The sequence below is a fragment of the Desulfocicer vacuolatum DSM 3385 genome, from assembly GCF_900176365.1.
Lineage (GTDB): Bacteria > Desulfobacterota > Desulfobacteria > Desulfobacterales > Desulfobacteraceae > Desulfocicer > Desulfocicer vacuolatum.
Window position 1 is genome coordinate 115,344 of sequence record NZ_FWXY01000011.1, and the last position, 55,968, is coordinate 171,311.

General features: G+C 45.9%; 42 protein-coding genes and 1 riboswitch. Of the genes, 36 read left to right on the forward strand and 6 right to left on the reverse strand.

Annotation, left to right across the window (positions count from 1 at the left end; all coding sequences use genetic code 11):
- Positions 1–382: 382 nt before the first annotated feature.
- The 13 genes from B9A32_RS11415 to cobU all read left to right on the forward strand — a co-directional run bounded on the left by B9A32_RS11415 (position 383) and on the right by cobU (position 13,703).
- Positions 383–1,387, forward strand: a complete 1,005-nt coding sequence (locus B9A32_RS11415) for a radical SAM protein (protein ID WP_084069520.1) — start codon at positions 383–385, stop codon at positions 1,385–1,387.
- Between the two features lie 144 nt (positions 1,388–1,531).
- Positions 1,532–2,389, forward strand: coding sequence for a hypothetical protein (locus tag B9A32_RS11420; RefSeq protein ID WP_139795803.1), 858 nt, complete (start codon positions 1,532–1,534; stop codon positions 2,387–2,389).
- Between the two features lie 117 nt (positions 2,390–2,506).
- Positions 2,507–2,699: riboswitch (cobalamin riboswitch) on the forward strand.
- Between the two features lie 123 nt (positions 2,700–2,822).
- Positions 2,823–3,872, forward strand: coding sequence for a FecCD family ABC transporter permease (locus tag B9A32_RS11425; protein ID WP_232367132.1), 1,050 nt, complete (start codon positions 2,823–2,825; stop codon positions 3,870–3,872).
- A gap of 6 nt (positions 3,873–3,878) precedes the next feature.
- A complete protein-coding gene (locus B9A32_RS11430) occupies positions 3,879–4,682 on the forward strand; it encodes an ABC transporter ATP-binding protein (RefSeq protein ID WP_084069523.1) in 804 nt (267 codons plus the stop codon).
- 1 nt (position 4,683) lies between these two features.
- Positions 4,684–5,763, forward strand: a complete 1,080-nt coding sequence (locus B9A32_RS11435) for an ABC transporter substrate-binding protein (RefSeq protein WP_232367133.1) — start codon at positions 4,684–4,686, stop codon at positions 5,761–5,763.
- A gap of 77 nt (positions 5,764–5,840) precedes the next feature.
- Positions 5,841–6,548, forward strand: coding sequence for a precorrin-2 C(20)-methyltransferase (gene cobI / locus B9A32_RS11440; RefSeq protein WP_084069525.1), 708 nt, complete (start codon positions 5,841–5,843; stop codon positions 6,546–6,548).
- Positions 6,549–6,814: 266 nt separating this feature from the next.
- A complete protein-coding gene (cbiE, locus tag B9A32_RS11445) occupies positions 6,815–8,113 on the forward strand; it encodes a precorrin-6y C5,15-methyltransferase (decarboxylating) subunit CbiE (protein ID WP_084069527.1) in 1,299 nt (432 codons plus the stop codon).
- A gap of 238 nt (positions 8,114–8,351) precedes the next feature.
- A complete protein-coding gene (cobM, locus tag B9A32_RS11450) occupies positions 8,352–9,119 on the forward strand; it encodes a precorrin-4 C(11)-methyltransferase (protein ID WP_084069529.1) in 768 nt (255 codons plus the stop codon).
- Positions 9,085–10,161, forward strand: a complete 1,077-nt coding sequence (locus B9A32_RS11455; protein ID WP_084069531.1) for a cobalt-precorrin 5A hydrolase — start codon at positions 9,085–9,087, stop codon at positions 10,159–10,161. The genes cobM and B9A32_RS11455 overlap by 35 nt, the downstream gene beginning before the upstream one ends.
- Positions 10,162–10,190: 29 nt before the next feature.
- A complete protein-coding gene (gene cobJ, locus B9A32_RS11460) occupies positions 10,191–10,934 on the forward strand; it encodes a precorrin-3B C(17)-methyltransferase (RefSeq protein WP_232367134.1) in 744 nt (247 codons plus the stop codon).
- Between the two features lie 234 nt (positions 10,935–11,168).
- Positions 11,169–11,687: a cob(I)yrinic acid a,c-diamide adenosyltransferase gene (locus B9A32_RS11465; RefSeq protein WP_084069535.1), complete on the forward strand. Its 519-nt coding sequence runs from the start codon at positions 11,169–11,171 to the stop codon at positions 11,685–11,687.
- Positions 11,684–13,174, forward strand: coding sequence for a cobyric acid synthase (locus B9A32_RS11470; protein WP_084069536.1), 1,491 nt, complete (start codon positions 11,684–11,686; stop codon positions 13,172–13,174). Before B9A32_RS11465 ends, B9A32_RS11470 begins: the two co-directional genes overlap by 4 nt.
- Before the next feature lies 1 nt (position 13,175).
- On the forward strand, positions 13,176–13,703 hold the full coding sequence (gene cobU / locus B9A32_RS11475; protein WP_084069538.1) for a bifunctional adenosylcobinamide kinase/adenosylcobinamide-phosphate guanylyltransferase: 528 nt from the start codon (positions 13,176–13,178) through the stop codon (positions 13,701–13,703).
- A gap of 34 nt (positions 13,704–13,737) precedes the next feature.
- On the opposite strand, the gene ilvN is transcribed toward cobU, so the two are convergent.
- A complete protein-coding gene (ilvN, locus tag B9A32_RS11480) occupies positions 13,738–14,223 on the reverse strand; it encodes an acetolactate synthase small subunit (RefSeq protein WP_084069540.1) in 486 nt (161 codons plus the stop codon).
- A gap of 552 nt (positions 14,224–14,775) precedes the next feature.
- Between ilvN and B9A32_RS11485 the strand changes: the two genes are divergently transcribed.
- The 8 genes from B9A32_RS11485 to B9A32_RS11520 all read left to right on the forward strand — a co-directional run bounded on the left by B9A32_RS11485 (position 14,776) and on the right by B9A32_RS11520 (position 24,935).
- Positions 14,776–15,555: an MlaE family ABC transporter permease gene (locus B9A32_RS11485; protein WP_139795806.1), complete on the forward strand. Its 780-nt coding sequence runs from the start codon at positions 14,776–14,778 to the stop codon at positions 15,553–15,555.
- Between the two features lie 387 nt (positions 15,556–15,942).
- Positions 15,943–17,202: an ABC transporter ATP-binding protein gene (locus tag B9A32_RS11490; protein WP_084069544.1), complete on the forward strand. Its 1,260-nt coding sequence runs from the start codon at positions 15,943–15,945 to the stop codon at positions 17,200–17,202.
- Positions 17,199–17,684 (forward strand): MlaD family protein, encoded by a 486-nt coding sequence (locus B9A32_RS11495; protein WP_212637904.1) that lies wholly within the window; start codon positions 17,199–17,201, stop codon positions 17,682–17,684. The genes B9A32_RS11490 and B9A32_RS11495 overlap by 4 nt, the downstream gene beginning before the upstream one ends.
- A complete protein-coding gene (locus B9A32_RS11500) occupies positions 17,681–18,298 on the forward strand; it encodes an MlaC/ttg2D family ABC transporter substrate-binding protein (protein WP_084069548.1) in 618 nt (205 codons plus the stop codon). Before B9A32_RS11495 ends, B9A32_RS11500 begins: the two co-directional genes overlap by 4 nt.
- A 252-nt stretch (positions 18,299–18,550) precedes the next feature.
- Positions 18,551–20,821, forward strand: coding sequence for an inorganic phosphate transporter (locus B9A32_RS11505; RefSeq protein WP_084069549.1), 2,271 nt, complete (start codon positions 18,551–18,553; stop codon positions 20,819–20,821).
- A gap of 153 nt (positions 20,822–20,974) precedes the next feature.
- A complete protein-coding gene (locus B9A32_RS11510; RefSeq protein ID WP_232367135.1) occupies positions 20,975–22,129 on the forward strand; it encodes a hypothetical protein in 1,155 nt (384 codons plus the stop codon).
- 257 nt (positions 22,130–22,386) lie between these two features.
- The gene (locus B9A32_RS11515) at positions 22,387–24,048 is read left to right on the forward strand and encodes a PhoU domain-containing protein (RefSeq protein WP_084069551.1); all 1,662 of its coding nucleotides are present in this window, start codon (positions 22,387–22,389) and stop codon (positions 24,046–24,048) included.
- Positions 24,033–24,935, forward strand: coding sequence for a GAK system ATP-grasp enzyme (locus B9A32_RS11520; protein WP_232367136.1), 903 nt, complete (start codon positions 24,033–24,035; stop codon positions 24,933–24,935). The genes B9A32_RS11515 and B9A32_RS11520 overlap by 16 nt, the downstream gene beginning before the upstream one ends.
- A 25-nt stretch (positions 24,936–24,960) precedes the next feature.
- Here B9A32_RS11520 and B9A32_RS21725 read toward each other — a convergent pair whose 3' ends face one another.
- The 3 genes from B9A32_RS21725 to B9A32_RS11535 all read right to left on the reverse strand — a co-directional run bounded on the left by B9A32_RS21725 (position 24,961) and on the right by B9A32_RS11535 (position 27,313).
- Positions 24,961–25,251, reverse strand: a complete 291-nt coding sequence (locus B9A32_RS21725) for a hypothetical protein (protein ID WP_084069553.1) — start codon at positions 25,249–25,251, stop codon at positions 24,961–24,963.
- Positions 25,217–26,230 (reverse strand): low-specificity L-threonine aldolase, encoded by a 1,014-nt coding sequence (gene ltaE / locus B9A32_RS11530; protein ID WP_232367137.1) that lies wholly within the window; start codon positions 26,228–26,230, stop codon positions 25,217–25,219. The genes B9A32_RS21725 and ltaE overlap by 35 nt, the downstream gene beginning before the upstream one ends.
- Positions 26,231–26,314: 84 nt before the next feature.
- Positions 26,315–27,313 (reverse strand): methyltransferase, encoded by a 999-nt coding sequence (locus tag B9A32_RS11535; RefSeq protein ID WP_084069557.1) that lies wholly within the window; start codon positions 27,311–27,313, stop codon positions 26,315–26,317.
- Between the two features lie 351 nt (positions 27,314–27,664).
- Here B9A32_RS11535 and B9A32_RS11540 point away from each other — a divergent pair, with 351 nt between their 5' ends.
- The 8 genes from B9A32_RS11540 to B9A32_RS11580 all read left to right on the forward strand — a co-directional run bounded on the left by B9A32_RS11540 (position 27,665) and on the right by B9A32_RS11580 (position 42,684).
- Positions 27,665–29,017 carry a two-component system sensor histidine kinase NtrB gene (locus tag B9A32_RS11540; RefSeq protein WP_170923800.1) on the forward strand — a complete coding sequence of 451 codons (1,353 nt, stop codon included), beginning with the start codon at positions 27,665–27,667 and terminating at the stop codon, positions 29,015–29,017.
- Positions 29,018–29,022: 5 nt separating this feature from the next.
- The gene (locus tag B9A32_RS11545) at positions 29,023–30,372 is read left to right on the forward strand and encodes a sigma-54-dependent transcriptional regulator (protein WP_084069561.1); all 1,350 of its coding nucleotides are present in this window, start codon (positions 29,023–29,025) and stop codon (positions 30,370–30,372) included.
- Positions 30,373–32,685, forward strand: coding sequence for a hypothetical protein (locus B9A32_RS11550; protein WP_084069563.1), 2,313 nt, complete (start codon positions 30,373–30,375; stop codon positions 32,683–32,685). It abuts the gene before it with no gap.
- A gap of 668 nt (positions 32,686–33,353) precedes the next feature.
- A complete protein-coding gene (locus B9A32_RS11560) occupies positions 33,354–34,727 on the forward strand; it encodes a TolC family protein (protein WP_084069568.1) in 1,374 nt (457 codons plus the stop codon).
- Positions 34,720–36,375: a TolC family protein gene (locus tag B9A32_RS11565; RefSeq protein ID WP_170923801.1), complete on the forward strand. Its 1,656-nt coding sequence runs from the start codon at positions 34,720–34,722 to the stop codon at positions 36,373–36,375. The genes B9A32_RS11560 and B9A32_RS11565 overlap by 8 nt, the downstream gene beginning before the upstream one ends.
- A gap of 117 nt (positions 36,376–36,492) precedes the next feature.
- Positions 36,493–37,950, forward strand: a complete 1,458-nt coding sequence (locus B9A32_RS11570) for an efflux RND transporter periplasmic adaptor subunit (protein ID WP_084069572.1) — start codon at positions 36,493–36,495, stop codon at positions 37,948–37,950.
- A gap of 336 nt (positions 37,951–38,286) precedes the next feature.
- Positions 38,287–41,760, forward strand: coding sequence for an efflux RND transporter permease subunit (locus tag B9A32_RS11575; protein ID WP_084069574.1), 3,474 nt, complete (start codon positions 38,287–38,289; stop codon positions 41,758–41,760).
- A 318-nt stretch (positions 41,761–42,078) separates the two neighbouring features.
- Positions 42,079–42,684: a hypothetical protein gene (locus B9A32_RS11580; protein ID WP_084069576.1), complete on the forward strand. Its 606-nt coding sequence runs from the start codon at positions 42,079–42,081 to the stop codon at positions 42,682–42,684.
- A gap of 162 nt (positions 42,685–42,846) precedes the next feature.
- On the opposite strand, the gene B9A32_RS11585 is transcribed toward B9A32_RS11580, so the two are convergent.
- Complete coding sequence (locus B9A32_RS11585; RefSeq protein WP_332308510.1) at positions 42,847–44,784, reverse strand: GNAT family N-acetyltransferase; 1,938 nt, start codon at positions 44,782–44,784, stop codon at positions 42,847–42,849.
- Between the two features lie 286 nt (positions 44,785–45,070).
- Between B9A32_RS11585 and B9A32_RS11590 the strand changes: the two genes are divergently transcribed.
- From B9A32_RS11590 to B9A32_RS11620, 7 genes are all read left to right on the forward strand, one after another.
- Positions 45,071–46,126, forward strand: coding sequence for an AI-2E family transporter (locus B9A32_RS11590; protein ID WP_084069578.1), 1,056 nt, complete (start codon positions 45,071–45,073; stop codon positions 46,124–46,126).
- Positions 46,127–46,150: 24 nt separating this feature from the next.
- Positions 46,151–49,144, forward strand: a complete 2,994-nt coding sequence (locus B9A32_RS11595) for a type I restriction endonuclease subunit R (protein WP_084069580.1) — start codon at positions 46,151–46,153, stop codon at positions 49,142–49,144.
- Positions 49,145–49,177: 33 nt separating this feature from the next.
- Positions 49,178–49,684 (forward strand): hypothetical protein, encoded by a 507-nt coding sequence (locus B9A32_RS11600; RefSeq protein WP_212637905.1) that lies wholly within the window; start codon positions 49,178–49,180, stop codon positions 49,682–49,684.
- Positions 49,681–50,943 carry a restriction endonuclease subunit S gene (locus tag B9A32_RS11605; RefSeq protein WP_084069581.1) on the forward strand — a complete coding sequence of 421 codons (1,263 nt, stop codon included), beginning with the start codon at positions 49,681–49,683 and terminating at the stop codon, positions 50,941–50,943. Before B9A32_RS11600 ends, B9A32_RS11605 begins: the two co-directional genes overlap by 4 nt.
- Before the next feature lie 86 nt (positions 50,944–51,029).
- Positions 51,030–52,040 (forward strand): AAA family ATPase, encoded by a 1,011-nt coding sequence (locus tag B9A32_RS11610; protein ID WP_212637906.1) that lies wholly within the window; start codon positions 51,030–51,032, stop codon positions 52,038–52,040.
- A complete protein-coding gene (locus tag B9A32_RS11615) occupies positions 52,037–53,644 on the forward strand; it encodes a type I restriction-modification system subunit M (protein ID WP_084069585.1) in 1,608 nt (535 codons plus the stop codon). The genes B9A32_RS11610 and B9A32_RS11615 overlap by 4 nt, the downstream gene beginning before the upstream one ends.
- Before the next feature lie 59 nt (positions 53,645–53,703).
- Positions 53,704–54,834 (forward strand): AAA family ATPase, encoded by a 1,131-nt coding sequence (locus tag B9A32_RS11620; protein ID WP_084069587.1) that lies wholly within the window; start codon positions 53,704–53,706, stop codon positions 54,832–54,834.
- Positions 54,835–54,924: 90 nt separating this feature from the next.
- On the opposite strand, the gene B9A32_RS11625 is transcribed toward B9A32_RS11620, so the two are convergent.
- A partial coding sequence (locus tag B9A32_RS11625) for an IS1380 family transposase (protein WP_139795804.1) occupies positions 54,925–55,968 on the reverse strand: 1,044 nt, incomplete at its 5' end.

The window sequence follows — 55,968 nt, forward strand, 5'->3', positions numbered from 1 at the left end:
ACATCCAGGGGTTTTTGTTTTTGGGGGTTTTATTTTTGTCTTATGCCATCAAATTCCCAATATGATCTGCCCATGGCAGTTTTATATAAAAGGCAGCCTCCAAGGCAAGCTAAGGCAGAGCCGCCCCCCCGACGGGCAATAGGAACCGGACAATTGAGCTGTCTACAGTTCCGGTCCGGGACCATTGCCCGTTGGGGGGGCGGCGGTATAATACCATATTTCTATATCTGTTGTGTCCGACAGGACATGTCCGTTTATATAAAACGCCATCCAAAGATCTGTAATAATTGTAATTTCATTTTTCGTTGTGGACAGGTCAAATTCCAATATGATCTACCCATGGCAGTTATATGAACAATCCCATTGTGGAGCCTATGTAATTATGAATAAAAAAACAGTTGCCTTTTCAAAGGATTCTTCAAATCTCTTTTTTCATCTTTTAACCAAATGCAATCTTTCTTGTAAACATTGTTATATTAACAAAAAAGAGCATGGTGAAAACACCCTGGACATTGAGACCATTAAACGGTGGCTCAATCTTTTTTCCGAAAAATGCAACACCATTAATGTGATTTTTCTGGGGGGGGAGCCCACCTTGCATCCAGATTTGTCCCTGGCAGTGAAGGAGGCCGGAAGACTGGGGTTTAAATCCATCACCATTGATACCAACGGGTATCTCTTCCATGATATCCTGCATCGGGTCACCCCGGATGAGGTGGATTTTATCAGTTTCTCCCTGGATGGGGCCACGCCTGCCACCAACGATGTCATCCGGGGAAAGGGATGTCATGAACAGGTGGTAAAAGGGGTGAAAAAAGCCGTGGCTGAAGGTTTTTCCACCTCCATGATTTACACGGTGAGCGGAGATAACATCCACGAACTTCATCGCATGCCGGAGCTTGTGAAAGGATGGGGGCTTGAACGATTTTTCATCCAGGTCATCGGTATCAGGGGAGAATCGGCAGACACCAACAACGATCTCCAGGTCTCCATGGAACAATGGCTGAATGTGGTACCCGGTGTGGCAGAAGCCATGGCCCGCCAAGGAATTATTGTGACCTATCCCAGGGTGTTCTTAGATGAAACAGAACCGTTCCAGTGTGCAGGCATTGTGGCGGATAACTATTTTATTTTTCCCAATGGACGTATCTATCGATGTCCTTTGTGTGAAGATTTTCCCCTGCACAGCTTTACCATTGATGGCAACGCCATTGTGCCCACAGGCAAAATAAACGAAACCGATCTGTTTGACCTTACCATCCCCGAAGGATGTGTCATGAACAAAATGATCCAGCCGGGTAATATCACCTACAAATCCGATGGAACCCCCCTTAAGAGAATTGCCTGCTGTATGCTTAAAGAGGAAATGTCGCCAATAAATGTTTAGCTCATAATAGGGCCTGATTCGTCCGAGATTATTTTAAAGAATTAGAATATTGATTTAGCGTTTCAAATATTCAAAAGGTTGAGGGGTAAAACGGTAAATTGAAAACTGCGAATTTCCTTGGATGGGGAGATCTGTTTGATGATAATGAATAGCAATATACATGATGTTGCGGTGATTACCGCAGAAGAGGTGATGGCGCTGAATTTTATTAATCTCTCTCCCGCCTGCCATCTTCGGAGGTATTTTCGTCAAGGTTTGCGCTCTCATATATTTGAAGTGCTGGATGTCTGCGATGTATCAAAAGAAACACAAGGGGAGCTTTCAAAGGGGGTAAGATGGTTTCCACGGGCAGTTCCCCAAAAAATGTTACGGATATTGAGAACCCGGTTCTCCCAACTTTCCCAGGCCCTTGATGAGGTGAATAAGTACACCATGATTTTAAAATTTCTGGGACCTGAATTTATTGCTGTTTCCCAGGAGTTCATTGTTGAATATCATGGCGCAAATGGTTCTGAAATTATTCTTTGCGGACTCCAGGAATATGTCCAGGGAAAGGCGTTGGATCCATGGGATCTAAGTGGAGACAATCCCATTGATATATTTTTTCAAAGGCACTTCCCCGGGCAGAACAGTGGGGGAAAAAGTGTGAAAAAGGCAATTGAATCCATTTCATTTTTTGTTAAAAAAGTAAAAAGAATGGCCATGGATGAGGGCTATATTCCTGATCTTGCAGGGAATGGTAATTTGATTATTACGGCCCGGGGTGAGTTAAAACTTGTGGATATAAATAACATAATAAAAGTCCATTACAATGAAAAAATTTTTCTTGATGATAAAAAATATCCATCCTGTGATAAATCCGTGGAAGTGCTTGCCATTCTGGAGCAAAAGGTGATGAAAAATAAATTTTTTTTGGATGGGCAGCTGTATCGCCATTTCTTTTCCACGGAGCGACGGCAGCGGGTGAAAGAGCTTGAAGAAAAATTTTATCAAAATTGGTAGAATCTTTTTAAATTTCCCGCTTATTTACTTCCATGGTGTTGATAAGAAAACAAATTGACTTTCAGAGGAAAACAGTTTATTTTGCCTGATAATTTATAGTTTCAGAGATCATTGGGAATTGATTGAATGACGGTAGATTCCTGTATGAGTGAGGGGAATCCTGTGAAAACCAGGAGCGGACCCGCCGCTGTAACTGGTATTTTTTTGTTCAAAACCGTGATGTAAAATAACTGCCGGTTGTTTTAGGGGCGGCTTAAAGATTTAAAATTATACCGGAAGCCAGAAGACCTGTCTGAAACAAGTGACCTGGAAATGTGCACGCGGTTGGACAGGGTTACTACACCATTTGAGGATACAATACGGCGTCCCCATATCGATTAAAATATCGGTATGGGTTTTTTTGTGCCTGTGGATTAAAGGGAGCCTTTTTGTTGTGAATTGGATTCAGCCATGTCTGACTGCAGGGAGAACACAGATACTTGCAGGTCTCTTTTCCATACTTCTTTTGGGCCTTGTGGTGTTATCTGCCTCCCTTGGGTATATGAAGATAGAGTTTTTTGATGTCTTAAAAATTATCCTTGCCCGCTTACCGGGCCAGGCCCATCTGGCAGAGGCCGTTTCCCAGGCTTCCCAAGTGGTTGTGATGGATGTGCGTCTGCCACGGATATTGACCTGTGCCGCCGTGGGGGGAGGACTTGCCCTGTCCGGGGTTATTTTTCAAGGGATTTTATTAAATCCCCTGGCAGACCCTTATACATTGGGGGTTTCTGCCGGGGCTGCCTTTGGTGCCTGTTTTGCCATTTTGCTGAATCTGGGTGCCGCTTTTGTGTCTGTACCTCTGTTTGCCTTTGCCGGGGCCTGTCTCACCCTGTTTTTTGTGATTTTCCTTTCCTACACCGGTAAAAACTCCGCTGCGGTTCTCTCTTCCAACAGCCTTATTCTTTCCGGTATTATTGTGGCTGCCATTTTATCTGCGGGCATCAGCTTTTTAAAATATACCGCAGATGAACAGGTTTCCATTATTATCTTCTGGCTCATGGGCAGCTTTGCATCCAAGACCTGGCTGGATGTGGGGGTGACCCTGTTGAGCCTTGTCCTTGGACTTTTGGTGTCCATGGTGTTTGCCAGGGATTTGAATCTTATCTCCCTGGGGGAACGATCCGCCGCAAGCCTTGGAGTGGACACCCGCAAGGTAACACTGATGCTGCTGGTGACAGGTTCCATGCTGGCGGCGGTGTCTGTGTCTGTGTCTGGGATTATCGGGTTTGTGGGACTGTTGGTGCCTCATATGGTGCGACTTTTCACAGGGCCGGACAATCGACGTCTGATTCCCGTATCTTTGCTGGCCGGGGCCCTGTTGCTGCTGGGGGCTGACACCATTACCCGGGCTGTTCTGCCCCATGAAATTCCCATTGGCATTTTAACGGCCCTCATCGGCGGGCCCGTGTTTTGCTGGATATTTAAACGGGGGGCCATTCGGTAGAAGACCATGAAACAGGCGCTTACACCCACCGGCCCTGACATTTTTCTTGACAATGTCTCCTTTGCCTATGAAAAAGAGCCGGTGCTCAAGGAAATTTCACTTACCTTTGAACCGGGGCGTTTTTACTCCATACTGGGCCCCAACGGGTGTGGCAAAACCACATTGCTGGATCTTCTCATCGGGCACATGACCCCTGACAAAGGGCGTGTGTTTCTGAGGGGAAAGGAGTTGGCAGCATGGTCCAGAAAAAAAATCGCCCGCACCATCGCCCTGGTATCTCAAAACTATAATATTAATTTTCCGTTCACCGTGGAAGAGGTGATTATGATGGGCAGACATCCCTGGATTCCACGTTTTTCCCAGCCGGACCAAAAGGATATGGACAGGGTCAAGGCGGTGATGGCACGGACGGGTACAGATACCTTTCATGACAGAAAAATAACAGCCTTGAGCGGTGGTGAACGCCAGCGGTGTGTGTTTGCCAGGGCCCTTTGCCAGGATACCCCCATTCTTTTTTTGGATGAGGCCTTTTCCAACATGGATATCAGCCACACCCTGCGTCTTTTGAATCTTGTTAAAGAGGAAGTGTCAATGCAGAATCGCACGGTGATCTCGGTATTCCATGATATTAACCTTGCATCCATCTGGTCGGATCATTTGATTTTCATGAAACAGGGCAGGGTGGCTGCATGCGGCCCCACGGACGAAGTTATGAATGCGGCTGTTATTGAAGAGGTTTTTCAGGTGGAAAGCCACGTGGCATACAATGAATACTCCCGGGCCAGGCAGGCCTGTTTTAAGGCGGGATGATATGGTGAGTCTGAACAAAAAAAAGGTGCTATCCAGGGGGAACGGCCATGGGGCATGGCTGATCATTTTATTTGCATTATTTGCAGCAATGTCCGGTTTTTTTCTCAATTTCCGGATCGGGGCATGTGAAAATGTTTTTTGGAAGGCAGGCAGGGGCAGGGGACTTCAGTTTTTTTTCTGGGTGATTATGTGCTGGCAGTTTGCCCATGGCGTGACCTTTGCCGGAGCCACGGAAATAGTTGATGCCCGGGGAGAGACAGTGACATTTGACCGGCCCTTTCAGCGCATCATCTCCCTTTATGGCGCCCACACGGAAAATCTTTTTTTTCTGGGCCTTGATCAGGAGATCATCGGGGTTTCTAAAAATGAATGCTACCCTGAAGCGGCAAAACAAAAAAAGTGGTTTTCCTACCATGATGATCCTGAAAAATTCCTGGCAGCCGAACCGGATCTTGTGCTGGTTCGTCCCATGGTGGAGAGGGGATACCCTGCTTTGATTGAGAGATTACGAAAGTCCGGCATCACGGTGGTGTCCCTTCAGCCTTCCTCGGTGGATGGACTTTACCGATACTGGATGGCATTGGGGACGCTTACAGGTAAAAGAGAAAGGGCCAAAACGATGATCCGGGATTTTAAGGCCCGGGTGTCTTATTTTTCGCAATTAACCCGGGATGTTAAAAAAAAGAAACGGGTCTACTTTGAAGCCATCCATTCCCGCATGAAAACATTTGTACCAGGGTCCATGGCTATCTTTGTCCTGGAAAGTGCCGGGGGGCTGAATGTGGCCCCGGATGCGGTATCTTCCCGGGGAACCAATATCGGCATATACGGCAAAGAACGGATTTTGTCCCATGCCGGGGAGATTGATGTATTTCTGGCCCAGACCGGTGTCATGAATCACACCTCCCTGGAGATTATTAAAAAAGAGCCGGGATTTCGTATCATCCGGGCTGTAAAGGAAAATCAGGTTTACTTAATTGATGAAGTGCTGGTGTCCCGGCCTATTTTCAGGCTTCTTATCGGCATTGAAACCATAGGGAAAATACTGTATCCGAAACGTTTTGGATCGGATTTTATATAACCGCCACGGGCAGTACCGGATCAGAATACGGTCTGTTTCTGGCAGTGATAACGAACATAGATGAGGTAATGAATATAATGGATAATCAAGGAAAATTGTATGGTATCGGCGTGGGCCCCGGAGATCCGGAGCTGCTCACTTTAAAAGCCGTGAGAGTGATTAATGAAGCAGATGTGGTTTTCACAGCGGCATCGGCCAAGAGAAGCTACAGTCTGGCCATGGAGATTGCCCGGCCCCACCTGTCTGACTCTGTGACCCTGGAATCTTTGTCCTTTACCATGACAGAAGATAAAGGGGCCACCGAAGCTGCCTGGGATGCCAATGCTGAAAAAATTGCCGCAGTGATGAAGGAAGGCAAAAATGCGGCATTTTTGACCCTGGGAGATCCCATGACTTACTCTACTTTTGGATATATTTTAAAGAGTTTGAAAAAAATCATGCCCCGGGCCCAGGTGGAGACCATCCCCGGAATCACCTCCTTTCATGCCGCTGCAGCCCGCTTGAACAGAACCTTGGTGGAGGGGGAAGAATCCCTTCTTGTCACCTCCGGGGCCTATGGTGGAAACCAGCTGCAACGGGTGGGAAATGCCGTTGAAAACATTGTGATGATGAAAGCCTATAAAAATATCAAAAAGAACAATGAGGCCCTGGCTGCCAGCGGTATGCTTGAGAACAGTGTGGCCGTCACTAAATGCGGCCGCCATGGAGAAGAGATCATTCAGGACATTCGATCCCTGGAAACCCGTGACCCGGATTATTGGACATTGATTCTGGCCGGTAAATGAGGGATGGTTTTCCACGATATGGTCTGGCTTTCCAACCTGGGTAACTGATACAGTGCTACCGTTACCGCTGCCTTTATTTCCGGGCCTTATGTGGTGGCATGAAAAACAATTGTGAAGTAAATATTCGGTCATCACCCCATCTTCACCTGTTTGGGCCTGCTCACATAGCAATAGTATGCTACGCAGTCCCAAACAGGCAAATATGGGGCACTGCCCAAACATTTACATTACCAAGCCGAATATTTACACTGTGAAGGAAAATAACCATGTCAAATGTGCATGTTATCGGCCTTGGGCTTTCCAGGGAAGATCTGACCCTGAAGCATCTTGAAATAATAAAAACAGCAGATCTTCTGGTGGGGGGACAACGGCATCTGGATTATTTCAGGGAAAACCATGTTGAAAAGGTGGTTATCACCCGGGATATTGCGTTGGTGATCCAGAAGATAAAAGAGCGCATGGATTCACAAAAGGTAGTGGTTCTGGCTTCGGGGGACCCATTATTTTATGGTATTGGTGCCACCCTGGTAAAGGCCCTTGGCCGGGAAAAGGTGGAGATTCATCCCAATATTTCATCCCCTGCAGCGGCCTTTGCCGCCATGGGTGAGCCCTGGCAGGATGCTCGCCTGATAAGTTTCCATGGCCGGGTGTCGGATGATTTTGAACACCTTGTGAAAACTGAAAACAAGATTGGCATACTCACCGATGCCACCCATACCCCCGGGTGGATTGCAAAGTTCCTGTTGTCCAGAAAAATAACAGATTTCCATTGCCATGTATTTGAACGTCTGGGCAGTGGGGATGCAAAGAGTTATATCTTTGATGATCTCTCTCTGGTGGATACGCACACCTTTGCCATGCCCAATGTTGTGGTGCTTAAACGACAAAAACAAGAGGACTCTTTTTGCCATGGAAGAAAATCAACCGCTTCCATGCACAGGGATGGAAAAGACCGGGCCGTTTCATGTGAAGCCGTACCACCTCCTGTTTATCCTGGAATGCCCGATGATCAGTTTTTTCATGAAAATGGCCTTATCACCAAATCCGAGGTGAGAAGCGTTGCCCTGTCAAAGTTGAAACTTGATGCACAGGATTACACCTTCTGGGATCTGGGGGCGGGTTCCGGCTCTGTCTCCATTGAGGTGTCCCGATTTTTGTCCCGGGGCCAATTGTTTGCTGTGGAGAAAAATGAAAAGCGAATTGTGCTGATTGAACGGAATAAGCAGAAATTCTGTGTGCCCAATTTAACAGTGTGCCACGGGAGTCTGCCCGGTGCCATGGATGCCTTACCCGATCCGGACAGGGTTTTTGTGGGAGGCGGGGGTAAAAATATTGCCCGGATCATCCATCGGGCCGGAGACAGGCTTTCCATGCATGGGGTCATGGTGATTAACACGGTTCTGGTTCAAACCATGTATCTTGCAGTTGAAGCGCTTAAAAAAATGGGATTTAAAACACAATTTGTGCAGCTCCAGGTGGCGGGGTCCAGTCCCATGCCCTTTGGGGAGCGCCTTGAGGCTTTGAATCCTGTGTGGATTATCACCGGGGAAAAACAGGGCCTGTAGTCTATCCATTTTCAATATTTACAAACTGCCACGGGCAGGCATTATTCTGAGCTCGTTCTGCCCACAACAAAAATAAAAATACGCCTCTGATTTGCGGAGTATTTCATATAAGTGCCATGGGCAGACCTTATTTTGACCTCGGTCAGCCCTCAACAAAGCTTGAAATACGCCTCTGATTTGCGGAGTGTTTCATATAAAACAATCTGTGATTGATAAAAATAAAGGAGAGTTAATAATCATGTCAACCAACCCAGTACTCTTTGTGGGGGCAGGTCCCGGAGACCCCGATCTCATCACTGTGAAGGGACAAAAAGCACTTCAGCAGGCAGACCTTATTATATATGCGGGCTCCCTGGTTCCCCGGGAGCTGCTCACCTGGAACCCAAAGGCCGAGGCTGTGGACAGTGCACCCTTGAATCTGGATGAGATCGTAGAGTTGATACAAAAGGCCCATGGGGAAAATAAGAAAGTGGTGCGTCTGCACACCGGAGATCCATCTCTTTACGGTGCTATCTTTGAACAGATGAGGGCTTTGGATAAATATGAAATCTCCTATAAGGTGATACCCGGTGTCACTGCTGCCTTTGCCGCAGCTGCTGCCATGGGCATGGAGTACACCCTTCCCGAGGTGACACAGACCCTGATTTTAACCCGGATTTCCGGACGAACCCCGGTGCCGGATCAGGAGGCGCTGACCTTGCTTGCGGCCCACCGGAGTTCCATGGCCATTTATTTGAGCATTGCCCATGTGGAACGGGTGCAGGAGATTCTGGCGGAAAATTATGGTCCGGAAAGCACCTGCGCCATTGCCTACAAGGTGAGCCATCCCCAGGAACGCATTGTGTTCACCAAAATAAATGCCCTGGCTGCCACGGTAAAGACGGAAAAGCTCAACCGCCAGGCTTTGATTCTTGTGGGAAGAGCCGTGGAAGCGGCCCATGAAAAACCGGAAGTGATAAAATCAAAACTTTATGATGCGGGATTTGCCCATGGTTTCAGATCCTGAAAAAATATGCATCTGGGCCATCACCCCCGGTGGAATTATCCTGGGGGAAAAACTCCAGGCCCATTTTCCCGGAAGTGATTTCATGGTCTCTTCCGGTGCTTTGGGAAAAAATCCTTTACCCGTCACTGCCGGGCTTTTTAACCGCCTGGGCACTGCCCTGGAAAAGGATTTCAAGCATTATGACGGCCATATCTGCATTTTTTCAACGGGTATTGCCGTGCGCCTGCTGGCTCCTTTGCTCCATTCCAAGTTAAACGATCCGGCTGTGGTGGTGATGGATGACAGAGGACTTCACGCCATCAGTTTGATTTCCGGTCATCTGGGGGGGGGAAATGAACTTGCCCACCGGGCGGCCGGGGCCACCGGGGCCACGCCGGTGATTACCACTGCCACGGATGTCAATGCGCTGCCGTCCATTGACATGATTGCCCAAAAATGCGGGTTTGTCATTGAGAATCCACAGTTGATAAAAACCGTGAACATGGCGTTTTTGAAAAGAGAGAAAGTGGCCCTTGTTGATCCTTTGCCCTGTCTTGTTAAATCCCTTTGTGAAGAATTTCTGGAAGAACCGGGGCAATCCGGAAAAAAGACGGTTTTCATCCAGTGCAGTGACAAGGTGGAACCTGTTCCACGTGAAACCCTTGTGTTGAGACCCAAATCATTGGTGGCAGGTATGGGATGTAACCGCGGCACCGATCAGGCAGAGTTGTGGGCATTATTGTGTGACTCTTTTGAAAAACACGGCTTGTCATTACAAAGCCTTGCTGCCCTTGGAACCACCGAAGTAAAAGCCGATGAACCGGGGCTTCTGGATTTGGCCCGATCCCTGGATGTCCCCATTTTATTTTATGATAAAGAAACATTGAATTCAGTTAAAAATATACAAAATCCATCCAAAACGGTGGAAAAATTTCTGGGAGTAAAAAGCGTATGCGAAGCAGCAGCGATTCTGGCGTCACACAACGGAAAACTGGTGGTACCCAAGATAAAAAAGGGCAATGCAACCCTTGCAGTGGCAAGAATAGAGCCCGATTATTTGTAATTGGAACCGGACCGGGGGATGTATCCTATATGGCACCCCGGGCAGCAACGCTTCTGGAAATGTCTGATTCCGTTGCCGGCTACACCACATACATTGATCTTATCCATGATGCCATTGGTGATAAAAAAATTATTTCCACCGGCATGATGAAGGAAGTGGACAGGGTGGAAATGGCCATTGCCGAGGCATTGAAAGGCACCACCTGTTCCCTGGTATCCGGGGGGGATTCCGGTATCTACGCCATGGCGGGTCTGGTGTTTGAAATGTGCGAAAAAAAGGGACTGACCCTGGTGCGCCATGGAGAGGCCTGTCCTGAAAACAGTGACGGCACCTGCCTTGAAATTGAGGTGGTTCCGGGTATTCCGGCCCTTGCCGCCGGTGCATCCCTTGTGGGTGCCCCCTTGACCCACGATTTTGCCGTTATCAGCTTAAGCGATCTCTTAACTCCCTGGGAAAAAATTGAAAAGCGAATTTCTGCTGCGGCCAGCGCCGACTTTGTCATTGCCATATACAACCCCAAAAGCAAAAAAAGGGACTGGCAGCTTGCCCGGGCCCGGGATCTGATCATGGAGCATAGGAAAGGCGATACACCGGTGGGGGTTGTCACCTCTGCCATGCGAGAACAGCAGAAGATTTCTGTCACCACCCTGGAAAAAATGGATGAATCCCATGTGGATATGCAGACCATTTTATTGGTGGGTAATGAGGCCTCGGTGCCCTATCTTGATTTTATGTACACCCCCAGGGGGTATTCCAAAAAGTATGAGATATAGAACAATGGGTCAGCAGCACTTCCAAGTATGTCTTTTAACTGCGTTTGCGGATATGTAAGTTGTTGAAATTACGTTGATGGAAACTGTTTGTTCCCGGTTTTAAGCGCATATGACTCCAAAATTAGAATTGCTGTGGGGTCAGACTTGTGATTGCGCCCCAAAGGGGGTATGTTCACCTGGGAAATCCTGGAAATGTTCCAGAGTTAATTTGACAGTCTGAAAAAAGGAGACACCATGAAAAAAGGATATGTTCAGGTATACACGGGAAACGGAAAAGGTAAAACCACAGCATCCCTGGGTCTGAGTATCAGGGCTGCCGGTGCGGGATTTAAAGTTTACATTGTCCAGTTCTTGAAAAAAGGGGATTATTCTGAGATCAAAGCCCTGGACCGATTCAATGAACTGATCACGGTGGAACAATACGGCATGGGTAAATTTGTCAAAGGCAAACCCTCCCCTGAAGACATTGAGGCAGGGAAAAAAGGCTATGCCCGTCTCCGGGAGGTTTTGACAAAGGGAGAGCATGACCTTGTGGTGGCAGAGGAGGCCAATGTGGCGGTGATGTGTCATCTTTTTTCAGAACAGGCCCTTTTGGATCTCATGGATATGAAGCCCGAACATGTGGAACTTGTCATCACCGGCAGGGGGGCCACCCCGGCTGTGGTGGAACGGGCAGATCTTGTCACAGAGATGACGGAAATTAAACATTATTATAAGGCAGGTGTCCAGGCACGGGTCGGGATTGAAAAATGAGAAAAATGAAACCCATTGCTGTTTTTGGTACAGGGTCTGATGTGGGTAAAAGCATTGTGGGCGCCGCCATCTGCAGATCCCTGGCCCACCGGGGTGTCCGGGTGGCTCCTTTTAAGGCCCAGAACATGTCCAATAACTCGGGCATTACCCCCGAAGGTCTTGAAATGGGCAGGGCCCAGATTGTCCAGGCCGAGGCCGCAGGCGTTGCCCCCCATGTGGATATGAATCCGGTGCTGCTGAAACCCACAGGGGAGATGGGGTCCCAGGTGGTGCTCAACGGCCAAGCCTTTGAAAATAGCAGTGCTGTGGAATATCATGCCAGAAAAGACCTCTATTTCAAAGAGGCGTGCCAGGCCTTTGACAGACTCCGGGACCGTTATGAAATGGTGGTGATGGAAGGGGCCGGTTCCTGTGCAGAGGTGAATCTCATGCCGTCGGATATTGTCAATTTTCGCATGGCAGAGTATGCAGGGGCCGATGTGGTGCTGGTGGCAGACATCCACCGGGGCGGTGTTTTTGGGCAATTGGTGGGCACATTGGAATGTCTTCCCCAGAAATACCGGGACATGATTAAAGGGTTTATTATTAATCGGTTCCGGGGGGATATTGAGCTTTTTAAAGACGGGGCTGACTGGATTTCGGAAAAAACCGGAAAAAAGGTGCTGGGCGTGTTGCCATGGTACCACCACTTCAGAATTGATGCCGAAGATTCCGTTGAACTGGAACAATGCCCTGCGGTGAGCAAACTTGTGGAAGGTGTTCCTGCCATTGCTGTGATTAAACTCAAACATATTTCCAATTTCACGGATTTCCACGCCCTGGCAGACACCCGGGGAATTCAGGTGGTTTTTGTGGAGACCCCCCAGGATTTATCAAAGTTTAAAGCCGTTATTCTGCCGGGGTCCAAAAACACCCGCTCAGACATCCACTGGCTCAGACAATCGGGATGGGCAGATAAATTAACTGCCTATGAAAGTGCCGGGGGACATATCCTGGGTATTTGCGGCGGGTTCCAGATTCTGGGCGAGGCGGTTGAGGACCCCCAGGGGGTGGAAGATCATCCCGGGACAACACCGGGGCTTGATCTCCTTTGTGTGAAAACAGTCCTTAAGGCCCCCAAAACCACCACACTGAGTCGATTCTCCTGGGGAGATCTCCAGGGAGAAGGTTATGAAATTCATATGGGGCAGACCACCCGCCTGGCAGGGAATCCCCTGTTTGATGTGATATCCCGGAATCGGTGCGCCTGCAGTGACCAAGAGGGGGCCGTTTCTTCAAAGGGTAATGTGGCAGGCACATACATGCACGGCATGTTTGATTATGATGCCATAAAGTTCAAATGGCTGGCATCCATTGGTATACATCTTGATCCCGGAGATACCCGGGACGGTCTATCCCGAAAGGATGAAACCTATGAGCAGCTTCGGGTTCACTTTGAGACCCATGTGGCAATGGATGAGATCTATTTAGAGCTGATAGAGGAGTGATATGAAATTTAAGAATTCACTTATCCTGGGAGGGTGTCGCAGCGGAAAGAGCAGCCATGCCCTGGCCCTGGCCAACCAGGTGTCTGGAAACAGAAAAATATTCATGGCAACATCTGTTCCCACGGATGGAGAGATGCAGGAACGGGTGGATAAACATATTAAAGAAAGGGGCGCGTCCTGGCAGACTGCAGAGGTTCCTGTGGATATTCCTGAAAAAATAGAGCGCCTGGCCCCGGATGTGGATGTTATTCTGGTGGACTGTCTGACCCTGTGGGTATCCAATCTTTTGTTCAACGGATTTGATACCCAGGGTATTATGGACAAAACCCGCTTGCTGACAACCGTTTTGCAAAAAAGTGCCTGTCCTGTGATCATGGTGTCCAATGAGGTGGGGTCAGGCATTGTCCCGGAAAATGCCCTGGCAAGAAAATTCCGGGATATGGCAGGCTTTGTGAATCAAAGGGTGGCCGCAGCTTCAGATCGGGTGATCCTGGTGGTGGCCGGTATCCCCATGGAGATAAAGTCTTGACGGTAAATTTCAGGCACCGTTGATGCAGATCGAGTTAAGATTCCCTGTAAAGGGCAAGAAGACCGGATCTTGACAGTTTCTGAACCCCGAATGGTGCCAGAAGGGCAAGCAGCTCATCAATGAGAAAGGCCTTGCCCGTTACCTCCATGGTGAGACTTTCTCTTCCAATGTCAACAATTTTAGCGTGAAAGGCCTCAACAAGGCGCAATATTTCCGTACGTCTTTCAGGCGGTGCTTTCACGCAAATCAATGCAAGTTCCCTTTTTACCGCATCTTTTCCAGTCATATCCCTTAATTTAATCACGTTGGTGAGGCGCTCAATCTGTTTCATGCATTGGGAAAACTGATGGGGATCTGCCCGGGTGCTGATGGTAATCCGGGACATTTTAGGGTTGGCTGTGGGGGCGCCGCAGATGGTTTCAATGTTATACCCCCTTCCGGCAAACAATCCTGTAATTCTTGCCGTTACTCCAGGTTCATTTTCCACCAGCATGGTGATGACATATTTTTTCTCTTCCATGGCTATCCTTAAAACGCTTGAGTGTTTAATAATTTCATTTTACCATTAGCTTAATGGGCTATCCCCTCCAATATCCATGAATCTGGACACTGAAAATTTATTTTTCACTCATCACAATACCCCGCTTCTAAAACATCTGTCCAGGGCTAATTCAGGCAATTGATAATTATGGAAACAAAGTTCCGATCCATGCCACGCCACCATGTCGGGTAAGAGTGTGGATGTTTCTGTTTCATTTTTTGACAAAAAAGAATGAATGTGCAAAATTGTATCGATGTCCAGAGAAATTAGGCTGTCTGTGTCAAAGATTATACTGACCTGCTTGTTTTTTTATCCGTCTTCTGTGTTGGGACGTCCGTACATAGAACCACTATGCATGGAAAGACCCGCCTTGAATACGAATAAAAAATTTTGCGCATCCCGGTATACTCTTATCCGCCGATAGCCTTACCTTTTTTGTTGTATTCGATATATGCCCGGCATTTGTTTTTTTCATCAATGTTAAGCAGATTGGATGAATCTTTTATGAAAAATAGTGTTGTGCACAATCCAATGTTTTTTTTAAACTTGTTTGGTAAAAAATTTCTTAACACTCTCCAATCTTTTGGGAAAATATCGCTGTTTCTGGTTTTTTCCGTGGCCGGTATCTTCACCAAAAAGCAGCTTAAAAATATATTACGCCATGTGTATTATATTGGGGTGAGATCCATTTCCATTGTTATACTGGTGGGACTTTTCACAGGAATGGTTCTGGGACTTCAACTGTATTATACCTTGGTAAAATTCGGTTCCACAGGGGTGTTGGGTTCCGCCATCGGTCTGACCCTTGTGCGGGAGCTGGGGCCGGTGCTCACCGCCATCATGGTGACAGCCCGGGCAGGCTCTGCCATGACAACGGAGATCGGCATACAGCGCATAACAGAGCAGATTGATGCCTTGTTCACCATGGGCGTTAACCCACGGCGCTATCTTGTCAGCCCCAGGCTTGCAGCGTCTGTTATCAGTTTTCCCATTTTAACGGCTTTGTTTGACCTTGTTGGATTTCTGGGGGGCTATCTCACCGGGGTGGTGCTGCTGGGACTGGATTCCGGGGCCTATTTTTATCGTCTTCAGTCCAGTATTACCCTGGTGGACCTTAATGGTGGATTTATAAAGTCTGTTGTTTTTGCGCTGATTGTGTCAACGGCATGTTGCTATAATGGGTATTATACCCATCTTAGGGCGGACAGCTTTGGCGCCAAAGCAGTGGGGCTTTCCACCACCACTGCTGTGGTGGTTTCCTGTGTCTGGATTTTGATTTCAGATTATGTTGTTACCTCTTTTCTCATGTAAATTGCCATGGGTAGGCCGTATTCTGATCTCGTTTTGCCCATAACAAAGCTTACATACGTTGGCGTGATTTGCGAAGTCTTTAATATAATGGGCATCTTCCGGCGGACACAACAAATATAGGGTCGTAGACGTGGAGCCAAATGGTATTATACCGCCGCCCCCCCCCGATGGGCAATGGGCCCGGACCGGAACTGTAGACAGCTCAATTGTCCGGTTCCTATTACCCATCGGAGGGGCGGCTCTGCCTTAGCTTGCCCTGGAGGCTGCCTTGTATATAACTGCCATGGGCAGCTCATATTGGGATTTGACCTGACCACAACGAAAAATGAAACTCTAATTATTACGCTACTTTGGATGGAGTTTAATATAAAAAAAAGGTAATGGTAGATGAAAACACCCATCATAGAGTTTAAAAATGTCGTTAAGCGTTTTGGGGATAAAACCGTTCTTGACGGCGTAAGTTTTACGCTGAATGAAGGTGAAATCACCACCATCATCGGCAAGAGCGGCACCGGTAAAAGTGTCATGCTGAAACACCTCATCGGTTTGATGAGGCCGGACAGCGGCACGCTTTTCTACAAGGGCCGGGACATTGCCACCTTAAAAGGGAAAAAACGTAAAAAGTACATGGGGCAGATGAGTTACATGTTCCAGGGAAATGCCCTGTTTGACTCCATGACTGTTTTTGAGAATGTGGCCTTTCCCCTGGAACAAAACACCCGGCTGAAAAAAGAAGAGATTAAACGCCGGGTCATGGAGATACTGGAAAAAACCGATCTTGCAGACATGGCCGGTCGATTCCCTTCGGAGCTTTCCGGCGGCATGCAGAAAAGAGTGGCTTTCAGCCGTGCGCTGATCACCGATCCTGCCATTGTGTTCTTTGACGAGCCCACCACAGGGCAGGATCTCATCCGCCGCAACGCCATTTTAAGTATGATTGCAGATTATAAAACAAGATTTAATTTCACTGCAGTCATCATCAGCCATGATCTGCCGGATGTGCTGTTTATCTCAAACCGGGTTCTGGTGCTCCATGAAGGCAAAATTGTATTCCAGGGCACCCCTGATGCCTTTGAAGAGTTTGAACATCCCTATGTGGATGAATTTGTTCACAGTCTTGAGGGGTTTCAAAAACATATGCCGGGAATCTATTCCAAACGTAATTTTAAGATGCGCTATAAAAATGCATTACGCTTAAAACCGGCGGAGGCCTCTTATGTGGTGGCTATTTTCAGTATTTCTGATTTTAAGAATTTGTGCAAGACCGTGGGGTATACAACGGCCCATGCCATGGTAAAAGAGCTTGGGATGATCATCAGCAGGCATTTTGATGTGGTGGGTGGTTTTTCCACACGCCAGCGCCGCAGCCGTTTCATGACAGTGCTTCCCTTTTCCAATTACAAGGAGTCCCGTGAAATCATTGATGCTTTTGTGGCGGATTTGGTGGAAAACGGGTTTGAGTATGTAAAGATACAAAACAGTGACAATAAAATGCTGGATACGCCGGTGTATAAGATCAAAGTGATGACCGGGCTTGCCGAGGGGGTGGCCATAAAGGACGGTATTAACGATGTGCTGGAAAAGGCACGTAACAATCAGTTTAAAATCGGGGATTTTCAATGTGTTGCCGGGAGGTGCAGTCTGTGAAAAACAATGTATATGAATCCATTGCAGGCGTGTTTGTGTTTGTTGGCTTGATGGTTCTGGTGTATATGACCGTGAATTTGGGAAACCTTTCCTTGTTTGGTGATAATTTCATGGTATTAAAGGCCCGCTTTAATACGGTGACAGGACTTCGGGCCGGAAATCCCATTGAAATGTACGGCATTGAGATTGGGCATGTGGGCTCACTGAGCATTGATGATGAGGTTCAGATGGCCGTGGCAACCCTGAACATCCAAAAGAGTGCCCGGATTTACTCCGATGCCATTGCCTCCATTAAAACAGCCGGGTTGATTGGGGATAAATTTATCAGCATTGATCCCGGAGGTTCCGGTGAAATACTGGGCAACAATGGCGTAATCATCAATACGGAATCCCCTGTGGATATTAATGATCTCATTGGTAAATATGCCTTTGGTTCCGTTGATGAAGAAGATGAAATGGATTTTGGGGAGGAAATTCAATGAAATATTTTACCATGATATGTCTGGGGATATTACTGATAATGCCCATGGCAGATAAAATCGTTCATGGGGCCACTGCTGTGGAAACCATGTCAAAAATAACAAATGAAGTTTTAAATGTGCTCAAAGACCCCGGTCTTAAGGACGAGGCTTTTTTGGTAACCAAAAAAGAGAAACTCTGGGAAATCATGGACCATGTTTTTGATTATCAATTGTTGTCCCAATATTCCCTTGGACGAAAATGGCGCCGGATCACCCCTGAACAGCAGGCTGATTTTATAAGAGTATACGGCCTGTTACTGGGTAAAACATATATGAATCGAATTCTCTCCTATGGAGATGAAAAAATAATTATTGGACGGGAAATCCCCCTGGCAGATGGAATTGCTGAAGTTCAAACCACACTTGTTTCCCAAAAAAATGATATTCCCATACATTATCGCATGAGCCTTGCAAATGGGGAGTGGAAAATTTTTGATGTTGTCATTGAAGGGGTAAGCCTGACTAAAAATTATCGCAGCCAGTTTAAAAAATATCTATCCGGAAAATCCATGGCACAGCTGCTGAAAGTTCTGGATAAGAAAACCCGGGGTGCCAGACCTGAAAAATCGAAATAAGACATTTTCCGGGATCAGGGTGACATTCCGGCGGATGGGCAAAAACCGGACACGGCGTTATGTTAGGAGTTTGTTAGAAATTTGTTCTGATATTGTGGTGCCCGTCAATATGGTTTATTAAGTGTCCATGTGACATTGTTATTGAAATTAATCCATTATCAGGCATAACCGCCACGGGCGAACCGTGTTTTGAACTCGGTGGGCCCTCAACAGGGCATACAAGCGGTCAGGTTTGCCGGGAGTTTCTTATAAATGAGTGTAGAATTTTATTTTTTTGCCGTGGGCATTCTTTTATTGTTTGCCTCCTTTGATCTTGTGGTGGGCGTCACCAACGATGCTGTTAATTTTTTAAATTCCGCCATTGGGTCCAAAGCGGCCCCCTTTAGAACCATTATGATCATTGCAAGTATCGGCATCCTTGCCGGAGTAACCTTTTCCGGCGGTATGATGGAGGTGGCCAGAAAAGGCATTTTTCATCCCCAGTTTTTCACCATGCCCAACCTCATGACCGTGTTTCTGGCGGTGATGTTGACAGATATTTTGCTCCTTGATCTTTTTAATACCCATGGATTGCCCACATCCACCACCGTATCCATTGTGTTTGAACTGTTGGGGGCCGCCGTTGCCGTGTCCCTGATAAAAATCGTGAGCACCGTGGACAATACCATGGCCATCTGGGATTACATCAATACGGCCAAGGCCATGATCATTGTTTTTGGTATTTTACTTTCCATCATTGTGGCTTTTTTTTCCGGGGCTGTGGTTCAGTTTTTTTCCCGCCTTCTCTTTACCTTTGATTATGAGTCCCGGTTAAAAAAATATGGTGCACTGTGGGGGGGGATGGCCATGACGGCCATCACTTTTTTTATTTTAATCAAGGGAGCAAAGGGGGCAACCTTCATGACACCGGCTATGGTGGCATGGATTAAAGGCCATTCTCTGTTCATCATGTTTATCATTTTTTCCGGTTCTGCTGTGACGTTCCAGGTGTTGTTGAGGGTTTTTAAAGTAAATATTTTAAAACCCATTATTCTTGTGGGAACCTTTGCCCTGGCCATGGCCTTTGCCGCCAATGATCTGGTGAATTTCATCGGGGTGCCCCTGGCCGGTTTAAATGCCTATCAGACCGCTGTGGCATCCACAGATCCTTTGGGGATCACCATGGTGGCATTGAGTAAAAAAGTACAATCTCATACGTTTTTGCTGCTTTTGGCAGGAGCCATCATGGTGTTAACCCTGTGGCTTTCAAAAAAAGCCAAAACCGTGACAGAAACGGAAATCAGTCTGGGACAGCAGGACGAGGGAATGGAACGCTTTGAATCCATCTGGCTTTCCCGAAAAATTGTTAACATGGTGGATTCTTTATTTAGGTCCATTAAAAAAATTATTCCCGAAACTGTACAGGATGCCGTGGGCAGACGTCTTGCTCCGGTTTCAAAATCTGTTTTGGTAAGCCAGAAGAATAAACCTTCCTTTGATTTGATCCGGGCATCGGTGAACCTCATGGTTGCCAGTGCCGTGGTCTCTTTGGCCACCTCCTTTAAACTGCCCCTTTCCACCACCTATGTCACCTTTATGGTGGCCATGGGTTCTTCTTTTTCCGATCAGGCCTGGGGTCGGGAAAGTGCCGTGTACCGGGTCACCGGGGTGTTAACTGTGGTGGGGGGCTGGTTCATGACCGCCTTTATCGCCTTTGTTGTCTCCTTTGTTTTTGCCGGGGTTCTTTTTTATTTTCAGATTCTGGGAGTCGTGGGGCTTGTGGCCGTGGCAGGTTTTCTTATCTGGAAAAACCAGGTGAAACATAAAGACAGGGAAAAAGAAAAAGATGAGATCAATATTTTCACCATGGACAAGGTGGACAATTTTAAGGATGCCGTGTCCGATACCTTTGACCATCTCTCCTACCTCTTGAAATCCATTAAAAAATCTCTGGATACGGGATTTGATGCTCTTTTTGAAGATGATCTGGACCGCTTGAAACAGGAACGAAAGCAGGTGAAAAAATTTCAGATGTGGACCAATATCATTATTGCCAATATTTTTAAGGTACTTCGGTTACAGCAGCAGGAAGACATAAAAACGTCCTATAATTATTATCAGATCATTCGTCGTCTTCAGAAAATATCAGATACCCACAGGGATATTATCATCCGTTCCACACGGCATGTGAGCAATCGCCATAAAGGGTTGCTTCCGGTGCAGATTGAGGAGTTAAAGCAGGTCCGGGCGTGCGTGATGGCAATGTTGACCATGATGGAGGAGACGTTCAACAAAAAGGATCTTGTCCATTATGATAAGGTTACCTCAGAGTTTAACAACATGAGATGTCTTATTAATGAGATCAATGAAAATCAAATTGAACGAATCAGAGAAGACTCTTCAAAAACCCGTTTGAGTATTCTTTTTTATGCCATTGGCGGTAATTGCTTGACCATGATGCGCCAGAATGTTCGCCTTCTTGAGATTTTCAATGATTCTTTTGTCTTGGAGGATCCTCCCAAATTTCTTTGTATGAAAGAGTAGATGATTCTATCAATCTTTTATGCTTCCTTTCCCTGGGCATCGAAGATAAGACCTAAGCCGTGAACTCGGGCACACTTTGTGAAATAGTATTTTTTCATTATTCATAATCAAAATGTATTAAAATGAGTAAGAAGAAAGGGACAGGTGAACCCATTGCAAAGCAAGGCTGAAAAGGAGATAGTAAAAGGAGAGATCAAAGAAAATTTCCAGGAGATCACCCAGGAGGACCATGATATTTTTTTCAAGGTGGTTTCCTTTGAGCTCACTCCGGAACAGAAAAAAAAGATTGCCTGCCCAGACAGGCAATTTCCACGGCAAAAATCAGTTCTGGCGGTTCACTGGCACCCGGAGTTCATTCCCATGGAGTTGATTTCCCAGCGTATTGATACGCTTTATCCCCATCGGGAAAATGAGCTGATTATTCCCACCCAGCACAATGAAATTATGGAATACAAGGGCTTTGCCGGGGTTGAAGTGGATTGCTATTCCAAGGGTTTTAATCAAAAAGTCCAAATATTGCTTCATTTTAAGGACACCAATGTTAAAAAAGCCCATACCTTGAAGAAAATGTTGGCGCATACCTTTAAATATCGTTCTTCCCAGCTGTTTGACTTTATGGATACCATTATCAGGCCCCATACCCGGCGCATTGAAACGGCTGCCGGGCAGACCGGGGCTGACCCGGAACTTATTGAGTTTGTTCGGATCCATGTAAAAAAAATTGAAACTCTCATTGATCAACACAGCTCAAGCTTACCTCCCCAGGTCATGAAAAATAAGGTGTTGAGGAATTTTTTTGATTGTTTACGTCCCCAATATGGAGATCCCTTTATTAACAGAATACAGACCTATCTGACTGCGGTGAAAAAAATTGTTAAGGCTGATTTCCCTTTGAAATATTTTTTCAGAACTTCTGAAATCATTGAAGAGGCCAGATCCCTTAATGCTGGCATTGTTATTCCCCATCCAGAGCAGTTTTGGCCGGTACTTCTGGCAGGCTATGATGTGGATGGGGTGGAAGTGTGGAATCCCCAGTCCCATCGTTATACCGATTTTCTCATATCCGTTCTCCAGGACATGAATGCGAAAAATGAGAAATATCAGCGTAAACTTTTGATATTAATGGGAGACGACACCCATTTTGGGGAGAAAATTAAAGATTCTAACTCCCGGAACGGGGGGAAACCCCAGCGGGAAATCGGAGTTCAGCCTTCCTGGGATGATTTGGAAATCGGCAAAAAACTGATCAAAGGGAACGTCAGTCGGGAGCGGGTTATCCAGGAATACAAACATCGCCTTTCTATTTAACCTGAAAATGGCAAAGGTCATTTGCCCGGATATGCAAGGCACCGGACATGCAGCTGTAGTGGTCTGATGCAAATTTCTGGAAACGCGGCGGTTCTGGCCAAAGGGCGCTCCCTGGAGGGTTCGATTGTTTTGAGTGCTGTAACCTTGGTGAGTAGAAGAATTGTTGGAATTCAGTGTAAGCATTCGATAATATTCTATATTACTTAAAGTTAAAAGCAGAGTATGCAATTTTTAGATTTAAAAGGTATTGATTTTTAATGAAGGCAATCATCGGAAATTTTAAATTGCTGGCCATTGAAACCGAGAATCAGATTAAGTTGACCCATGGCCTGCTTTCCGATTTTAATATTGATGTGCTGGAGAAGATAACAGCCCAGGACGACTATATTGATAATTTAAAAACCATTGTTGAAAATGCCTGTTTTTCAGATATTTATAATATGAAAAGATCCCCTGACATGGCCCCTTTGAATAGAATCCGGGCACTTCATATTATTTGTGTTAACCTGGAAAGAATTGCCGACTTTTGTGTTAATATTGCCCGCCAAACCCAATATCTCACCAGCAAGGATTTTATCCAGAAATACGATTATCAATCCATGTTTCTGGAAATTCAACAAAGTGTCAGCCGTATTACCCGGGTATTTGACCATGGGAATCTTTCCCAGGCCCTGGAGATCTGTCGTGCCGAGTTTAAACTCGATGACCTGTGGGAGCACACCTTTAACATTCTTTTAAGGGATCTGAAAAAAGGGGATGAGGTGACCAATCTGGTCACCACTATTTTTATTTTTCGATATCTGGAACGCATCGGCGATTCCATTTTAAACATTGGAGAAGCGCTTATTTTTGCCATTATGGGGGATCGCATCAAGATTCGTCAGGTGGAGGCCCTGGAAAAAACCTTAACAGAATCTGGATTTAAGGGAACCCTTGGAGATATTGATTTTGCGTCCATATGGGGCTCCCGTTCCGGGTGTCGCATCAGTAAGGTCAGCCGCAAGAAACCCTCGGGTTTCCAGGCCCAGGGAATTTTCAAAGAAGGTAAAATCCTTAAGATTCAGAAGGAGCGGGCCAATATCAATCAATGGGAAAAAATTTGTCCGGGAGTGGCACCAAAGGTGTTTGGATATTATGAAAAATACCGTACTGCCTCTCTGTTGGTGGAGTTTCTTTCAGGATGTACCCTGGATCAGGTCTTTTTAAGCGAAAGCAGCGCTGTCATGGAGAATGCCATGTTTGTTTTTGAGCAAACCCTGACGGATATATGGCATAAAACCCTCGTTTCTGAGCCCTGTCCCACAGATTATATGTTTCAGCTCATGCAACGATTTCCCGCCATTTGCCGGGTACACCCTGATTTTTTAATCTTCCATGGCCCCCGGGAAGGGAGTCACAAAACCATAGAGGATCGTGACCTTATTCAAGCCTGCCATAAGATTGAGAAGGGGCTGCCCGCCCCTTTCAGCATCTTTATTCATGGTGATTTTAATACCAATAATATTGTTTACAACCATGAGGATCAGAAGATTCATTACATTGATCTTTATCGATCCCGGCAGGGGGATTATGTCCAGGATGCAGCGGTGTTCTTGGTTTCCAATTTCAGGGTACCGGTGTTTGATGTTGAACTGCGGGCCCGTTTAAATAAAGTATCCCACCATTTTTACAATGTATTTCATCATTTTGCTTTTGAACAGGGGGATCTTACTTTTAATGCCAGGCTCAGCCTGGCTCTTGCCAGATCTTTTTTAACTTCCACACGCTTTGAACTTAATAAAGAATTTTCCGGGGTGATGTGTCAAAATGCCCGTATTTTGATGGAACGAGTGATGGCCCACCATGGGAAACCCTGGGAAAATTTTCCGTTTCCCGGGGAGATACTGCATTATGACAATGAATCATGGAGACACGAATGATGAAAATCGGTGTGATTGGTATTTCCGGAGGATGGTCTTCGGAACAATTGGCTGATGCCGTTGAAAAAAAAACGGGGTTTCGTCTTATCGTTGACTTTGAAAATCTCTTGCTTGATCTTGATACAGGAACGGTCTGGTCTGGAGGTGTTGATCTCTCCAGCCTGGATGCCCTGATGGTGAAAAAAATTGGGGCACAATACTCTCCTGCCCTGCTGGATCGTCTTGATATTTTACGTTTTCTACAGGGTAAAGGGGTGCCTGTTTTTTCACCGCCTGATCGTATCATGGGGGTGTTGAATCGTCTCTCCTGCACCATTACCCTTAGAAACGGCAAGATTCCCATGCCCCCCACCATTATTACAGAAAATGTTGATTTGGGATTAAAGGCGGTGGAGACTTACAAAGAAGCTGTTTTTAAACCGATGTTCTCTTCCAAAGCCAGGGGGATGGAAGTGATATCCCCAGGGCTCGGTGCCCGGGAAAAAATTGAAAATTTTGCCAAAAAACACGGCATGATGTATATCCAAAAAAAAATTGATTTTGGCCGACAGGATTTGGGTATTGTCTTTCTTGGGGGGAGGTATCTCACCACCTATGCAAGGTGTGCCCGGGGTGATTCGTGGAATACCACCATACGCTCCGGTGGAGAATATAAACCCTTTGACCCTTCTTTGGAACTCATTGCCCTGGCACAAAAAGCCCAGTCATTGTTTGGACTTGATTTCACCTGTGTGGATGTGGCTCAGACTCCTGACGGTCCTGTTGTGTTTGAAGTTTCCGCCTTTGGTGGTTTCCGGGGTATTCACATGGCCAGGGGAATGAACGCGGCAGACCTTTATGTGACATATATTCAGGAACAGCTTGATAAGGGACTCATAACTTATTAATTTTCCATATAATACTCTATGGTTGCTATTTCCCGTGAATGAGACCCCGAATAAACGGTAGATTGAAAATTGCGGACTCCCTAACTGCCATGGGCTGACCTGATTTTGACTTGGTTCTGCCCATGGCAAAAATAGAAAGTGTCCCAGAATTTGAGGAAAATTTGCCATCCATCATATGGTCCCCAAAAATGTCGACACTTTTTTTGAAATGCTTGCCAGAAAAACGTGGGGATGGATTTGGAAAGTGCAAAACGGGAATGGGTTCTGGCAACCGTTCATAATCAAACGCTTCGGGAAAAAAAAGATTTAAAGACATCAATGACTTTTTCTATGTCCTCCGGCCCAATGTCCAGGTGGGTGACCAGACGCAGATCATCCTCATCGGAAACGAGAATGCCCTTTTCCTTCATAAAAAGAGAAAGACCGGTGCCTTTTCCCCGGGTGGAGACAAACACCATGTTGGTCTGACCGGAATCCGGGCTGATGTCAAGTTCTTGAATATCAGAAAGGCCCTCTTTCAAACGGGTGGCATTTTCATGATCCATGGCCAGTCGTTCAATATTGTTTTCCAGAGCATAAATCCCGGCTGCAGCCAGCACACCTGCCTGGCGCATGCCGCCTCCCAGCATTTTTCGCCATCTTCTGGCTTTTTGGATCAATTCAGGGGAAGCGCACAGCACAGACCCCACCGGGGCACCAAGGCCCTTAGACAGGCACACTGACACAGAGTCAAAGTGGTTTGTGATATCGGTCACCGGGCAATTGAGTTTGACGGCGGCATTGAATATCCTGGCTCCATCCAGGTGAAATTTCAATTTTCTGGCAGTGGCAAAGGTCCGGGCATCCTCAATATACTCCATGGGGAGCACCTTACCTCCCTGGGTATTTTCAAGACATAAAAGGGCGGTGGGGGCAAAGTGAAAATCATCGGGTTTGATGTATTGGGCCACTTTTTCAAGGTCCAGAGTGCCGTCGGGCTCAAGGTCCAGGGGTTGGGGCTGGATGCTGCCAAGGACGGCGGCTCCCCCTGCCTCATATCGATAGGTGTGGGCTTTTTGTCCCACTATATATTCATCCCCCCGCCTGCAATGGCTTAAAAGGGCCAGGAGATTACTTTGGGTGCCTGAACTGCAATAAAGGGCAGCCTTTTTTCCCAGCATATCGGCGCAAAGGGTTTCCAGGCGGTTTACAGTGGGATCTTCACCATACACATCATCTCCGACTTCTGCCTGGGCCATGCAGTGTCGCATGGCATCACCGGGTGTTGTTACTGTGTCGCTTCTCAAATCAATCAATGGGTTTTCCTTTGGTGTTTTTTTAATATTTGTTATGAATAGACCAATCTCAGAATAAGGCCTGCCCATGGCAGTTATAAAAAATTATTTTTTTGTTCCCACCATGAGCCCGGATTCCATGGGACCCCGGTAGGGGGTACGCCGGATATTTTCAATGCCGGCGCGTGTCATCATGGCGTTAATTTCATTTTCAGAATAAGACTGTCCTCCCTGGGTGCCAAGCAGCATATTCAAGGAGAAAAGGGCCGGAAAAAGAGGACCGTCCTTGGCAGGATCCAGTATGAAATCATGGATGATCATCATTCCCCCCGGTTCCAGGGTGTGTGCTGCCTTTTCCACAATGAGATCACAGTCAGAAGGAGAATCCCCATGCAGTATATGGGAAAGCCACACCACATCGTATTTTCCTTGAATCTCTGTTTCAATGAAATTACCTGCCTGGAAATCAATCCGATCACTCATATTAAATTTTTCAATGGTTTTTTGGGCAAAGGGCCGGGTGGTGGGGAGGTCAAACACCGTTGCCATAAGATTGGGGTTGTGCATGCAAAAATGGATGGCATAGGTGCCGGGGCCGCCTCCAAGGTCCAGGAACCGGGTTTTCCCGGAAAGATCAAGGGTGGGTACCAGCCCGGGGGCCATGCCCATGGCCAAGTTGAACATGCCCATGAGAAAGCTCTCCCGGCGGGATTCATCATCATGGGATATGCTGCTGCGGACGGCCTTGCCGGAGATGACTGCCTCATCAAGCCGGGACCATGATTCCACCAGATGGTGATGGTGCATGATCATGAATCCCACATATTGGGGGGAGTCCTTACATAAAAAGGTGGTGGACATGGGGGTCTGGGTGTAATGTTCTCCCTTTTTTTTGATCAGTTCCATGGCACACAGGGCATTGAGGAGCATGGCCACAGCCCTTGGCTCTGCATGAATTTTTTTTGCCACATCCAGGGCCGTGGTCTCCTTGTGGCCCATGGCAGTGAAAATATCAAGTTTTACAGCCCCATGCAGGGCGCAGGTTTCCCAATAGGCCCCGGAAAGGCTCAGAAGTTTTGACGGATTGAGGTGCTCTTTTTGCATAATGCCTCCTTTTTGAATATTTGAAACTCAACTTTCGGGCTTCATTTCAAAGCCGGCATTGTTAAATGTACCCATGGGCTCAGTGTGCCGACGGGGTCAGGCTTTTGTTATTGATGTTATCGACCAAGGTCTTTGCCAACGAAAAAAGCCTCGATAACGAAAGCCTGACCCCACCACGAAATGCGAACACCGAAAGTTGAGTTTGAAAATTCTATCCTTTTTAAAAAAAACATTCAATTTTTTTTCTGATGGTGTGATATAAATCCAGACATGCGGTTATCAGATGAAAAATCAAATTTTCCTGCTAAACTCTTTTTGCCGGCCATATTCATATTGCTTGTGGTGGTACTGATGACAGTATTCATTGCCTGGTCCACCTGGCATAACCTTGACCGGGATCGGAACAACGCCGTAAAATGGCTTTTACGTGAAGCCGATGCTTTGATCCATATCATGAAAAATGATGTTCGTGCCCAGATGAAAAAAGGACAAAGGATCAAGCCTGCCCTGGAACAGATTATGAAAACAATGGGAACAACGGAAAATGTGGCTTATATTCATTGCTTTAATCCCCGGACCGGGGCGGTTTTTCCCCCCCCTGTCCATGGAAATAAAATTCTGACATCATTGACAAACAAAAACGTGGGATTATTTGGAAATGGTTATAAAATCATAAATATCAATGACAACAGACCTATTCTGGAGTTAACACGACCGCTTATTTCATTAAACGAAAATGCCTTGAGAAGTGAAGATATAAAAAACGATCAACTTCCGGATGCCGGGTCTTTCCAAGGGCAGATGGAAAAAAATGATGGTGATATCCATGTGGTTATGGGGTTAACCATGGATCTTTATAAGGCGGCCGGACGTGCCGATTTTCATCATGCCGTTATCATGATTTCCATCTTGCTGGCCCTGGGTGCCGGTGCCGTGTTTTTTGTTTTTATTATTAAAAAATATATTGAAGATTTAAGTCGCATGCAGCGACTTAAGGAGCAGGTTCAGAAAAATGAAAAATTTGTCGCCATTGGACAGCTCAGTGCCGGTGTGGCCCATGAGATTCGAAACCCTTTAAGCTCCATCCGGGGATTTGCCCGGTTTTTTGTCCATCATTTTGAAGATCATGAGGAAAACCGCGAATATGCCATGATCATGGTCAAAGAGATTGATAGGATCAATGGGGTCATTACAGATTTGATAACCTTTGCAAGGCCCTTGGCCCTTCATCAAAAAATGGTGGATGTCAAGCCCCTTGTCGGCCATGTACTACGTCTCATTGAGGGTGATTTCAGATCCCGGGGCGCTGTGATTTCCATGGCGATTGATGAGCATATGCCCCCCCTTTTCATGGATGAAGATCAGATGAAGCAGGTGTTGCTTAATTTACTCATAAATGCCCTGAATGTCCTTGATGCCGGACAGAAGATCATCGTGGGCGGAGCGGTTAAAAAAGATGGTTCCCGGGGATATCTATGGGTTGAAGATGAAGGCCCCGGCATTCCTATAGGGGATCATCAATGTGTTTTTGATCCATTTTTCAGTGGTGGTAATAAAGGAACGGGACTGGGGCTTGCCATTGCCAATAAAATCGTTGAAAATCACGGCGGCATATTAACCCTGGAAAGTCCGGTCCCTGGAAAACCAAAGGGGTGTCGCTTTACCATGTCTCTTCCCATGACAAACAAAGGGGATGTGCCTTGACTCCAATGAAATTGTTGATTGTGGATGATGATGCTTCCCATTTAAGAATGCTCCATGCGGTGCTGGGCCGTCAAGGCTATAACGTGGATACAGCTCAATCTGGAGAAAGGGCACTGGAAAAGGTCCGTCATGGAACCTATGATCTGGTACTCATGGATGTAAAAATGGAAACCATGGATGGCATTGAGGCCATGAAGCGTATGATCACCCTGCGTCCGGGGATTTCCATTATACTCATGACAGCCTTTGGTTCTATTAATGCGGCGGTGGATGCCATGAAAAAAGGGGCAAGGGATTACATCACAAAACCCATCGATATAGATGTTATGATATCCCTGTTGGGCAATATCCTTTCCCATGAAAATACCATTGTTTCCGGAGATTCCACAAGTATTGCCTCTGGGAACCGTTTTTATTTTCCGGGAATCATCGGAGAAAGTGATGCCATGCAAACTGTTTTCGAAATGGTGTCACGGGTGGCACCCACAGATGCCTCGGTATTGATTGTGGGAGAAAGCGGAACAGGTAAAGAGCTCATTGCCAATGCCATCCATGCCCACAGCCATAGAAAAAAAGAACCTTTTATCAAGGTCAATTGTGCTTCCATACCGGAAACACTTCTTGAAAGTGAACTTTTCGGGCATATGAAAGGGGCTTTTACAGGGGCCGTAAAAGAACGTCGGGGGCGTTTTTATATGGCTGACAAGGGCAGTATCTTTTTGGACGAAATTGCAGAAATGTCCATGAGTCTCCAGGCTAAACTGCTACGGGTGCTACAGGAAAAAAATTTTGAACCCCTGGGAAGCGGCAAAACCATCCAGGTGGATATCCGGGTGATTTCTGCCACCAACAAAGTTCTGGCATCTGAAATTGCAGAGAAAAGATTCCGGGAAGATCTTTTTTATCGCTTGAACGTGGTTTCCATTTCCCTTCCTCCCCTTTGCAGTAGAAAAGAGGATATCCCTTTACTTACCCGTTTTTTTATTGAAAAATACAGCAAGGTGAACCAGCGACACATTACAGGTTGTACCGATTCAGTGAAGGCACTTTTGGAACAATATTCCTGGCCGGGCAATATCCGTGAACTTGAAAATGTCATGGAGCGGGCTGTGATATTGACCCGTGGTCCCATGATCACACCGGAAGATTTGCCCGTATCAATATTTCCGAAAATCCAGGAAAAAAAGACCTCCTCTTTCATGGCTCCCAGGGAAATATCATTAAAGGAGATGGAAAAAAAAATGATTTTAAAAACCCTGGAAGAGACCGGGGGCAATAGAACCCGCACCTCGGATATTTTGGGAATTTCCAGAAGAACACTTCAGTTAAAATTGAAAAAATATGGAGTAAATTAGATGGGACTTTTTTTTTCCCGGAAACCCCGGTGGAATCAATTTTCCATGACAATGTATCGCATGCCCTTTGGGTTGGACAGGTTAACCCCCGGGGTGGATAACAATCGATATGATGTTTGTTTGAGCCAGACCTTTTGCAGGAGTGCAGAAGCTTTTATTTTTTCCCTCATGGAAGAGATGAACATGCCCTCCGGAGAAAAAAAAGACACGGATAAAGGTATGGACATGGCCACCAGGGATCATTTTAAAGAAAGTTATGAAGACCTGATGCGATCTGCCATCAATCAGGCAAAGGTCCGGCGCGAAGTCCAGGTGGATTATATTGCCCGCACGGCTGTTACCACATTTGTTATTGGAGAAGTTAAAGCTTGTTTTGCCAGATTTGTGGCCGATTTTCGACAGTCCATCCAGGAAAAAGAGATCTCCCGGAGCCGCTCCTCAGAGGAGCCCCTTGCCCTTAAGGCTGCTCTGTCTGAAATTTTGTTGAAAAAAAAAAAAATTCTCCGAAATACAGGAAAAATTGTTTTTGAATACCTCAATGAAGTGGATCACAAAAACCTTAAGGGAATCCGGGAGTCCAATTTTGGTGCAGATGCATTACTGCCCGGGAATCTGTTTTTAAACCCGTTTCTTTATGTGGGTAAGATGGATGATGACTTCATGATTCAGGTCTACGACATCCTTCCCGGTCAACGAATGGAAGATGCAGATAGATACGATGTGATGCTTTCCACCATCCAGAATCGATTTCTGGAGCTGTTTTCCAATGAAGATATTCAGTTTCTGGGATCCCAGGCCATGGTGACCTCTTTGCCACGGAAAACAGATGAGTCTCCTTTGGCCATTGATGAAAAAGAGTATAGCAGGGAGATTGTGGATGGGTGGATCAAACAGGTTGATAATGCCGGGATCTTTTTTGATTTTATCAGCACCCGGGAAAAAGCCGTCTCAGTTCGGGCGCAGGGGGAAAAAGGGCAAAATTTTAGAGCGTTAAAAGAGACGGCAAAGCAGCAGCGCCTTATGTTGAAGTTTTTTTATAAAAAATTTCATGCTGCCGGAATCATCAAAAGAATATATGCGTCCTTTGAAATTCGATCCATCTGTTCTGTGTATTGTCCGCCGCTGGTGCCCCAGGTGATTTTACAGTTCATGGTGGTGCCTGGCTCCCGGAAAGTCATTATCAATCGACTCAAACGATTGTCAAAGATTAACCATGTGCCCTTTCCCAAAGGTCCCTTAAGGCAGTGTCTGAGGCGAATAACATTTCTTGGCAGATCAAAAAAACAGAACCACTTGATTCGTTTTCTTAAAGGTTTTTTCCGCTACCACAGGGATTATCAAAATTTTCTCATGCTCAAAAAGGCCATGGAGCGTATTCATCTGGTGACAAATGAAGAGCATCTCAGGCTTTCCCGGGTGAACAATACCCTTTATGAATTTCTGCTTCCCCATGAGATCACCACCGAGGAGAAACCGGTTATCACCCACACCATTTTAAAGGCAGACATAAGAGGTTCCACTGATATTGTTTCCCAGATGAAAGAAAAGGGCTTGAATCCGGCCTCCTATTTTAGTTTGAATATGTTTGACCCCATTAAAACTGTGCTCTCTGAATATGGTGCATTTAAGGTGTTCATTGAAGGGGATGCCATGATTCTGGGAATTTATGAGCGGGAAGATATGCCCGAGGGCTGGTACAGCGTTGCCAGGGCTTGTGGGCTGGCAAAGGCGATTTTGCAGATTATCCAGCGTTACAATGGAAAGAATCAACAGTTTAATCTTCCCCTTTTGGAGATTGGTATTGGTGTCACCTTTTCCCATGAACCCCCCACACTTTTTTTTGACGGAGATTTTGAAATCATGATTTCATCGGCCATCAATCTGGCTGATCGTTTGTCCGGGTGCTCCAAAGATATTCGACAGGAGGTGGAGAAAACAAAACCGTCCTTTAATAATTATGTTTTTCAGACGGCTTCCGATGAAGAAATTGCGGCCACATCAGATGATCTTTTTGCCCGTTATAATGTTAACGGCATAGAGCTGCACCCCCAGGCCTTTGAAAAATTGTCCCAGGAGATTCGACTTTTGTCCGTGGAATGCCGTATTCCCGGAATTGAGTCGGAAACGCTTAGCTTTTTTACCGGGACTTTTCCCACAGTCGCCGGTCGATCCCAGCGGATCATTGTTCGTCAGGGAACCATTCCCCATGTACAAAAGTCAGACCTTGAGTTGATTGGCATGACAGATAAAAAATATTACGAAGTGTGCACCAATCCCATGGTGTATGATTATTTAGAAAAATATCAAATATAGTGATAATGCCACATGGGTGCGAAATTTTATCGCACCCATAATGACAGCTGTGTAAAATTTTATCACTTCTTTTTTTGTAACTCCGTTGAAATCTCAGCGCTATATTTTAATATAACTGCCACGGGCAGAGCGTATTCTGATCTGGTTCCGCCCACAACAAAGCTTGAAATACGCCCCAGATCTGGGAGGCCTTTGATATAACGGGCATCTCCTGTCGGACACAACAAATATAGGGTCGTAGACGCGGAGCCAAATGGTATTATACCGCCGCCCCCCGACGGGCAATGGGCCCGGACCGGAACTGTAGACAGCTCAATTGTCCGGTTCCTATTGCCCGTCGGGGGGCGGCTCTGCCTTAGCTTGCCTTGGAGGCTGCATTGTATATAAAACTGCCACGGGCGGGCTGTATTCTGATCCGGTTCTGCCCACAACAAAGCTTGAAATATTTCCTGATTTGCGGAGTATGACATATAAAAAAATAATGTGCCATTTGGAACGGTGATTTTGTGAATTAAAATTAGCAGGTTATGCCTTTTGAAATTAGATTTTATCCCAGCTTTTTTTCATGACCTCCCATCTTGGGCATATTTGTTGCTTTATCTTAACTTGTATTTCAAAAGCCAAACCCATGAATGTAATCCTTGACTGTCATTGGAATAGGTGAATTGATGAATAAAGTGAATAAAAACATCTTAATCTTCATACCGGTGGTGTTGATGCTGGCATTGATTGCAAGCCGTCTTTTTGCAGGCGAGCTTGATGGATCTACCTCTGTGGATGATTTGTTGACAAAAGAAGTCTCCCTTGATCAGGTACTGCATTACGCCACTGAAAATAATCCATCCATTCAGGTGGAAGTTGAGACTTGGCGCACGGTGGTGGAAAAATATCGTGTGGCAACAGCCTATCCTGATCCCCAGCTCATGGTTACCTGGTTTCCCAGTCCCATTGAAACACGATTGGGTCCCCAGGAGTGGAATGCCACATTGTCCCAGAAGATTCCCTTTCCAGGGAAATTATCCACCTCTGGAGAGGTCGTTAAAACAGAGGCGGCCATGGCAAAGCTGGCCACGGATGCCCGCGTAAGGTCCATTCGAGCCAAGGTTGCCAAGTCTTTCCATGAATTGCTTTATATCCAGAAAGCCAAAAAAATTGCCCGTCAAAATGCCATTTTACTGGGGCAATTGAGTCAGATGGCACAAGCGGCCCATGCCGATGATCGCACCGCCTTGATGGATCTGCTTAAGGCACAATCCCAGGAAGGGCAGCTCCAGTATGATATATTGCTCCTGGAAGAGCTTGGGCACACTGAAAAAACAATATTAAACACTCTTTTGAATCGTTCCCCTGATACCGGGCTGGGAGCGTTACAGGATGTTGAGATGGTGCCACTTAGCTGTTCCCTTACGACGTTATATCGCCTGGCCGATGCCAACCAGGAAGGGATTCGCATCTCAGATTTAAAAATTGAAAAAGCAAGGCTTGATGCGGCTTTTTCAGAATATTCAGGCAAGCCTGATTTAAAGCTGGGACTTTTTTATGCAGCCATTGGTGAACCCGATGTTGCCTCTCCCCCAAAAGATGCCGGGGATGATGCCGTGGGCATACAGTTTGGCGTTAATATTCCCCTTTGGTCCGGTAAGAACCAAGGTCGGATTAACATGGCCAGGGCCGGGATCGCCCGGCAAAAAGCCATGAAATCAAAAATCGTGAATCAAACCCACAGCACCATACGCGCCCTTTTCTTTAAACTCAACAATTCACAACGTCTGGTGGCCCTTTACCGGGACAATATGCTTCCCCAGGCCCTGAAGGCTCTGGAATTTTCCCAGGAGTGGTTTCAACAGGGGCAGGGAAGTTTTTCCGATGTGGTGGAAGCCCAGGCTGCGGTCTATAATTTTCAACTATCCCTTGCCAGGGCCAGGGCCGACCATGGGGGAGCCCTTGCAGAACTTGAACGTCTTGTGGGCGGTTTTGATCAATGTCTGGATTCCTCCAGGATGGTTCCTGGAAAATCGGCAAAGGAGGCAGGTGATGGTTAAACGGATAATTTTTATTTTTATGGTGATTTTTTCTCCCCTTACAGGGTGGTGTAATTATAATACGTTGATGTCCACATTGGATAGCTATACGCCGCCTCCGGTAAGTTCCGCAATTCCACGGGTGATGATTCATTCACGAACATTGCCCGGAGATGGGGGTAGTGGGGATTTCCCGGTGCAGGAAAAGATGTCTGGAAAAATAAGTTTTCGGTACAAAGTCTCTCCTGGCATGACTACAGCTTCCCGGGGCATGGACCTTAATGGGGGAGCAGATTTTATGGATAAAAAAGGTGGACCTTCAGCCATTAACTGGGGCGTATCGCCGGATGTTTATGGCGGTAAAAAGGCAGAGAAAATAAAAGAATTTTTTGTTATTCCGTCTTTCCTTGCAAAAAAACTCTCCGGTGTGGACAGAGACGAAAAAAAAGCAGTATCTCTGGTGAAAAAAGAGATTTCCCCCGGGTTGCTGTCAGGAATGACGCTTTTAAGAAATCCCGGTGTTGCCCAGGCCCGTTTCCTGGTGGATGCAGAGCTTGCCACCCATAGTCAGGTGGATGATCTTAACCTTGTTCTGGAACAATATGCCGGGTTTACAAAAGCCTTGATGAATGGTGTGGGGCCGGTAAAGGGGCGATCTTACATTGATAACGGTTTTCCGTTTCCCGGGGTTACCGCCTTAAAGGGCCAGGTGGTGGCATATTCTGTGGCTGCGGCCCGGGAAGGACTGGCCATGGCCCGGCGCGATGCTGTCACCGAGGTTCAGCAGGCGTTCTGGAATCTGGTGTATCTTATCCAGGCCCGGAACATCACCCGGGAATCCCTGGTTTTGTTTAAAAATCTTCATGGGGTGGCAGATACCCTTTACCGATCCGGAAAAACCGGTTTTCAGGATGTGACCCGGGTGACCGTCAAGGTTCATGTTCTGGAAGATGCATTGCTGACCCTCCGGGAAAAGAAGCGAAATGTCCAGACCATGATTCTTTCGCTGGTGAATTTGCCTCCTGAAACCTTGCTGGGAAGTCCTGTTGCGCCTTCTCTTTCTTTTAATGTGCCCAAAATTGAAATTTTATACGACAGGGCACAGAAAAATCGTCAGGAGTTAAAGCAGGTTCGGGCCGTCATCGGCAAAATGGAGCGCATGGTGGAGATGGCAGAAACCATGCTTTTGCCCGGTTTTGATCTGGGATTTTCCCGATACAGGGATGATGCTGTTTTCAAAGTTGGCTCTTTGTCCATGGGAACGGCTTTCCCCAAAGAGATACCGGCCTCCATGGGTAAAGGACTTCCAAAGAAACCGTGGTTCGGTGTTGGATCTTCCTGGCTCATGGAAACCCGGAAGCGATTAATCGCCAAAAGGGAAAAATTGAAAAACATGGAAGCACAGACCCGAAAAATGGTTCGAGTGGCATGGTCTGAGCTGGATAGGGCCGTCAGGACATCAAAATTGTACGGAGACACTGTTGTGGGCTTGTCTGCCACGGCACTTGAGGTCTCCACCCGGGAGTATGAATCCGGACGGGTGTCGTTTACCGATGTGGCAGGCGCTTACTCTGATTGGCTAAGGGCCCGCTTGGCCCATGCCAGAGCCAGGGCTGATATCGGTATCTACAGGGCCCGCCTGGCCCGGATAATTGGAACAGGGAGCTGATGTAAAGGCAATGGGGCATGGCAGTAGATAACTGTGTAGAGTTGAAAAAGATGGTTTTCCCAGAACGCAATTAAACCAACAAGCAAGAAGAGAAGGGGATTCCACACAGGAGATATCATGAATGAAAATAATAAAAAAATATTTCCCATGAAAATAGTTGCCATCACCGTAATTTTAACGATTGCTCTTATGGTAACTGGACTTTATCTGGCTGGATTTCATCTTCCCCACAGGTCTGTGATGCCCCAGGGAGAGGTTTTACTGGATGAGCCTGAAGAGCAGTTGTGGACCTGTGGCATGCATCCATGGATCATCACCAAAGAACCCGGTCTTTGCCCCATCTGCAACATGGACCTTGTTATAAAAGCCGATGCCGGTGCGGGGGATGAAAAAAATAACAAAGAACGAAAAATTGCTTATTGGCGGGCACCCATGGATCCCATGGAGATCTACGGGGCACCGGGAAAGAGTAAGATGGGAATGGATCTCACCCCTGTTTATGAGGATGAACTCATTGGTGGTGTGGCGGTGAAGGTGGACCCGGTCACCCGGCAAAACATGGGAATCCGTACGGAAATGGCTGAAAAAGGCATTCTAAAGCATACCATCAGAACCTATGGGCATATTACCTATGATGAAACCCGCACGGCCCAGATCAGCCCCAAGGTGGATGGATGGATTGAGGAATTACATGTAAACTTCACCGGAGAGGCGGTGAAAAAAGGGCAGCCCCTTCTTGAAATATATTCTCCCCAGTTATTGTCCGCCCAGGAGGAGTATCTTTCGGTGTATCGCTCCCTGAAAGGAGGCCGACAGACCCAGGCCGGAAGTTTTCTGGAATCATCAAGACGACGCCTGAGTTACTTTGATGTGGCTGAGGCGGAAATTCAAGCCATGGAAGCTTCGGGTCAGGTGAATAAAACAGTTCGCATTCGATCTCCTTTTTCCGGTGTTGTGACCCATAACCGGGCCGTCCAGGGTGGATATGTCAAGGCCGGAACCCCCCTTTATACCATTTCAGACCTTTCCAGGGTGTGGGTGGAGGCACATATTTATGAGTACGAGCTGGCCCGGGTCCGGGTGGGACAGGATGCTCAAATGTCACTTCCTTATCTTCCCGGTAAGATCTATCAGGGGAAAATCACCTTTATTTATCCATATCTCCAGGAAAAAACCAGGGATGTGGTGATCCGCCTTGAATTTGAAAATCCTTTGATGGAGTTAAAGCCCCAGATGTATGGGGATGTCTCCATCAAAACCGGGGGTACAGAAACGGGGATTATGATCCCTTCGGAATCGGTGATTCGGTCTGGTGAGCGTAATCTTGTGTTTGTGGCCCGGGGGGAGGGAAAGTTTACACCAAGAGAAGTGTCCCTTGGCGCCTCCCTGGATCACGGGAAGGTGCAGGTAATAACGGGGCTTGGGCCCGGGGAGTCGGTGGTGACATCAGGGCAGTTTCTCCTGGATTCGGAGTCAAAGCTCCAGGAGGCGGTAAAAAAGATGATGGACGTTGCTAAAGAATCGTCAACACCTGCCCTGGATGATGCAGATGATTTTTTTGAAGATATGAAATAGCCCTTTAAAACTACCGTAAATTTTTGCCTTTAAACCGTGTCAACAACCCCTGAGCTAAAGACTCAGGGGGGTGCTTGCCTGTTTTCTATAAAATTTGATTTTTTATAACGGGCATGTCCTGTGGAACATAACAAATATAGGGTCGTAGACGCGGAGCCAAATGGTATTGTACCGCCGCCCCCGGCCCGGACCGGAACTGTAGACAGCTCAATTGTCCGGTTCCTATTACCCATCGGAGGGGCGGCTCTGCCTTAGCTTGCCTTGGAGGCTGCATTGTATATAACTGCCACGGGCGGACCGTATTTCCGTTAATGCCTGGCGTGGGGGAGGCGTAATATGATTGAAAAAATAATTGAATGGTCGGTGAACAATAGGTTCATGGTGATGCTTGTCACCTTGTTTGCCATTCTGGGGGGGATCTTTGCCATGGTCAATATACCGGTGGATGCCATCCCGGATCTGTCCGACGTCCAGGTGATTGTGTACACGGAATATTCCGGCCAGGCCCCCCAGGTGGTGGAGGATCAGGTGACCTATCCTTTGACCACTGCCATGTTAAGTGTGCCCTTTGCCAAGGTGGTGCGGGGATACTCCTTTTTTGGCTACTCCTTTGTTTATATTATTTTTGAGGATGGCACCGACCTTTACTGGGCAAGATCCAGAGTGCTGGAATATCTTAATTTTGTCTCCGGTCGTCTGCCTGCCGGGGTCACCCCCAGCCTTGGACCCGATGCCACCGGTGTGGGCTGGGTCTATGAGTATGTGTTAAAGGATACCAGCGGCAAGTACGATCTCCAGCAGATGAGGAGCCTCCAGGACTGGTATCTCAGATATGAACTCACCGCAGTTCCCGGGGTATCCGAAGTGGCAAGTATTGGCGGTTATGTCAAACAATACCAGATTGAAGTGGATCCCAATAAGCTGCTGGCTTACAATCTTCCCATTGGCAAGGTGAAAAAGGCCATACAGCGTTCCAATAACGATGTTGGCGGCAAGCTTTTGGAGATGGGAGAGACTGAATTCATGGTACGGGGTCTTGGCTACATCACCTCCAGGGAGGATATTGAACGCATTGCTGTGGGGGTGGATGAATATGGCACCCCCATACTCATGAAAAATATTGCCACTGTTCACATGGGTCCTGAACTTCGCCGGGGTATTTTGGAATGGAACGGAGAAGGAGAGGTGGTGGGGGGCATTGTGGTTATGCGTTATGGGGCCAATGCCCTTGATGTCATTGACCGGGTAAAGGCAAAATTAAAAGATCTTGAAAAGGGACTGCCCCAGGGGGTTATCATAGAGGCCGGGTATGACAGATCGGGTCTCATCCACAGGGCCGTTACGACTTTAAAGACCAAACTCATGGAGGAGATGGTGGTGGTGGCCCTGATTTGTATTCTTTTTCTCATGCATTTCAGGTCGGCATTTGTGGCCATATTTACCCTTCCCGTGGGAATCCTCATCTCTTTTTTGATTATTTATCCCCTGGGTATCAATGCCAATATCATGAGCCTTGGCGGCATTGCCATTGCCATAGGTGTGATGGTGGATGCCTCGGTGGTGATGGTGGAAAATGCCCATAAACATCTGGAGCGGGACACCGGAGATAAATCCCATGCCAGGATCATCATGGAAGCCTCCAAAGAGGTGGGACCGGCCTTGTTTTACAGCCTTTTGATCATTACGGTCTCTTTTTTACCGGTGTTTACGCTGACAGAACAATCCGGTCGCATGTTCAAGCCCCTGGCCTATACCAAAACCTTTGCCATGGCAGCTTCTTCGGTGCTGGCTGTGACGGTGATTCCGGTATTAATGACTTTCTTTGTGGTGGAAAGGCCTCTGCCTGCCACCCTTGCTCCGGTGAAAAAACGTCTGATTTATTATCTTTTTCCCCTGGCACCGGCAATGCTGGTGATTACTGCCGGTACCATTGGTGTGACCCTGCCGGACTGGAGTCTTGCCGCAGCCCTTTTGCTTGGGATTTTTATTCTTATCTGTCTGGTGCCCCAGCGGATTTTTCCAGAAGTTAGAAACCCCATGAGCCGTTTTTTTGTAAAGATTTATCTGCCCATGATTCACTGGGTGTTGAACCGGCGAAAAACAACCATATTAATGGCAATTATCATTGTTGTGTTAACCTGGTATCCTTTTTCCCGCCTGGGAAGTGAATTCATGCCACCCCTGGATGAGGGGGATCTGTTGTACATGCCCACCACCCTGCCGGGGATATCCATTACCAAGGCAAAGGAGTTGCTCCAGCAGACAGATAAAATTATTCAACGTTTTCCTGAGGTTCATCATACCCTGGGGAAGATCGGCAGGGCAGAAACCCCCACGGACCCTGCTCCTTTGAGTATGATTGAAACCACCATTACCCTGCGGCCCCGGGTGGAATATGAACGTGTTGTTGTGGAACGATTTTTTTCCCATTGGCCCCCCTGGCTTAAAAAACCCCTTACATGGTTCTGGCCCGAAGAGAAAAAGGGCAAGATCCTCCATGAATGGCGGAAAAAAGAGGTGGAACGATTTTTCTCCCATTGGCCGGAATGGATACAATGGCCCCTTTCCATGGTGTGGCCCAGGGAACGGTATATCACCATTGATGAACTGGCATCGGATCTGGACCGGGCCATTCAGTTCCCCGGTTTGACCAACGCCTGGACCATGCCCATTAAAACCCGCATTGATATGCTGTCCACAGGTATTAAAACCCCTGTGGGCATTAAACTCATGGGCCCGGATCTTGCGGTACTCACCGATCTGGGTGCCAAAATAGAGGCCGTGGTCCGGGAGATCCCAGGTACCTTGTCTGCCTTTTCCGAACGGGTCACCGGGGGAAATTATCTGGATTTTCAGATTCGCAGGGATCAGATTGCCAGGTACGGACTCACTGTGGGAGATGTTCAGGATGTTATTATGACCGCCATCGGTGGCATGAACGTCACTTACACCGTGGAGGGGCTGGAGCGGTATCCTGTGAATTTGCGCTACAACCGGGAACTTCGTGATGACATGGACCGTATTCGGCGGGTATTGGTGCCCACCTCCACCGGGGCCCAGGTACCTTTGGCCCAGTTGACAGACATTGCCATACACAAGGGACCCGCCGGTATCAAGAGTGAGAATTCCAGAAGAACCGCCTGGATTTATGTGGATATCCGGGGGGTGGATCTGGGGAGCTATGTGAAAAATGCCAAGATGGTGGTGGATCAGAAAATTGACATTCCTCCGGGATACTCCATGGTGTGGTCCGGCCAGTACGAGTACATGGAAAAGGCACGAAAAACCTTAAATATCATTGTGCCTGCCACCCTGGTCATTATTTTTATTCTTTTATACATACATTTTAAAAGCATTGTGGAGGCCGTCATTGTCATGGGAACCCTTCCCTTTGCCATGGTGGGGGGGATCTGGCTCATCTTTATTCTTGATTATAATGTTTCTGTGGCCGTGGTGGTGGGTTTCATTGCCCTTGCAGGACTTGCCGCAGAAACCGGGGTGGTCATGCTTGTGTATCTGGATGAGGTGTTCCATCGTCAAAGGCAGGCAGGTGTCATGCGCACCCCAAAAGATCTGGCAGGTGCCATCATTGAGGGGGCTGTGGAGCGGGTTCGACCCAAGATCATGACCGTGGCCACAACCCTCATCGGTTTGTTACCGGTGATGTGGGGAAATGCCACTGGAGCCCAGGTGATGAAGCGCATTGCCGCCCCCATGGTGGGCGGATTGATATCCTCCACCATATTAACTTTAATTATTATTCCTGCAGTCTATTTCATATGGAAACAGTGGGAGGTGAAGAAAAATTAATTTTGTAATCTTTTGTTCCACAAAACCATTGTAATGACGGGCATGCCCTGTGGGACACAACGAATATAGAAAATGGTATTATGCCGCTGCCCCCCGGCCCGGACCGGAACTGTAGACAGCTCAATTGTCCGGTTCCTATTGCCCGTCGGGGGGCGGCTCTGCTGAGGTTGCCTTGGAGGCTGCATTGTATATAACTGCCATGGGCAGACCATATTGGGATTTGACCTGCCCACAACGAAGAATGAAAATTTTGTGATTCCAGATCTTTGGAGAGAGTCTCATATAAAAAAAGAACATTAATTTAAAGGGAGATTGAACATGAAGAAAATAATGATCATAACACTGTTTTGTTTTTTTGGAGCCTTGGCATTTGTCCCATTTACCCTGGCTGCGTCATCGTCCCATTCCGGGCATGGCATGGATTCTATGAATACAGAAAATGTTGAAGGTAAAGCCATGGACGGCCATGCCGGTCATGATATGGCCAAAGAAAAGAATGCCCATGCAGGTCATGATATGAATGCCCATGACAATCATGAGATGAATTCGGAAGGTGGGAAAACATCCCATGGTGGAGATACCATTCATTCATCCATGGTGGATGGCTATCATTTCACCTACAAGCTGATAGACATGGCTGCGAAAATGAAGGGGATGAAGGATATGCCGGAGATGAAGGCCACACATCATTTGATGTTATTTGTTAAATCCCATGGGGGGCAAATCATGAAAACGGCAACTGTGGGATTTCTCATTGAAAATCCCGATGGCACTTTGCAAAAAATGATGGGTATGGCCATGGCCGGCGGATATGGTGCCGACGTGGAGTTCAGCCAGGCAGGAAGCTATACCGTTAAGATGAAAGCCCTTGTGGAAAAAGATAAAGTCATGGATCAATTTGAGTACGAAATTAAGGCGCATTGATTTTTTAACGCCTGATACCACCGGGTATTTGGATTGTTTTTTTAACTGCCGAACGGTGAATCGGGTGTTAAATAGCCACGGGCAGGCCGTATTTTGATCCGGTGCTGCCCACAACAAAGATAGGAAATTCTCCACAGATTTACGGAGTACTTCATATAAAAATTAATTGAAATGCATTTTCATATAACAGGTACCGTTTACGATGTTATTTTCCAGTGGGTGTTCTGTTTTTTGAAATAATTTTATCATGGACTGATTTTCCGGGAGCACTTCTGCGGTTAATCCTTCAAGGTTAAGGTTCCGGGCCAGTTTAACCAGAAGTCTTAATAAATAGGTGCCAAGGCCTATTCCCTGGTATGCTTCATCAATGAGAAAGGCCACCTCTCCATAATTGGACTCTTCATCCTTTACAAAGCGTGCCTCTGCAATTATTTTTTCACTGTCTGATTTTCCCACCAGCCCCACAATGGACATCTCTTTACTATAATCCACATTAACATATTCCTGCATTTTATCGTGGTTCATGGTCTGCACCAGATAAAAAAAACGGTAAAAAATCATCTGATCTGAAAATCGATAGAATAATTTTCGCATGCCCTCTTCATCAGATGGTTTTATGGCCCTGAATTTCACATTTACCCCTCCTTTAAATTCAGCGGTGGTGGATATATGGGAAGGGTAGAGATGGGCCGATTCCCTGATGAAAATCTGGTTGGGATAAATGATTTTTTTCTTTTTGGCCTGTTCAACAAGATGTTCCCGGTCATCGGGGTGGGCAATTTCTATCATGGCCTGGGCCTTCTCCCTTATGGTTCGCCATTTCAGGTTGGCCACTCCATATTCCGTGACAATCATATGAACCGATTCCCGGAGTCTGAGCTGATTGGGATAGTCCATCAATGAGACCATTACATTGGCTTCTCCTTTACTGTTGCGGCTGGGAAGCCCGATGATGGTGCATCCGTTCTTTGATGCATCGGCCCCTGTGAGAAAATCCACCACTTCACCGGGACCTGTAATAACCGCACCCTTTGAAGGAAAGGAGACCCCCCCCAGAAGATCCACCTTGCTTGCCTCGTACATGGCTGTGAATTGTGGATTTTCTGCAATGAGCCGGGGATTGCACACATAATCAGTTCCCTGGAAATCCACCAGAGGGTTACGATCCAGCCATTTTAAAAGTTTTTGGGAGCCCAGGGCATATGACGTGAGGGATTTTCCCCGGAAAGGGGATTTGCAGTAGTTGGTCACGGCACCGCTTTTCACCAGATCTGCCATGGCATCGGTGAAATAAAGGGAGTGTATTCCAAGGTCTTTTCTCTCTGTGAGATGGGGGACAAGCGCTTCAAAAAGGGGGCTGTGAGAAAAGCTCAGACAATCTCCATCCCTGATGATGGAGGCCACATTGGCTGCCACCCGGTCCATCTCTTCTGTGATTTTGAATCGTTCATAGAGCACCGGTGCCCGGGTGGATCGCACCAGAAAATCAAAATCTTTTATGGGGACAAAGGTGTCGCCAAAGGTGAATGGCACCTCTTCATTGATTTCTCCCACCACGATTTTTGCCTGTTCCATCACCTCCCTTGCCACATCCACGGCAGGCCCCAGGCTGCAATAACCGGCTTCATTGGGCGGTGTTATCTGGATAAAGGCCGCATCAATGGGGATTTTACCTGATTTTAGAATTTTGGGTATCTGGGATGCATAGGCCGATATGAGATCCACCTGGCCCGAGGCAATGGTATCAGAGGAGACAAATCCTGAAAAAAAGCTTTTCAATCGGTAATTCTGGGCATTGATTTTATCAATGGATAGAATGACATCACCCTGTACGGTGAGCTGAATCAATTCAATATCCCGGATATTGTTTTCGTCGGCGTCCAACAACATTTTCATCAAAGTTCTGGGGGCCGCAGGTCCGGTTCCAATGAAAATACTCATGCCGGGTTTTATTTTGGAAAAAACTGTTTCTGGAGAGACCAGGTGTGATTCCCAGTTGGTTCTGTTAATGGCGGGCATATCAAACTCCTTGTGATGGCTTTGCTGGGAAAGATCCCCAAGGTGCTTTGAATGTTCTCTTTTAATTAAGACCTTTGCCAATTTTATGGTGGTTGGAATTTTAAGATATCCATTGTGAATCAAATGCGAGTATCAATATAATATATAGTATTATGATTGCCAAATTTTAAATCGGTTCTGAGTGGGGCAAAGGTCTTGTTAATATGTCTTTGTTTTTATCAGTATTTCCTCCCATGGGCAAGGGGGACAATTTAATCTCTCATTTGCCGGATATCTATGATATAAAATATTTATGGCTGAATTCTTATTCCTGTGGATGAGCAACCCGTGGGACAGCCATTGGAAAAGCAGAGTTGAGAGGGAAGATATGATAAAGATGTTTCGGTCCTGGTTTGAGAAGTATTTTTCAGATCCCCAGGTTATTATTCTGGGGGTGATGCTGTTGGTTGGATTTTCCACGGTTTTTTTTCTGGGAAGTATGCTGATGCCTGTTTTCATAGGTGTTATCATTGCTTATCTGCTGGAGGGGATTGTCCAGCGCCTGCAATATTTAAAAGTTCCCAGAAAGGCCGGTATTCTCATTGTTTTTATCCTTTTTATCACCTGTTTTGTCATTACTGTGGTGGGGGTTTTTCCTCTTTTATCTCACCAGGTGGTGCAGTTTGTCCAGGAATTACCTTCCATGTTGACCAAAGGGCAAAAGGGACTCCAGGCGCTTTTAGAACAATATCCGGAACTCATCAGCCGGGCACAGATTGATGATCTCATGACCTCCATTGCATCGGAAATTTATAATCAGGTGCAACAAATTCTCTCCTTTTCCCTGGCATCGGTGAAAAATATTATTGTGATTATTGTTTATCTGGTGCTGGTGCCGTTGCTGATCTTTTTCTTTTTAAAGGACAAGGAGCTTATCCTGGACTGGTTAAAGGGCTTTTTGCCGGATAATCGGGACCTTTCAAAGCAGGTCTGGCACGAAGTGAATCTTGAGATAACTAACTACATCCGGGGGAAAATCTGGGAAATTCTCATTGTCTGGGGGGTGAGTTATATCACCTTTATCTCTTTTCAGTTAAAATTTTCTTTGCTGCTTTCCCTTTTTGTGGGCCTTTCCGTGTTAATCCCTTATATTGGTGCTGCTGTGATTTTTCTGCCCGTTGCTTTGGTGGCCTTTTTTCAGTGGGGATTTGTTCCCAAGACCGCCTGGCTCATGCTCTCCTATGGTATTCTCCAGGCTTTGGACGGTAACCTTCTGGTGCCGTTGCTTCTTTCCGGGGTGGTGAGTCTTCATCCAGTGGGCATCATTGTGGCGGTGTTGGTTTTTGGCGGATTGTGGGGGGGGTGGGGGCTTTTTCTGGCCATTCCACTTGCCACCTTGGTGCATGCGGTTCTTAAGGCGTGGATGGGGAAACAGAATGCGTAAACTTACACTCTCCAAGGCAGGCAGATGACTACCACAAAAGAACAGCAGATTGAGCAAAAACTGATCAATAATCTGGTCGATCTCAAATACATTTACCGCAAAGATATCCGTGACCGTGATGCACTGGAAAACAATTTTAGAGACAAATTTGAAGCACTCAACAAAGTTAAGCTAACGGATTCTGAATTTGTAAGGCTGCGGGATCAAATTGTCAGTTCGGATGTGTTTGCCGTTTCAAAAATTTTGCGCGGCCTGAACAGCTTTGAGCGTGAAGACGGCACACCGCTTCACTATACATTGGTTAATATCAAGGAATGGTGCAAAAATACCTTTGAGGTGGTTAACCAGCTGCGTATCAACACGCAAAACAGTTTCCATCGTTATGACGTAATTTTGCTGATCAACGGGGTGCCCATTGTGCAGATTGAACTCAAGGCCCTGGATGTCAGCCCCCGCCGCGCCATGCAGCAGATCGTTGATTATAAAAATGATCCCGGCAATGGCTATAGCAATACGCTGCTTTGCTTTGTGCAACTTTTTGTGGTGAGCAATCAAGCCAATACCTGGTATTTTGCCAATAACCATAGCCGGCACTTTAGTTTTGATGCTGATGAACGTTTTTTGCCTGTTTATCAATTTGCCGGGGAAGATAATCAAAAAATTGTCCACCTGGATGACTTCACAGAGCATTTTCTGGCCAAATGCACCCTGGCTGAAATGGTCAGCCGTTATATGGTGCTGGTTGCCAGCGAACAAAAACTCATGATGATGCGCCCCTATCAAGTATATGCAGTGCAGGCCATTGTGGAATGTATTCACCAGAACCGGGGCAATGGCTATATTTGGCATACCACTGGCAGCGGCAAGACTCTGACATCTTTTAAGGCATCCACCCTTCTTAAGGATAATCCGGATATTGAAAAATGCCTTTTTGTGGTGGATCGTAAAGACCTGGACCGTCAAACAAGAGAGGAGTTCAACAGATTTCAGGAAGGATGTGTAGAAGAAAACACCAACACTGAAAAACTGGTTCAACGTCTTATTTCCAATGATTATGCCGACAAAGTTATTGTTACCACCATTCAGAAGCTTGGCATTGCCTTAAACAGCAGGAACAATGCCGATAATAAAAGCAAAAAGGGGCAAAGCTACAAGGAACGCCTGCAACCGTTAAGCAAAAAGCGTGTGGTGTTTATTTTTGATGAGTGTCACCGTTCTCAATTTGGAGAGAACCATAAGGCAATTAAGGAATTTTTTCCCAATGCCCAGTTATTCGGTTTCACCGGCACGCCGATTTTTGAGACCAATTCCAGTTATCAGCAGATTGAGGGCCGGGAAGCCTCATTTAAAACCACAGAGGATCTCTTTCAAAAACGGCTCCACGCCTATACCATTACCCATGCCATTGAAGACCGCAATGTGCTGCGTTTTCATATCGACTATTTCAAGGGTGAAGGCGATGTAAAACCAAAGTCCGGCGACACCCTGTCCCGGCAGGCAGTGGTGGAAACCATTTTAAAAAAACACCATGGTGCCACAGCATGTAAAAAGTTCAATGCCATTCTCGCCACAGCCTCAATTAATGATGCCATTGAGTATCATCGTTTGTTCAAAGAAATTCAGGCCCAACCACAGGCAGAAGATGACAGCTTTTTGCCCTTGAATATCGCCTGCGTCTTTTCTCCCCCCGCTGAAGGCAACAAGGATGTGCAGCAGTTACAAGAAGATCTGCCCCAGGAAAGGGTAGACAATGAAGAAGAGCCCAATATAAAGAAAGAAGCACTAAAAGAGATCATCGCCGACTATAATGAAAAATATGGTACCAACCATCACATTAATAATTTTGATCTTTATTACCAGGATGTACAAAAGCGCATCAAAGATCAACAATACCCGAACAGCGATCTGGCCCATAGTCAAAAGATAGATATTATAATTGTGGTGGATATGCTTCTCACCGGTTTTGATTCTAAATATTTAAATACTTTGTATGTGGATAAAAATCTTAAATACCACGGTTTGATTCAGGCATTTTCCCGCACGAACCGGGTGTTGAATGACACCAAGCCCTATGGCAATGTGCTGGAGTTTCGGGGTCAGGACAGTGCCGTTGATGAGGCGATTGCCCTGTTCTCCGGTGAAGATGCCCAGCGTTCCAAAGAAATCTGGCTGGTGGATGCCGCTCCCAAAGTCATCGAGCAACTGAAAAAGGCAGTCAGCAGCCTGAATGAATTCATGCAGTCCCAGGGGCTGGAATGTGCACCGGAACAGGTGGCCAACCTTAAAGGCGATGACGCCCGGGCCCAATTTGTTAATTCATTTAAGGAAGTGCAGCGTTTAAAAACACAACTTGATCAATATACAGATCTGACTCCGGAAGAAAGCAGCAACATCGAACAGGTCATACCCGAAGATCAAATGCTTGCCTTTCGCGGGGTATATCTTGATACTGCCCAGAAGCTTAAAGCCCGGCAAGACAAGGGCGGAGACGAGTCTGACCCCATACAGCAGCTTGATTTTGAATTTGTACTCTTTGCCTCCGCCGTGATTGATTACGACTATATCATGGGGCTGATATCCCGCTACAGCCAGGGCACTCCCCAAAAACAGAAGATGACCCGCAGGCAACTTGTCGGCCTGCTCTCCTCCACTGCCAATTTCATGGAAGAGCGTGAGGAGATGATTGCCTATATCGACACGTTGAAGGCAGGCGAAGGGCTGAGTGAGCAAGCCATACGTGAGGGATATGAAGCCTTTAAGGCTGAACAATTCACCGGTCAACTGGCGCAAATCTCAAAAATGCATAAATTGGAAATCCATACACTCCAAATGTTTGTGGACGGTATTATGGATCGCATGATTTTTGACGGTGAACAACTGACTGACCTGCTTTCTCCCCAGGAACTGGGCTGGAAAGAGCGCAGAAAAAAAGAGCTGGCATTGATGGCTGATTTGATGCCCCTGCTTAAAAAACTTGCCCAGGGGCGTGAAATTTCGGGGTTGGACGCATATGAATGATAAAATTCGGAAAAACGGGTTGTATACGCAATATTGCCGGATAGGTTATTGCTAATAAATTTATTTTCGGCAGACTTGACGCAAAAATGGCATTGCTTTAAGCAACGATTGACAAGGAGGCATTACCGGATGTCAAACAACCTTATTTATATGATGACAGAGAATTTCCAAAATTTTGGCCTGATTCGAAGCAAAGGAGATCAGGCTCTCTTTGGCAAAACCACCAGAGCTATGAAAGCACAATGGCGGGTTCCCAATAATCGCCCCTTGGCAGATTTCGCCCCCACCATTATTTTGAAGGCCAAAGACTTTGCCACCGAGATCACCATCCACAATGCCCGTGAACAAAGTATGAGCACCGAACCTCAAATATCCCAAGAGCATGTCACCAATAATCAGGCGGTAAGGCACACCCTGCTCAATCGGGGTATTCGTCCGGAAAATTTATTACCTGCAGAGGATGTGAAAAAAGTTGAGCGTCGTTTGGTATCAGCAGGAAAAAAAGTGATCAAAAATCCAGCCAGGTTGGAGGATAAATGACACAAAAGAAAACAACACACCACAATATCCCCAAACTACGTTTTCCCGAATTTCGGTATATGGGGGGATGGGATGGAAAAAAAATCAATGAGTTTCTAACTGAAAGTCGCATTAAAGGCAGTAAAGGTGATATTGCAAAAAAAATTACTGTAAAACTTTGGGGCAAAGGAGTCTTTAAAAAGGAAGGACTAAAAGGAAGTGTAAACACACAATACTATCGTCGTAAAAAGGGACAGTTCATTTATAGTAAACTTGACTTTCTCAATCAAGCCTTTGGTCTTATTCCCGCACACCTCGATAACTATGAGTCCACAGTAGATCTTCCTTGCTTCGATATAAGGGATGGTATTGATCCAACATTTTTGTTGGAGTATGTGCAACGTAAGAGGTTCTATAAAAAATTGGGAGATATAGCTGACGGTAGCCGTAAGGCTAAACGTATTCATGCTGATACGTTTCTAAATTTTTCGATTTTTTTGCCATCACTAATAGAACAAAGAAAAATTGCCGACTGCCTTTCTTCCATCGACGAACTGATAAGCATCCAAACACAAAAGCTCGACACTCTCAAGGCTTATAAAAAAGGACTGATGCAGCAGCTTTTTCCGGCAGAAGGCGAAACGGTCCCCAAACTACGTTTTCCAGAATTTAAGAATGCGGAAGCTTGGGAGGAAAAAAAAATGGCAGATGTGTGTATTAAAATTATGGATGGAACCCATTTTTCTCCAAAATCAAAGATTGGATCTCATCTTTATTTAACTTCTAAAAATATACGCAATGGGTTAGTAGATCTTTCCAATATTTCTTATATTTCATCCGAAGAGCATGAAATAATATACAGTAAATGTCCAGTTAAGAAGTATGATGTATTACTAACAAAAGACGGTGCAAATACAGGGAATTGTGCGCTCAATCATCTCGATATTGAATTCTCGTTATTATCTAGTGTGGCCGTACTTCGTGGAAATCCTCTATTGATTGATAAGAATTTTTTATATTATTTAATAGATTCGGAAAAAATTCAAAGACTTATAATTAATTCTGTCTCTGGTCAAGCAATAACAAGGATTACTCTTAAAAAAATAGCTGCCTACTCAATTTCATTACCAACCAATAAAGAACAAAAAAAAATCGCCGATTGCCTTGTTCCCCTTGATGAATTGATCTACGCTCAAGCCCAAAAGCTCGAAACCCTCAAACTCCATAAAAAAGGACTGATGCAGCAGCTTTTCCCATCCACTGACGAGGTTAATGGATGAGCAATAACCCCAAAATTCATACATACAAGACATTGCCGAGTCTCATTACCAGGCTACGGGACGATCTGAACAATAAGGATTTTGTCTTGCTCTACGCCTATAACTGTACAGGCAAAACCCGAATATCCATGGAATTCAAGGAATGGGGCAAAAGAAAAAGGGGTATTGAGCGCGATACGCTCTATTTCAACGCCTACACGGAGGACCTGTTTCATTGGCACAATGATCTGGAGAACGATAACGAGCGTTATTTAAAGATCAATGCTGATTCTAATTTTTTTAACGGATTCAAGGAGCTGGCACTGGAAAATAAAATTCGACCTTATTTACATCGCTATGCTGATTTTGAATTTATCATTGATTATGAACGCTGGATCATCACTTTTTCACACGGCGATGCGGATCATATCAAAATTTCCCGTGGTGAAGAAAATATTTTTATCTGGTGTATTTTCCTGGCGATTTGTGAATTGACCATTGACGGTTTAGGGGCTTATGACTGGGTCAAATATCTTTATATAGATGATCCAATATCATCCCTTGATGACAACAACGCCATTGCCGTGGCCAGTGATCTGGCACAACTGCTCAAAAAAGACAGAGGGCACTTAAAGACGGTGATTTCATCTCATCATGGCCTTTTTTTCAATGTGATGTGCCACGAGTTGAAAAGATTAGGGCATAAAAAATATTTTTTACATCGAAAGAGTGGTTCAGACACCTATACCCTTAGACCAACTAATGACACGCCTTTTTTTAACCATATTGCCATGCTCAGCGAACTGCAACAGGCATCGGAGTCGGGCAAACTCTACACCCACCATTTTAATATGTTGCGCAATATCCTTGAAAAAACCGCCACCTTTTTTGGCTTTGATGATTTTTCCCATTGTATCAAAGGTGTGGACGATGAAATTTTGTATGCCCGTGCGCTGAACCTGCTTAGCCATGGAGGATATTCTGTTTATGAACCACGGGAAATGGTGGATGACACCAAGGAACTTTTTAAAAAAATCCTATCAGCTTTTCTGAATCGCTATCGTTTTGATCTGCCGGAACTGATTATTGAACAAAATCCACAAGAGAATCAATCATGACTAAACAAGACCAAGAAGAACTGGGTAAAACCCTCTGGGACATTGCCAATCAATTACGCGGTGCCATGAACGCGGACGATTTTCGTGATTATATGCTTTCATTCCTTTTTTTGCGGTATCTGTCAGATAACTATGAAGCCGCCGCAAAAAAGGAACTGGGGCGGGATTACCCAAAAATAAAAGCCGATGATAAGCGTTCACCTTTGAGCATCTGGTATGCTGAAAACCAGGAGGATATCAACGCCTTTGAGGAGCAGATGCGGCGCAAGGTGCACTATGTTATTGAACCGGATTTTCTGTGGAGCAATATCGCTGAACTGGCACGAATTCAGGATGAAGTGTTACTTCACACCTTGCAGGAAGGTTTTAAGTACATTGAAAATAAATCCTTTGCCAGCACCTTTGGGGGGTTGTTTTCAGAGATCAATCTGGATTCGGAAAAACTCGGCAAAAACTACACCGATCGCAATGCCAAGCTGTGTACCATTATTACCAAAATTGCCCAGGGCATTGCCGCATTTTCCACCGGCAGCGATGTGCTGGGTGATGCCTATGAGTATCTGATTGGGCAATTTGCCGCAGGATCAGGTAAAAAGGCGGGTGAGTTTTACACGCCCCAGCAAATTTCCAGCATTCTTTCGGCCATTGTTACCCTGGACAGTCAAAATCCCACCACAGGTAAAAAGAAAAAATTGAATAAGGTGCTGGATTTTGCATGTGGTTCCGGTTCTTTGCTGCTCAATGTCCGTAATCAACTGGGACAACATGGCATTGGCAAGATTTTCGGCCAGGAAAAAAATATCACCACCTACAACCTGGCGCGCATGAATATGTTGCTGCATGGGGTGAAGGACTCGGAATTTGAGATTCATCACGGTGATTCATTAATCAATGACTGGGATATTCTGGAAGAAGAAAATCCCGCTAAAAAACAACATTTTGATGCTGTGGTTGCCAATCCTCCTTTCAGCTACCGCTGGCAACCTGGGGATGCATTGGGGGAAGATTTTCGCTTTAAGAATTATGGGCTGGCCCCTAAATCTGCCGCTGATTTTGCTTTTTTGCTGCACGGTTTTCACTTTTTGGCCAAAGAAGGCACCATGGCCATCATTTTGCCCCATGGTGTGTTGTTTCGTGGCGGTGCCGAGGCAAAGATCAGGCGAAAATTGTTGGAAGACGGCAATATCGACACCGTGATTGGCCTGCCTGCCAAGTTGTTTTTTTCCACCGGCATTCCGGTGTGCATTCTGGTGTTAAAAAAATGCAAACAACCTGATAATGTGCTGTTTATAAATGCCAGTGAGAATTTTGAGAAAGGTAAACGCCAGAACCTACTGTTGCCGGAGCACATTGAAAAAATTGTGGATACCTACCAACACCGTAAAGAAGAAAAACGCTATTCCCGGTGCGTGTCCATGGAAGAAATTGAGAAAAACGATTATAACCTGAATATATCTCGCTATATCAGCACGGCTAAACCAGAGCAAATAATTAAACTTGATGAAGTCCATGCAAAACTGGTTGATTTAGAAAAAGAGATAACATTGGCCAAGAATAAACATAATGAATATCTCAAAGAGCTTGGATTACCTTTGTTGCCTTAGTTTTAAAAAAGGTGTTTGTCACTATCCTGGGCAATCAAAAAATTCGGAGGCATGCTTGGATGAATGAACGATTAGTCATATCGACAATTAATTTAAAAAAATATAAAAATTTAAAATTTGCCCCGGATGGATTGAATTTAAACGATCTCAACATTCTGATAGGTCCAAACGGGTCGGGGAAAAGCAACCTTTTAAGTGTTGTAAATTTTATAAGTCAGTCAACAATCCAAGGTAAGGATCAAGCTTCGGATCTTTCAGAGTTTGAAAAAGCGGTCATAGAACTGGGGGACAGCATGATGATTGATGCCACCCTTGATCTCCCGGATATTGTCCGTATTGAGTGTGAGTTTTCCCGGCACCACAATCCAGATACCGTGTACTCTTTTATTCTTGATATATTGGTTAAAGGAAGAGAAGGCCTCTCCCCTGTTATCAAACGTGAAATTCTTTCCCAGCCAGATGTGAAAAAGGATAAAGAACAACCTTTTTATTTTTACAAGGCCCATGATTTGGAGAGCGGAAAAGGCGTTGTATCAGCGTATAACAGCCCCCCCGGCGGTGTGACTTATTTTGAAAAATTGGAATCCATACCGGTCAACAGGTTGCTTTTTTCAACCATTCCGGAATTGCTTGAAAAAACGTCCCTTTCTCCAGAACAAACCCCTGTGTATGAAATTCGCAGAAAACTTGCGGATTTTATTTCCGGCTGGAGATTTTACAATGCCAATGAAATGAATCTCAAGGACATTCGAGAATCAGAACCTAAGATCACCGGTCATACTGAAACCTATCTTTTACCGTCAGGGGAAAATCTGCCCTCAGTTTTTGACAGTTTATGCCAAGTTGATTTCACATTTGAAGAAATTATAAATCAAGAATTGAGAAAAATTCTTCCCACTTCAAGAAAGATCAGAGCTGTTCGATCAGGCAGATTGAGGCTCATGATAGAGTGGCACCTTGAAGGCATAGCCCATGGCCTTCATTTGAGCGACATGTCAGACGGTACGGTTCGAATGTTGTGCTGGGCCGTGATTTTGTTATCCCCTAAACCTAAAACAAGCGTGTTCATTAAAGTTCGATCGCGGACAGCTTCGATATTCTTAAAAGGATACCTTTGTAGCATAATTGAAAAAAACAAGAAAAAAAAGAGCGCAACTCTCCCTGAGAAATATTTGTGTTACAATTTTTAATCATGATCACTTGGTGCCTTCCTTTTGCTATGATTGGGTTATGACTCACCATTTCAACCCGTTTAAAATGGCTGTCCGTTTATCCCTTGATTATGAAAATTCAAATTTTTTCAAAAGGAAAAGAAAATTGAAAACATGGTTGAGTTGATTATTATATCCGACAATCCGATAGACAATTTTTCTGGATTTTTTGATAATCAGACATGGAATATTAATAAAGGTACGGATGAATCGCTTAAATTCCATTTTCAGAATCTGATTTCCCAGAACCCGGTAAGGCATTAACATTCCATACCAAGCTTTGAGATCCCATGCCAAGGCGGCTATGACCATATAGGCCCAATTAGAATTCAGGGTGTTTGAAGGCGCTTTCAGGGCATGAACTCCATTTTTTAACTGTTCAATGTCGTTTTCATGATTTGCCCGGTCCCGATAAAGATGAATCAATGATTCCGTGGTTTTGATCTGGTCATTGGTGATATAGAAAAAAAATCGACAATCATCAAAAAGCTGTTCCTCACCTTTTGAGACATTGATTATTTTTCTGATAGCGATCATTCGATATGATTTCTGGCATTTTCCCGGCTGATACTCAAATTCAGCAAAAAATTCGCATTCGGTCTGAAGATTTTTAAATTTTCTATTTTTTACTACCTGGGCCTTTATGTTTTCAGGTTTTTCACGTTCCTGAGTCTTTATCTCCCGCGGAGGTTTATTGAATAACTGCCATTCTGTTTCTGAGATATCACAGGCTTTTTTTATCAAATTCTTTTTGGCATCCATACCAAATATGAAGGTACACCTTTCATCCCATTTGTCAAAATTGCCGGTCAGGCTAAAATCTGTATCTCCGCGCAGTATCACTTTCTCAAAATCAGGGCAAACAAGGTCAAGGCTTTTATCAATCCAATGGGCTGATCCAAGGTGGGATGGCACATTTCCTGATCGATTGACAATGTAAAGGGGTTCGCGGGTTCTATTCAATGAGACAACCAAAGGAGCATAACCCCATATCCCTTTATAAGAAATATCCATCCCCTCTTTGCATTCACCATAAGTCCCGGTGATGGTGCCATCTACATTTAAAATAGCCTCTTTTTTGAAATTTGCTGGTTGTTGCGTCCAAATTCGCTG

Excerpts from the sequence above, each read along its gene's own strand:
- B9A32_RS11415 (WP_084069520.1), top strand. The coding sequence starts at position 383 with ATGAATAAAAAAACAGTTGCCTTTTCAAAGGATTCTTCAAATCTCTTT.
- B9A32_RS11420 (WP_139795803.1), top strand. The coding sequence starts at position 1,532 with ATGAATAGCAATATACATGATGTTGCGGTGATTACCGCAGAAGAGGTG.
- B9A32_RS11430 (WP_084069523.1), top strand. The coding sequence starts at position 3,879 with ATGAAACAGGCGCTTACACCCACCGGCCCTGACATTTTTCTTGACAAT.
- B9A32_RS11435 (WP_232367133.1), top strand. The coding sequence starts at position 4,684 with ATGGTGAGTCTGAACAAAAAAAAGGTGCTATCCAGGGGGAACGGCCAT.
- cobI (WP_084069525.1), top strand. The coding sequence starts at position 5,841 with ATGGATAATCAAGGAAAATTGTATGGTATCGGCGTGGGCCCCGGAGAT.
- cbiE (WP_084069527.1), top strand. The coding sequence starts at position 6,815 with ATGTCAAATGTGCATGTTATCGGCCTTGGGCTTTCCAGGGAAGATCTG.
- cobM (WP_084069529.1), top strand. The coding sequence starts at position 8,352 with ATGTCAACCAACCCAGTACTCTTTGTGGGGGCAGGTCCCGGAGACCCC.
- B9A32_RS11455 (WP_084069531.1), top strand. The coding sequence starts at position 9,085 with ATGATGCGGGATTTGCCCATGGTTTCAGATCCTGAAAAAATATGCATC.
- cobJ (WP_232367134.1), top strand. The coding sequence starts at position 10,191 with ATGGCACCCCGGGCAGCAACGCTTCTGGAAATGTCTGATTCCGTTGCC.
- B9A32_RS11465 (WP_084069535.1), top strand. The coding sequence starts at position 11,169 with ATGAAAAAAGGATATGTTCAGGTATACACGGGAAACGGAAAAGGTAAA.
- B9A32_RS11470 (WP_084069536.1), top strand. The coding sequence starts at position 11,684 with ATGAGAAAAATGAAACCCATTGCTGTTTTTGGTACAGGGTCTGATGTG.
- cobU (WP_084069538.1), top strand. The coding sequence starts at position 13,176 with ATGAAATTTAAGAATTCACTTATCCTGGGAGGGTGTCGCAGCGGAAAG.
- ilvN (WP_084069540.1), bottom strand. The coding sequence starts at position 14,223 with ATGGAAGAGAAAAAATATGTCATCACCATGCTGGTGGAAAATGAACCT.
- B9A32_RS11485 (WP_139795806.1), top strand. The coding sequence starts at position 14,776 with ATGTTTTTTTTAAACTTGTTTGGTAAAAAATTTCTTAACACTCTCCAA.
- B9A32_RS11490 (WP_084069544.1), top strand. The coding sequence starts at position 15,943 with ATGAAAACACCCATCATAGAGTTTAAAAATGTCGTTAAGCGTTTTGGG.
- B9A32_RS11500 (WP_084069548.1), top strand. The coding sequence starts at position 17,681 with ATGAAATATTTTACCATGATATGTCTGGGGATATTACTGATAATGCCC.
- B9A32_RS11505 (WP_084069549.1), top strand. The coding sequence starts at position 18,551 with ATGAGTGTAGAATTTTATTTTTTTGCCGTGGGCATTCTTTTATTGTTT.
- B9A32_RS11515 (WP_084069551.1), top strand. The coding sequence starts at position 22,387 with ATGAAGGCAATCATCGGAAATTTTAAATTGCTGGCCATTGAAACCGAG.
- B9A32_RS11520 (WP_232367136.1), top strand. The coding sequence starts at position 24,033 with ATGGAGACACGAATGATGAAAATCGGTGTGATTGGTATTTCCGGAGGA.
- B9A32_RS21725 (WP_084069553.1), bottom strand. The coding sequence starts at position 25,251 with ATGTCTTTAAATCTTTTTTTTCCCGAAGCGTTTGATTATGAACGGTTG.
- B9A32_RS11535 (WP_084069557.1), bottom strand. The coding sequence starts at position 27,313 with ATGCAAAAAGAGCACCTCAATCCGTCAAAACTTCTGAGCCTTTCCGGG.
- B9A32_RS11540 (WP_170923800.1), top strand. The coding sequence starts at position 27,665 with ATGACAGTATTCATTGCCTGGTCCACCTGGCATAACCTTGACCGGGAT.
- B9A32_RS11545 (WP_084069561.1), top strand. The coding sequence starts at position 29,023 with ATGAAATTGTTGATTGTGGATGATGATGCTTCCCATTTAAGAATGCTC.
- B9A32_RS11550 (WP_084069563.1), top strand. The coding sequence starts at position 30,373 with ATGGGACTTTTTTTTTCCCGGAAACCCCGGTGGAATCAATTTTCCATG.
- B9A32_RS11560 (WP_084069568.1), top strand. The coding sequence starts at position 33,354 with ATGAATAAAGTGAATAAAAACATCTTAATCTTCATACCGGTGGTGTTG.
- B9A32_RS11565 (WP_170923801.1), top strand. The coding sequence starts at position 34,720 with ATGGTTAAACGGATAATTTTTATTTTTATGGTGATTTTTTCTCCCCTT.
- B9A32_RS11570 (WP_084069572.1), top strand. The coding sequence starts at position 36,493 with ATGAATGAAAATAATAAAAAAATATTTCCCATGAAAATAGTTGCCATC.
- B9A32_RS11575 (WP_084069574.1), top strand. The coding sequence starts at position 38,287 with ATGATTGAAAAAATAATTGAATGGTCGGTGAACAATAGGTTCATGGTG.
- B9A32_RS11580 (WP_084069576.1), top strand. The coding sequence starts at position 42,079 with ATGAAGAAAATAATGATCATAACACTGTTTTGTTTTTTTGGAGCCTTG.
- B9A32_RS11590 (WP_084069578.1), top strand. The coding sequence starts at position 45,071 with ATGATAAAGATGTTTCGGTCCTGGTTTGAGAAGTATTTTTCAGATCCC.
- B9A32_RS11595 (WP_084069580.1), top strand. The coding sequence starts at position 46,151 with ATGACTACCACAAAAGAACAGCAGATTGAGCAAAAACTGATCAATAAT.
- B9A32_RS11605 (WP_084069581.1), top strand. The coding sequence starts at position 49,681 with ATGACACAAAAGAAAACAACACACCACAATATCCCCAAACTACGTTTT.
- B9A32_RS11615 (WP_084069585.1), top strand. The coding sequence starts at position 52,037 with ATGACTAAACAAGACCAAGAAGAACTGGGTAAAACCCTCTGGGACATT.
- B9A32_RS11620 (WP_084069587.1), top strand. The coding sequence starts at position 53,704 with ATGAATGAACGATTAGTCATATCGACAATTAATTTAAAAAAATATAAA.